This is a genomic window from Thiothrix sp., assembly GCF_028714775.1.
Lineage (GTDB): Bacteria > Pseudomonadota > Gammaproteobacteria > Thiotrichales > Thiotrichaceae > Thiothrix.
Genome location: NZ_JAQTLS010000011.1, coordinates 1 through 57,671, shown reverse-complemented (window position 1 = coordinate 57,671; position 57,671 = coordinate 1). Strand labels below are relative to the sequence as shown.

52 protein-coding genes (1 of these 52 running past the window's edge) are annotated in these 57,671 nt (G+C 52.4%); 21 read left to right on the top strand and 31 right to left on the bottom strand.

The features are described from left to right. A protein-coding gene (rnt, locus tag PHE17_RS11875; protein WP_301016074.1) for a ribonuclease T crosses the window boundary here: on the bottom strand, positions 1-391 show its 5' portion. It extends 251 nt beyond the left edge of the window; the window shows 391 of its 642 coding nt (coding positions 1-391); the start codon lies at positions 389-391; the stop codon falls past the left edge of the window. A 210-nt stretch (positions 392-601) separates the two neighbouring features. On the opposite strand from rnt, the gene aceE reads away from it, so the two are divergent. Genes aceE through lpdA form a run of 3 tightly spaced genes read left to right on the top strand, consistent with a single transcriptional unit; the run spans position 602 to position 6,348 of the window. Beyond that, a complete protein-coding gene (gene aceE, locus PHE17_RS11870; RefSeq protein ID WP_301016073.1) occupies positions 602-3,259 on the top strand; it encodes a pyruvate dehydrogenase (acetyl-transferring), homodimeric type in 2,658 nt (885 codons plus the stop codon). Positions 3,260-3,271: 12 nt separating this feature from the next. After that, on the top strand, positions 3,272-4,594 hold the full coding sequence (gene aceF / locus PHE17_RS11865) for a dihydrolipoyllysine-residue acetyltransferase (protein WP_301016072.1): 1,323 nt from the start codon (positions 3,272-3,274) through the stop codon (positions 4,592-4,594). After that, complete coding sequence (gene lpdA / locus PHE17_RS11860; RefSeq protein ID WP_301016071.1) at positions 4,591-6,348, top strand: dihydrolipoyl dehydrogenase; 1,758 nt, start codon at positions 4,591-4,593, stop codon at positions 6,346-6,348. Before aceF ends, lpdA begins: the two co-directional genes overlap by 4 nt. Positions 6,349-6,423: 75 nt before the next feature. On the opposite strand, the gene PHE17_RS11855 is transcribed toward lpdA, so the two are convergent. From PHE17_RS11855 to PHE17_RS11820, 8 genes are all read right to left on the bottom strand, one after another. Then, positions 6,424-6,852 carry a type II toxin-antitoxin system VapC family toxin gene (locus tag PHE17_RS11855; protein ID WP_301016070.1) on the bottom strand — a complete coding sequence of 143 codons (429 nt, stop codon included), beginning with the start codon at positions 6,850-6,852 and terminating at the stop codon, positions 6,424-6,426. Then, on the bottom strand, positions 6,849-7,103 hold the full coding sequence (locus PHE17_RS11850) for a type II toxin-antitoxin system Phd/YefM family antitoxin (RefSeq protein WP_301016069.1): 255 nt from the start codon (positions 7,101-7,103) through the stop codon (positions 6,849-6,851). The genes PHE17_RS11855 and PHE17_RS11850 overlap by 4 nt, the downstream gene beginning before the upstream one ends. Before the next feature lie 481 nt (positions 7,104-7,584). After that, positions 7,585-8,259 carry a hypothetical protein gene (locus PHE17_RS11845; protein WP_301016068.1) on the bottom strand — a complete coding sequence of 225 codons (675 nt, stop codon included), beginning with the start codon at positions 8,257-8,259 and terminating at the stop codon, positions 7,585-7,587. Beyond that, on the bottom strand, positions 8,246-8,809 hold the full coding sequence (locus PHE17_RS11840) for a toll/interleukin-1 receptor domain-containing protein (protein ID WP_301016067.1): 564 nt from the start codon (positions 8,807-8,809) through the stop codon (positions 8,246-8,248). Before PHE17_RS11840 ends, PHE17_RS11845 begins: the two co-directional genes overlap by 14 nt. 137 nt (positions 8,810-8,946) lie before the next feature. Next, positions 8,947-9,876 carry a hypothetical protein gene (locus PHE17_RS11835; RefSeq protein WP_301016066.1) on the bottom strand — a complete coding sequence of 310 codons (930 nt, stop codon included), beginning with the start codon at positions 9,874-9,876 and terminating at the stop codon, positions 8,947-8,949. A gap of 144 nt (positions 9,877-10,020) precedes the next feature. Beyond that, positions 10,021-11,049, bottom strand: a complete 1,029-nt coding sequence (locus PHE17_RS11830; protein ID WP_301016065.1) for a DUF2806 domain-containing protein — start codon at positions 11,047-11,049, stop codon at positions 10,021-10,023. Positions 11,050-11,361: 312 nt separating this feature from the next. Continuing rightward, positions 11,362-14,886 carry a DNA polymerase III subunit alpha gene (gene dnaE / locus PHE17_RS11825; protein ID WP_301016064.1) on the bottom strand — a complete coding sequence of 1,175 codons (3,525 nt, stop codon included), beginning with the start codon at positions 14,884-14,886 and terminating at the stop codon, positions 11,362-11,364. After that, entirely contained in the window at positions 14,883-15,233 is a 351-nt protein-coding gene (locus PHE17_RS11820) for a nucleotide pyrophosphohydrolase (RefSeq protein ID WP_363320110.1), read from the bottom strand. The genes dnaE and PHE17_RS11820 overlap by 4 nt, the downstream gene beginning before the upstream one ends. 76 nt (positions 15,234-15,309) lie before the next feature. Between PHE17_RS11820 and PHE17_RS11815 the strand changes: the two genes are divergently transcribed. Continuing rightward, the gene (locus PHE17_RS11815) at positions 15,310-15,846 is read left to right on the top strand and encodes a hypothetical protein (RefSeq protein WP_301016062.1); all 537 of its coding nucleotides are present in this window, start codon (positions 15,310-15,312) and stop codon (positions 15,844-15,846) included. On the opposite strand, the gene PHE17_RS11810 is transcribed toward PHE17_RS11815, so the two are convergent. Beyond that, on the bottom strand, positions 15,847-18,201 hold the full coding sequence (locus tag PHE17_RS11810; RefSeq protein WP_301016061.1) for a sugar-binding protein: 2,355 nt from the start codon (positions 18,199-18,201) through the stop codon (positions 15,847-15,849). A 140-nt stretch (positions 18,202-18,341) separates the two neighbouring features. Here PHE17_RS11810 and PHE17_RS11805 point away from each other — a divergent pair, with 140 nt between their 5' ends. From PHE17_RS11805 to corA, 11 genes are all read left to right on the top strand, one after another. Further along, the gene (locus PHE17_RS11805) at positions 18,342-19,652 is read left to right on the top strand and encodes a VWA-like domain-containing protein (protein WP_301016060.1); all 1,311 of its coding nucleotides are present in this window, start codon (positions 18,342-18,344) and stop codon (positions 19,650-19,652) included. Positions 19,653-19,695: 43 nt separating this feature from the next. Then, positions 19,696-20,673, top strand: a complete 978-nt coding sequence (locus PHE17_RS11800; protein ID WP_301016059.1) for a KpsF/GutQ family sugar-phosphate isomerase — start codon at positions 19,696-19,698, stop codon at positions 20,671-20,673. Next, positions 20,673-21,224 (top strand): 3-deoxy-manno-octulosonate-8-phosphatase KdsC, encoded by a 552-nt coding sequence (gene kdsC / locus PHE17_RS11795; RefSeq protein ID WP_301016058.1) that lies wholly within the window; start codon positions 20,673-20,675, stop codon positions 21,222-21,224. The genes PHE17_RS11800 and kdsC overlap by 1 nt, the downstream gene beginning before the upstream one ends. Beyond that, entirely contained in the window at positions 21,221-21,778 is a 558-nt protein-coding gene (lptC, locus tag PHE17_RS11790; protein WP_301016057.1) for an LPS export ABC transporter periplasmic protein LptC, read from the top strand. The genes kdsC and lptC overlap by 4 nt, the downstream gene beginning before the upstream one ends. Beyond that, positions 21,750-22,325 carry a lipopolysaccharide transport periplasmic protein LptA gene (gene lptA, locus PHE17_RS11785; RefSeq protein WP_301016056.1) on the top strand — a complete coding sequence of 192 codons (576 nt, stop codon included), beginning with the start codon at positions 21,750-21,752 and terminating at the stop codon, positions 22,323-22,325. Before lptC ends, lptA begins: the two co-directional genes overlap by 29 nt. Continuing rightward, the gene (gene lptB / locus PHE17_RS11780; RefSeq protein ID WP_301016055.1) at positions 22,322-23,047 is read left to right on the top strand and encodes an LPS export ABC transporter ATP-binding protein; all 726 of its coding nucleotides are present in this window, start codon (positions 22,322-22,324) and stop codon (positions 23,045-23,047) included. The genes lptA and lptB overlap by 4 nt, the downstream gene beginning before the upstream one ends. Before the next feature lie 115 nt (positions 23,048-23,162). Continuing rightward, on the top strand, positions 23,163-24,641 hold the full coding sequence (locus PHE17_RS11775; protein ID WP_301016054.1) for an RNA polymerase factor sigma-54: 1,479 nt from the start codon (positions 23,163-23,165) through the stop codon (positions 24,639-24,641). 94 nt (positions 24,642-24,735) lie between these two features. Beyond that, positions 24,736-25,071, top strand: a complete 336-nt coding sequence (gene raiA, locus PHE17_RS11770; protein ID WP_301016053.1) for a ribosome-associated translation inhibitor RaiA — start codon at positions 24,736-24,738, stop codon at positions 25,069-25,071. A 5-nt stretch (positions 25,072-25,076) separates the two neighbouring features. Next, entirely contained in the window at positions 25,077-25,565 is a 489-nt protein-coding gene (locus PHE17_RS11765) for a PTS sugar transporter subunit IIA (RefSeq protein WP_301016052.1), read from the top strand. Beyond that, a complete protein-coding gene (rapZ, locus tag PHE17_RS11760; RefSeq protein ID WP_301016051.1) occupies positions 25,566-26,435 on the top strand; it encodes an RNase adapter RapZ in 870 nt (289 codons plus the stop codon). A gap of 88 nt (positions 26,436-26,523) precedes the next feature. Then, a complete protein-coding gene (corA, locus tag PHE17_RS11755) occupies positions 26,524-27,477 on the top strand; it encodes a magnesium/cobalt transporter CorA (protein WP_301016050.1) in 954 nt (317 codons plus the stop codon). 25 nt (positions 27,478-27,502) lie between these two features. Here corA and mltB read toward each other — a convergent pair whose 3' ends face one another. From mltB to PHE17_RS11740, 3 genes are all read right to left on the bottom strand, one after another. Further along, positions 27,503-28,645 (bottom strand): lytic murein transglycosylase B, encoded by a 1,143-nt coding sequence (gene mltB, locus PHE17_RS11750; protein ID WP_301016049.1) that lies wholly within the window; start codon positions 28,643-28,645, stop codon positions 27,503-27,505. 86 nt (positions 28,646-28,731) lie between these two features. Continuing rightward, positions 28,732-29,427, bottom strand: a complete 696-nt coding sequence (locus PHE17_RS11745; RefSeq protein WP_301016048.1) for a hypothetical protein — start codon at positions 29,425-29,427, stop codon at positions 28,732-28,734. A 78-nt stretch (positions 29,428-29,505) separates the two neighbouring features. Further along, positions 29,506-30,372: a DUF3025 domain-containing protein gene (locus PHE17_RS11740; RefSeq protein WP_301016047.1), complete on the bottom strand. Its 867-nt coding sequence runs from the start codon at positions 30,370-30,372 to the stop codon at positions 29,506-29,508. A gap of 73 nt (positions 30,373-30,445) precedes the next feature. On the opposite strand from PHE17_RS11740, the gene PHE17_RS11735 reads away from it, so the two are divergent. Next, positions 30,446-30,928 carry a hypothetical protein gene (locus tag PHE17_RS11735; protein ID WP_301016046.1) on the top strand — a complete coding sequence of 161 codons (483 nt, stop codon included), beginning with the start codon at positions 30,446-30,448 and terminating at the stop codon, positions 30,926-30,928. Positions 30,929-31,330: 402 nt separating this feature from the next. On the opposite strand, the gene PHE17_RS11730 is transcribed toward PHE17_RS11735, so the two are convergent. Together PHE17_RS11730 and PHE17_RS11725 are read right to left on the bottom strand one after the other, a co-directional pair. Beyond that, on the bottom strand, positions 31,331-32,392 hold the full coding sequence (locus PHE17_RS11730; RefSeq protein ID WP_301016045.1) for a formylglycine-generating enzyme family protein: 1,062 nt from the start codon (positions 32,390-32,392) through the stop codon (positions 31,331-31,333). After that, positions 32,393-33,853, bottom strand: a complete 1,461-nt coding sequence (locus PHE17_RS11725; protein WP_301016044.1) for an NACHT domain-containing protein — start codon at positions 33,851-33,853, stop codon at positions 32,393-32,395. Positions 33,854-34,022: 169 nt separating this feature from the next. On the opposite strand from PHE17_RS11725, the gene PHE17_RS11720 reads away from it, so the two are divergent. After that, complete coding sequence (locus tag PHE17_RS11720; RefSeq protein ID WP_301016043.1) at positions 34,023-34,616, top strand: DUF2238 domain-containing protein; 594 nt, start codon at positions 34,023-34,025, stop codon at positions 34,614-34,616. A 2-nt stretch (positions 34,617-34,618) separates the two neighbouring features. Here PHE17_RS11720 and PHE17_RS11715 read toward each other — a convergent pair whose 3' ends face one another. Further along, a complete protein-coding gene (locus tag PHE17_RS11715) occupies positions 34,619-35,428 on the bottom strand; it encodes a hypothetical protein (RefSeq protein WP_301016042.1) in 810 nt (269 codons plus the stop codon). Between the two features lie 102 nt (positions 35,429-35,530). On the opposite strand from PHE17_RS11715, the gene PHE17_RS11710 reads away from it, so the two are divergent. Then, on the top strand, positions 35,531-36,841 hold the full coding sequence (locus PHE17_RS11710) for an FAD-binding domain-containing protein (protein WP_301016041.1): 1,311 nt from the start codon (positions 35,531-35,533) through the stop codon (positions 36,839-36,841). A 2-nt stretch (positions 36,842-36,843) separates the two neighbouring features. Here PHE17_RS11710 and PHE17_RS11705 read toward each other — a convergent pair whose 3' ends face one another. From PHE17_RS11705 to nifJ, 3 genes are all read right to left on the bottom strand, one after another. Continuing rightward, the gene (locus PHE17_RS11705; RefSeq protein ID WP_301016040.1) at positions 36,844-37,452 is read right to left on the bottom strand and encodes a methyltransferase domain-containing protein; all 609 of its coding nucleotides are present in this window, start codon (positions 37,450-37,452) and stop codon (positions 36,844-36,846) included. Positions 37,453-37,593: 141 nt separating this feature from the next. After that, the gene (locus PHE17_RS11700; protein ID WP_301016039.1) at positions 37,594-38,607 is read right to left on the bottom strand and encodes a dihydroorotate dehydrogenase-like protein; all 1,014 of its coding nucleotides are present in this window, start codon (positions 38,605-38,607) and stop codon (positions 37,594-37,596) included. An 82-nt stretch (positions 38,608-38,689) separates the two neighbouring features. Then, positions 38,690-42,289, bottom strand: a complete 3,600-nt coding sequence (nifJ, locus tag PHE17_RS11695; RefSeq protein ID WP_301016038.1) for a pyruvate:ferredoxin (flavodoxin) oxidoreductase — start codon at positions 42,287-42,289, stop codon at positions 38,690-38,692. Positions 42,290-42,588: 299 nt separating this feature from the next. Between nifJ and PHE17_RS11690 the strand changes: the two genes are divergently transcribed. Continuing rightward, entirely contained in the window at positions 42,589-43,989 is a 1,401-nt protein-coding gene (locus PHE17_RS11690; RefSeq protein WP_301016037.1) for a di-heme oxidoredictase family protein, read from the top strand. Positions 43,990-43,993: 4 nt separating this feature from the next. On the opposite strand, the gene PHE17_RS11685 is transcribed toward PHE17_RS11690, so the two are convergent. The 3 genes from PHE17_RS11685 to smc all read right to left on the bottom strand — a co-directional run bounded on the left by PHE17_RS11685 (position 43,994) and on the right by smc (position 49,109). Next, positions 43,994-44,665: a TorF family putative porin gene (locus PHE17_RS11685; RefSeq protein ID WP_301016036.1), complete on the bottom strand. Its 672-nt coding sequence runs from the start codon at positions 44,663-44,665 to the stop codon at positions 43,994-43,996. Between the two features lie 181 nt (positions 44,666-44,846). Continuing rightward, the gene (locus PHE17_RS11680) at positions 44,847-45,530 is read right to left on the bottom strand and encodes a cell division protein ZipA C-terminal FtsZ-binding domain-containing protein (RefSeq protein WP_301016035.1); all 684 of its coding nucleotides are present in this window, start codon (positions 45,528-45,530) and stop codon (positions 44,847-44,849) included. A 36-nt stretch (positions 45,531-45,566) separates the two neighbouring features. Further along, positions 45,567-49,109, bottom strand: a complete 3,543-nt coding sequence (gene smc, locus PHE17_RS11675) for a chromosome segregation protein SMC (protein WP_301016034.1) — start codon at positions 49,107-49,109, stop codon at positions 45,567-45,569. Positions 49,110-49,174: 65 nt separating this feature from the next. Between smc and PHE17_RS11670 the strand changes: the two genes are divergently transcribed. Next, the gene (locus tag PHE17_RS11670; RefSeq protein ID WP_301016033.1) at positions 49,175-49,618 is read left to right on the top strand and encodes a hypothetical protein; all 444 of its coding nucleotides are present in this window, start codon (positions 49,175-49,177) and stop codon (positions 49,616-49,618) included. A gap of 76 nt (positions 49,619-49,694) precedes the next feature. Here the strand turns inward: PHE17_RS11670 and PHE17_RS11665 are convergent, their stop codons facing one another. From PHE17_RS11665 to PHE17_RS11655, 3 genes are all read right to left on the bottom strand, one after another. Then, positions 49,695-50,330, bottom strand: coding sequence for a DUF3365 domain-containing protein (locus PHE17_RS11665; protein WP_301016032.1), 636 nt, complete (start codon positions 50,328-50,330; stop codon positions 49,695-49,697). Between the two features lie 89 nt (positions 50,331-50,419). Continuing rightward, positions 50,420-51,118 carry a Crp/Fnr family transcriptional regulator gene (locus PHE17_RS11660; RefSeq protein WP_301016031.1) on the bottom strand — a complete coding sequence of 233 codons (699 nt, stop codon included), beginning with the start codon at positions 51,116-51,118 and terminating at the stop codon, positions 50,420-50,422. A gap of 33 nt (positions 51,119-51,151) precedes the next feature. Next, positions 51,152-52,342, bottom strand: a complete 1,191-nt coding sequence (locus PHE17_RS11655) for an ATP-binding protein (protein WP_301016030.1) — start codon at positions 52,340-52,342, stop codon at positions 51,152-51,154. Between the two features lie 232 nt (positions 52,343-52,574). Between PHE17_RS11655 and PHE17_RS11650 the strand changes: the two genes are divergently transcribed. After that, complete coding sequence (locus PHE17_RS11650) at positions 52,575-53,021, top strand: hypothetical protein (protein ID WP_301016029.1); 447 nt, start codon at positions 52,575-52,577, stop codon at positions 53,019-53,021. Between the two features lie 118 nt (positions 53,022-53,139). On the opposite strand, the gene PHE17_RS11645 is transcribed toward PHE17_RS11650, so the two are convergent. From PHE17_RS11645 to PHE17_RS11620, 6 genes are all read right to left on the bottom strand, one after another. Continuing rightward, positions 53,140-53,538 carry a type II toxin-antitoxin system VapC family toxin gene (locus PHE17_RS11645; RefSeq protein ID WP_301016028.1) on the bottom strand — a complete coding sequence of 133 codons (399 nt, stop codon included), beginning with the start codon at positions 53,536-53,538 and terminating at the stop codon, positions 53,140-53,142. Further along, a complete protein-coding gene (gene vapB, locus PHE17_RS11640) occupies positions 53,538-53,765 on the bottom strand; it encodes a type II toxin-antitoxin system VapB family antitoxin (RefSeq protein ID WP_301016027.1) in 228 nt (75 codons plus the stop codon). Before vapB ends, PHE17_RS11645 begins: the two co-directional genes overlap by 1 nt. Positions 53,766-53,925: 160 nt before the next feature. Then, positions 53,926-55,566 carry a chaperonin GroEL gene (gene groL / locus PHE17_RS11635; protein ID WP_301016026.1) on the bottom strand — a complete coding sequence of 547 codons (1,641 nt, stop codon included), beginning with the start codon at positions 55,564-55,566 and terminating at the stop codon, positions 53,926-53,928. A gap of 17 nt (positions 55,567-55,583) precedes the next feature. Next, a complete protein-coding gene (gene groES / locus PHE17_RS11630; RefSeq protein WP_301016025.1) occupies positions 55,584-55,874 on the bottom strand; it encodes a co-chaperone GroES in 291 nt (96 codons plus the stop codon). A gap of 141 nt (positions 55,875-56,015) precedes the next feature. Beyond that, the gene (locus PHE17_RS11625) at positions 56,016-56,477 is read right to left on the bottom strand and encodes an FxsA family protein (RefSeq protein ID WP_301016024.1); all 462 of its coding nucleotides are present in this window, start codon (positions 56,475-56,477) and stop codon (positions 56,016-56,018) included. A gap of 76 nt (positions 56,478-56,553) precedes the next feature. Continuing rightward, complete coding sequence (locus PHE17_RS11620) at positions 56,554-57,555, bottom strand: bifunctional diguanylate cyclase/phosphodiesterase (protein ID WP_301016023.1); 1,002 nt, start codon at positions 57,553-57,555, stop codon at positions 56,554-56,556. Between the last annotated feature and the right edge of the window lie 116 nt (positions 57,556-57,671).

The window sequence follows — 57,671 nt, the reverse complement described above, 5'->3', positions numbered from 1 at the left end:
CATGGACGAAGTTCAAGTCAAACGGGGCATTGTGCCCGACCAAAATGGCGCGGTTGCAGCGGTTAACTTTCACTTCTTTACGCACAATCTTGAAAAACTCTTCCATCGCCCTGTCTTCCGGCACGGCCATACGCAGCGGGCTGAAAGGCTTGATGCCATTCACTTCCAGCGACTTCGGATCCATGTTGGCGTTGGGGAACGGTTCAATGTGCCAATTAAAGGTTCGGTGGCGCGAAAGCTCACCTTTTTCATCAATGCGCAGGATAACGGCTGCCAGTTCCAGCAACGCATCCTTACGGCAATCAAATCCTCCGGTTTCCACATCTACTACAACAGGCAGGAAGCCACGGAAACGTCCGGCAATCGGGGTTATTTCTATATCATCAGTCATGCGCGAAGCTTAGCGGAACTGAGTAAAAATGGACAGAGAAGATTTCTTAAAAATATTTGATCATTGTAAGCTATTGAAATTTAAATAATTAAATTTTAAGTGTGTTTTTGGCATTGACTCGCTTCGCCCATGTGCTATCTTTAGCGTCCATCTGGTCTGCAACATGCCAATGGCATACCGGGAGTTACGCCGTATGAAAGAGGATGAACAATGAATAAACCATTGCAAGATATTGATTCACAAGAAACTCAAGAATGGATTGAATCACTTGAAGCAGTCTTTGAAGCAGAAGGTGCGGAACGTGCCCACTTCCTGCTTGAAACCCTGATTGATACCGCCCGCCATAATGGCGCGAACCTGCCGTACTCCGCCAACACCGCTTACATCAACACCATTCCGCCGCATTTGGAACAGCACACACCGGGCAACCGCACTGTTGAGTCGCGCCTGCGTTCCTATATCCGCTGGAATGCTGCCGCGATGGTGGTACGCGCCAACCGCAAGAGCATGGAACTCGGCGGACACATTGCCACCTTCGCTTCTGCTGCGACCCTGTATGACATTGGCATGAACCACTTCTGGCACGCGCCTTCCCCGCAACACGGCGGCGACCTGATTTACTACCAAGGCCACGCAGCCCCCGGCATGTATGCACGCTCCTTCGTCGAAGGCCGTCTGGATGAGCCTGACCTCGACAGTTTCCGCCAAGAAGTGGATGGCGGCGGCTTATCGTCTTACCCGCACCCGTGGTTGATGCCGGATTATTGGCAGTTCCCCACCGTTTCAATGGGCTTGGGGCCACTCCAGTCCATCTACCAAGCGCGGTTCATGAAATACCTGCAAGACCGCAAGCTGGCTGAAACCGCCAACCGCAAGGTGTGGGCTTTCGTCGGTGACGGTGAAACCGATGAACCCGAAACCTTAGGCGCAATCTCGCTCGGCGGACGCGAAAAACTCGACAACCTCGTGTGGGTCGTCAACTGCAACCTGCAACGCTTGGATGGCCCAGTACGCGGCAATGGCAAAATCGTGCAGGAACTCGAAGCGGTATTCCGGGGCGCGGGTTGGAACGTCATCAAACTGCTGTGGGGTTCGTATTGGGATCCGCTCTTGTCGATGGATAAAGACGGCATCCTCAAAGCCCGCATGATGGAAGTCGTGGATGGTGAATACCAAAACTACAAAGCCAAAGACGGCAAATACGTGCGCGAAAACTTCTTCGGCAAATACCCCGAACTGAAAGAAATGGTCGCTAAAATGAGCGACGCTGACATCTGGCGCTTGAACCGGGGCGGTCATGACCCGCACAAGGTTTACGCCGCTTACCACACCGCCACTAACCACACTGGGCAACCGACCGTCATTTTGGCGCACACCGTCAAAGGCTACGGTATGGGTTCCGCTGGTGAAGGCCAAAACCGTACCCACTCACAGAAAAAATTGTCTGGCGAGGAAATGATCGCCTACAAAAACCGTTTCAACATCCCGCTGAGCGATGCGGATGCGGCGGAAGCGAAATACTACCGCCCTGCCCCAGACAGCGAAGAAGTCAAATACATGCTGGAGCGGCGCAGGGCACTGGGCGGTTCCCTGCCGCAACGCCAAACCCACGCCACACCACTGAAAGTGCCGGAACTGTCGCTGTTCCAACCGATGCTGGAAAGCACGGGCGAGCGCGAAATGTCCACCACGATGGTATTCGTGCGGATGCTGACCTTATTGGCACGTGACAAAAATATGGGGCGCAATGTCGTGCCAATCGTGCCGGACGAGGCGCGGACTTTCGGCATGGAAGGCATGTTCCGCCAATTGGGGATTTATTCCTCCGTCGGGCAATTGTACGAGCCGCAAGACAAAGATCAGGTCATGTTCTACAAAGAGGACAAGTCCGGGCAGATTTTGGAAGAAGGCATCAACGAGGCGGGCGCGTTTTCCTCATGGATTGCTGCCGCGACGGCGTACAGCACCCACGGCGTGAACATGGTTCCGTTCTACATCTACTACTCCATGTTCGGGTTCCAACGCATTGGTGACTTGGCGTGGGCAGCGGGCGATAGCCGCGCTCGCGGGTTCCTGATCGGTGGCACGGCTGGGCGCACCACGCTGGCGGGCGAAGGCTTGCAGCACCAAGATGGGCATGGACTGATCCAAGCCAGCTTGATTCCCAACTGTGTCTCCTATGACCCGACCTTCTCCTATGAACTGGCAGTAATCGTACAAAACGGCCTGAAACGCATGTATCAGGATCAGGAAGATGTGTATTACTACATCACCGCGATGAACGAAAACTACACCCACCCTGCCATGCCTGCCGGTTCCGAAGACGGCATTGTCAAAGGCATGTACTTGTTCAGCGGGGGCGGCAAGAAGCGCAAGAAAGTACAGCTCATGGGTTCCGGCACGATCCTGCGCGAAGTGATTGCTGCCGCCGAATTGCTCGACAAGGAATGGGGCGTGGATGCCAATGTGTGGAGCGTCACCAGTTTCAACGAATTGGCGCGTGAAGCCCGCGACATCGAACGCTGGAACATGCTGCACCCGCTGGAAGACGCGAAAGTGCCTTACGTGACGCAAACGATGAAAGGCCAGCGTGGGCCTGCGATTGCCGCGACCGACTACATCCGCCAGTACCCCGACCAAATCCGTGCATGGCTGCCGATGCCTTACACCGTGTTGGGGACAGATGGCTTTGGACGCAGCGATACCCGTGCGCAATTACGCAAACATTTCGAGGTTAACCGCTACTACATCGTCATTGCCGCCTTGAAAGCGCTGGTCGATGAAAAATCCTTGCCTGCCGCCGATCTGGTGAAGGCGATGGAAAAGTACGGCATCAACCCCGAAAAATCCAACCCACGTCTGGCATAAGGAGCGCACATCATGGCAATCCAAGAAATTTTCGTGCCAGACATTGGCAGCTTCAAGGACGTGGAAATCACGGAAGTACTGGTCAAGGTTGGCGACACCATCGCGCTGGAAGACGCGCTGATCACGGTCGAATCCGACAAGGCGTCGATGGAAATCCCCTCGTCCGTTTCGGGCGTGGTCAAGGAGCTGAAGGTTAAGGTCGGCGAGCGCATTTCGGCGGGGAGTTTGATGTTGGTGGTGGATGTGGTGGAAAACACCCCTCCCCCCCCTGCCCCCTCTCCCTCAAGGGGCGAGGGGGAGAAAGATGCTGTCACTTCTTCCGTCCAATTCCCCTCTCCCCCTGAGGGAGAGGGGCTAGGGGTGAGGGGTAAGCGTTCCCCTACTGCCGCCGTGCAAGCCGACCTGAAAGACGTGGATTTCAGCAAAGCCTACGCCACCCCGTCGGTGCGCAAGTTTGCCCGCGAACTCGGCGCAGACCTGAACAAAGTCGCAGGCTCAGGGCGCAAAGGGCGCATCACGCAGGAAGACGTAAAAGCCTTCATCAAAGACGTGATGAGCTTTGGCGGAATGCCATCGGCAGCAGCTTCCGGCAATACGCTGGGCGTTGCGCCGATGCCAGACATCGACTTCAGCCAATGGGGTGACATCGAAACGCAGCCGCTGTCACGCATCAACAAGCTCACGGGCGAATTCCTGCACCGCAACTGGGTACACATTCCGCACGTTACCCAATTCGACCAAGCTGACATCACCGATCTGGAAGCCTTCCGCAAGCAGTTGAATGAGGAAAACGCCAAATCCGGCATGAAGATCACCCCGCTGGTGTTCATCATGAAAGCGGTGGTGGCGGGCTTGAAGGCTTACCCGCGTTTCAATTCCTCATTGGATGCGAAAGGTGAAAACCTAATCCTCAAAAACTACTTCCACATCGGCGTGGCAGTGGATACGCCCGATGGTTTGGTCGTTCCCGTGATCCGTGACGTGGACAAAAAATCCATCATGCAATTATCGGAAGAACTCAAAGAAATCTCCGCCAAAGCGCGTGACAAGAAACTCAAACCTGCGGACATGCAAGGCGGTTGCCTCTCGATTTCCAGCCTCGGCGGGATTGGTGGCACGAAATTCACCCCGATTGTGAATGCGCCAGAAGTCGCCATCCTCGGCATTTCCAAAGCTGACATGCAGCCCATTTGGAACGGCAAGGAATTTACCCCGCGCTTGATGTTGCCGCTGTCGCTGTCCTACGACCATCGCGTGATAGACGGGGCGGATGGTGCACGTTTCACCACTTACTTGGCGAAAATGCTGGGTGACATTCGGAGGTTGCTGGTATGAGCAAGATAATCGAAGTCAAAGTCCCCGACATTGGCAGCTTCAAGGATGTGGAAATCATCGAAGTGCTGGTCGATGCAGGCTTTCAGATTGAGGTGGAAGATTCGCTGATTACCATTGAATCCGACAAATCGTCAATGGAAATCCCTAGCCCTGTCGCTGGCACGATTAAGCAGATGCTGGTGAAGGTGGGAGATCGGGTGTCGGAGGGGTCGGCGTTGATGATGTTGGAGATGGCGGAAGAAGCCCTCACCCCAGCCCCTCTCCCCGAGGGAGAGGGGCTAAAGATGGAAGAACCCTCTTTCTCCCCCTCTACCGCTTCTCGGGAGAGGGGGGCGGGGGGTGAGGGTCTTTTTGCCGAACTCGTCGTCCTAGGCTCCGGCCCCGGCGGTTACACCGCTGCGTTCCGCGCTGCCGATCTTGGCAAGAAAGTGGTGCTGATCGAGCGTTATCCCAATATTGGCGGGGTGTGTTTGAACGTCGGTTGCATCCCGTCGAAGGCGTTGTTGCACACGGCGGAAGTGATTACCGAAGCGAAGGAATTCGCCAAGCACGGGGTGAAATTCGGTGAGCCGGAGATTGATATTGATGCGGTACGCGCCCACAAAGCCAGCACTGTCAGCAAATTGACGACTGGCCTCAAGGGGTTGGCGAAGCAGCGTAAAGTGCAGATTGTGCAAGGTTACGGGCGCTTCACTTCCGACCACACGCTTGAGGTGGAAGCCGCTGATGGCAGCAAGCAAACCGTGCGCTTTGAAAACTGCATCATTGCCGCCGGGTCGCGTGTCACCAAGCTGCCCTTCATCCCGTGGGACGACCCGCGCGTGATGGATTCCACCGATGCGCTGGAGTTACCGGAAATCCCCAAACGCATGTTGGTGGTTGGCGGCGGCATCATCGGGCTGGAAATGGCGACGGTTTACCACGCGCTTGGCGCAAGCATCACGGTGGTGGAACTATCGCCGGGGCTGATGCCCGGTGCTGACCGCGACATCGTGAAACCGCTGCATACCCGCATCAAAGGCTTGTACGAAAACATTTACCTCAGCACCAAAGTCACCGCGATTACGCCCACCCCGGAAGGGCTGGCGTGTACGTTTGAAGGCAAAGGCGCACCCGAAAAAGATACGTTCGACCGCGTGCTGGTGGCGATTGGGCGTTCCCCCAACGGTCAACTGATTGATGCGGGCAAGGCGGGGGTATTCGTCGATGCTCGCGGCTTCATCCCGGTTGACAAGCAGATGCGTACCAACGTACCGCACATTTTCGCCATCGGTGACATCGTGGGGCAGCCGATGTTGGCGCACAAAGCCACGCACGAAGGCAAAGTTGCAGCGGAAGTGATTGCGGGGCACAAATCCTATTTCGACGCAAAAACCATCCCATCGGTCGCCTACACCAGCCCGGAAGTGGCGTGGATGGGCAAAACCGAAGAGCAGTGCAAAGACGAAGGCGTGCTTTACGAAAAAGGCGTGTTCCCGTGGGCAGCGAGTGGGCGGGCGTTGTCGATGGATGCCAGCAACGGCGTGACCAAAGTGCTGTTCGACAAGGAAAGCGGGCGCATCATTGGCGCAGGTATCGCGGGTAAAAATGCAGGGGAATTAATCGCCGAAGCAGTGCTGGCGTTGGAAATGGGCGCGGATGCGCACGACATAGGCTTGACCATCCACCCGCACCCGACGTTATCCGAAACGTTGAATTTTGCGGCGGAAGTGGCAGAAGGCACGTGTACTGATATTTACGCGCCGAAGAAATAGTTCTGAGTTTGACTCCTCACGTAAGTGAGAAACCGGTTGGCGGCTTGCCTGAACAACAAGCCGCTTTTTTTCGTATTATTCTTTGTATTCCCAAGGGTTGAATAGCTCTGCTGTACTTTGCTCCATGTCTGAGGTGTTTCTTGTGGCTACTGTACAGTTATAAGTGAGTCCTGATACGGCTATAAGCCCATCTAGAGTTGGCATTGTTCTACCAGCCAGTTCTGCCAAACCTTGAATAGAACCCCAGTTAGAAACAACTTTCAAGTCAATGGGGATAATTCGGTTTTCAAAGCGTTTTTTTAAGTCTTCTTCGACCCATATCTTTAATTTTTTCTTTCTATTTTCATCAGGGTCTTTTTGAATGCCTTTTTGTATTTCACCAAACGTCAGTATGCTTAAAAATAGATTGGCTTCATCTTGAGCCTGCAACCATGAAATGACATTTTTATTGGGTTCTCTCTTTATGACCTCAGAGATAACACAAGTGTCCAGCAAGTATTTCATAACTCAATATTTCTTGGCATATCTTTGTTTCTTGAAAAATCAAGGTCACTTTCTGCCAAAGGCGAGTTTTTGAGGAAAGTTACTAAATCATCCTTTGGTTTAATAAATTTTACATAATCTTCAAATGAAAGAATAACGACAGCATTGTTCCCATGTTTAGTTACAAACTGAGGTCTGTGGTGTATTGCACTATCAACTAATTGGCTAAATTTGCTTTTTGCATCTTGGAGTTGCCATATGTTCTGTTCCATTGTTCCAACCTCAAATCAAACTGGACAGACTAGACAGTATTTTCTTTTCCGAATCTTGTCAAGTGTATGAGGAATCTATGTGCAGATACTGTCGATGTCCATACAACTCATTTGCCACCACATCACGGATCACGGAAGCCAGCCGTACACTCCGCAACTCAATCAGAGGTCAATATCAGTGTCCACTAATGGGCGAGCCGATTGCGCAGGGTTTCCGTATCTGCCACTGAATCGCGAAATCCCAATCGCTGTCCGAGCGATGCTTGCCCGTAGCGCGACTACCGACCAGCGCAGCAAGCTACAGTTCGGGGAAATCCGCGAATAAACGTTGCATCTGGAGAATTTATTGATCAATTATAATAATATTCTGTAAATCTTCGATGTCGTCTTTTCTATCACCAACGTCTAACATGACGGGCGCGGCGGGGAGTAAATTGGGCGAAGTTGCGGGCTGTCACCGCGTCCGTCGTCGAATGATTTGTTAGCTATGTGCCTCTTCTGTTTGTGGTATTAAGCCATGTTCTTGCCCAATTGACATGGCAAGCAGAACAATATTTGACCAAGGCTCATCTCCACCCCAAGCCTCTGATAAGCATTTCTTTCGTTCTATAAATTCTGGCAAAGCTTTAATGACTTCTTTTGGAGTCGAGGTTATTACCGCATCTGGTCTAGTCGCCAACCAAGACATGACTGCTGGAACTGCTGATTCAGGACTAACGTCGTACTGTTTAGGGTCATAACCGGCCATATCAGATACATATCTAACATATTGACTGTCTTTAGGAACAAGCAATAACCAATCATGATCACTACCAGATTCTTGGCCAAATTTTTGAGCCATGCATACGCCAAGTTCTAGTGGCATATTAAAGCGTGCCAAATTTTTATCTCCTTCACCTCTGCATCTGGAAAGATCATGGATTGAATACTTTGAGGCATAAATGGCTTGTGTTATACGATCCATTCTTGGTACAGAGGTTGACCCACTTTCTATTGCACTTCTTGGTAGAAAGCCACAGCATGTAGTAGAAAAAACAATTGCGTCGAATATTGAAGAATAGGCCGAATCAAAAGGGCAGTTAATGAATACGGATGTATTTCGCTCAAAACTTAAACATCCCATTCCAAAATGAATGCGGTGTTCAAGTTTGGTCATCTTTGGACTCCTTTTGATATTCTTTTTTTTCCTTTAATAATTTCTTAATATTGCGTATTCGCTCTTCTAGACGGTCAACCTCTAAATCGAACTCATTATCTATAAGGTCTTTTTTGTTGTAATTGAACCCGGATTTTTTGGTTTTTGTAAGTAGGTCGTTGATTAAGCTGTAATAAGATTCAGAGCCTTTTAAATTATATGATTGATACTGACATAAAAAAGGAGGGGTTTTTGAATCTTCTAGCTTTATAGGAATAATGTTAATATTGGGACGTTTCCATTTTTCTTCACAGAGAGAAGTCCACTCTTTTTTGACCCATTCAGAAGAAAATGCTTTAGAGCTAATTAGAACTAATGCGAAATCACAAGATTCAATAGCATTTTCTATTTCAGAACGCCAATTTTGTCCAGCAGAAATATTCTCTTCATCTAACCATGTTTCAAGATTGTATTTTTTAAGTTCTTTAGCAATATCTTTTGCCCTGCCTGAATCATCGTTAGCATAAGAAATAAATATCTTTGGTTTGTCTTTTCTTGATTCTTTATTCATTGATTTACCATTTGTATAATTTATTTAAGAGTTCTGTATTGTAGAAAGCTAACGTCTGAATTAACGGGCGTGGCGGGGAGTAAGTCGTAAAAATCGAGGGCTCTCACCGCGTCCGTCGTCAAATGATTTGTTAGTGATCACCAGTTAAAACAAGAAGCCTTTTCTAGAGGACTTTTAATCATGTCCATTACTAGCGAATGTAATTTATTTGTTAATTCATTATCTGTTTTATTGAAATCTGAATCAATCTTACTCCAGGCAGAAAAAATCTCTGAATTTATATATGAACTTTTGTATTTATTCCAGTCATCTATGCTATATTCTGCTGGATTAATCAGTGCCGCCTCTGTAAAACATTGTTTAGCTTTGTCAATTTTATTTGATGTTAAATAAAATAGTGTCAAGCTATAGGCAATATCGGCTTTTTGATTTTTTATTTGACTTAAAACATATGCGTTAATTAATCGTTTTTCTATTGATTCTTTTTTATCTTTAAAAGATATTATTTTTGCTTCTATGCTTGCAAAGTGAAATTGCAAGCCCCAGTCTGAATTATTGTCAATTTCTTGAATTATTGCTTTTATATCTTGCTTTTCATTAATAAGCTTCCATAATTCTTGACCAAGCCATTCTCCATTAGGAGTAATGCCAGCTTCACTAATCAGCCATAAAGAGTTTTTTACTACATTTATTTTGAACTCCTTACTAATATATTTTTTATTTTCTTCGTCTGTCATTTTTATAATTAGTTCCGTCATTGTGTTGATTGCACCATTATAATCACCTGTATAACCTAAATTGACGGCGGTTGACAAATCATCAATATTACTAATTTGTTTGGTTGCAATTTTTGTTGCTTTTTCAGTAATGGTTGACTCAATAGCACTATAAGTCCAAACTGATCCGCCAATAAAAACTAACAGGATAGCCCAAGCTGCTGCCAGTGTATATAAAGCAAGATTACTATACAGTTCAAGTTTAAAAATGCTATTTTGTTGGGTTTCATTAATAGATTTAACTTCGTTTAGAATTAAACTCTTAACTTGATCAGTTAACTGGTCAGGCATGAAAATTTCTCTTCTTAATTTATCTTTAAATTTAGAAAGTTATAGATCGGTCTATCTCTCGCTAACGTCAACATGACGGGCGCGGCGGGGAGTAGACTGGACGATAGACGCGGGCTGTCACCGCGTCCGTCGTCGATGTTCTCGTTATGCTCTTAAATTCTCTGTAATATCAGTAAGCTTTAGATCAAGTGTATTAAAATAATCCGATAATGATGATATGTATTGATCATTAATTATAGTATCTACTATTGAATAAAGCTCTTTACCTACTTGACTCAATGCAACACCGGTGATTTTTAGTTCTATTTTTTCTTTTGCTTCAGGTGTTGGAATAAGTGCCCAATATCTTTTAGATATGGAAAATGGCAATATGGGCTGATTGAGCAAAATTGCCATATGATAGTTCATCCATGAATTGTAATCTGGAATTATTAGTCCATATTCATGCAAAAGATTTAAGTTGCTGAAGCTAAAGCCATAAGATTGCAAGTTATTACTACCCGCATTCCCCCCTAAAGAGCAAATGCGGGCATCAATAATATGCGAACTATTGTTAGTTGATGGCACTTGTAGAACCATACAGCATGAACAGAATTTAGCAAATAAGTTGGCTACCTCTGAGTTTAAATCACCAAGAGTTTTTAATGCTTTTATTGAATATGATTCTGGAGATTTTATCTCACCAGCCAAGATTCTAGCAAATAGTGTTTGCATTTCTTCTGTGCTTTTTTGTGATGCTTCTTTTTCAAAAGTATTTAACCAATCGTCACTAATTGTTTTTTCTTCACTTTGAGAAGTAGTATCCTCTTTTTCTTGGAATGATATTTGAATATCTTTGGTGGCTTTTGATGTAATTAAATCAAGATTCACCTGTTCTCGAATGATTTTTTGACCAAATTTTTTAACTGCCAGTTTTGCATATTCTGGATCAAACTCCATTTGAGCTGCAATTTGATTAGCACTTTTTTCAATTAATTTAATTCTAGCGTGTGTTTCAGCACGTCTTTCTGCGGCAATGCCATCAAGATAGGCGGCAGGAACTTCTATTGCCGAAGTGCAAAGTTGCCCCATGGCTTTAAAAAAGTTTTTCTTAATCGGTTCAGGTAATCCAATATCAGTAATGGCATTAGTCATGGCTTCAATGGGGCTTAAATCATTATTTTCAGTATTCAATGGTTATTACCTCTATATTAAGACACTAAATATAAAACGCATTGGCTCGATTCTTGGCATAACAGTTTGTTATACGGCGTTCAGGAATATCAGGCTATACAGCCTCCGATCAATCACTGAACACATGCCGCCTATTCAGTTCGCCCAGCGTTCCGTATAGCTTGGGATTAATCGGCAAGCACGCTACCGCCCTGATCTGCATTGACCCAAGATTAGATGAGCTGTTACAAAATCCCGACAAGCGGTAGAAATTTATGCTTGATTCTAACTTATGGGCAAAATTTATAGAAGCTGAATGGAGATGTTTTTTCATTAAAAAACAAGACTGACGTTTTCTTTTCCCAGCGTAACTCGCAATTCCCGCAAACTGTTATCATCCAGAGCCAGCGCCCATTGCCCGCCCAGCCGCAGTTCTGCTTTGGCTTGCGCATTGCTGTATTCGAGCGTGATGGGGAATTTCACTGCTTCGGTGGGTTTGAGGAATTTGCTTAACTCGCGCCATGCACCCGCTTGCACTTCTGCTGCATCCACGCGCAGTACCAATTTGCGCAGGAAGTTTTCACGCACGGCCTGCATATTGTGGGCTTTTTCAACCCGTAAACGGGTTTTGCCTGTGCGTTGGTCGGTGTCGAGTGTGCCTTCGAGCACAACACAGGCTTCTTTTTCCATCAAATGCCCGTACTGGGTGAAGGTGTCGGTGAAAATCATCACCTCGTAATAGGCGGTATTGTCGTCGAGTTGCACGAAGGCGCGTTTGCCGTTATCGGTGTGTTGGGTGCGCACGCTGCTGACCAACCCGGCGAGCATTACGGGTTCGCGGCGGTATTTGGTGGTGTCGTCTTCGGCGATGTCCGCGAGCTTTTTGCGCTTACTCAGCCCGGCGATTTCTTCCTTGTATTCATCGAGCGGATGCCCGGTGAGATAGAGGCCGAGGGTTTCCTTTTCCAAACGCAGGCGTTCTTTTTCGGCGAATTCTGGGCGCGGCGGCATGGTGGTGTCGGATGCATTTTCCTGTACACCGCTGAATAAACCGCCGAACAGGTCGGATTGCCCCGTGCCTTGGTTGCGGTTGTATTGTTCCGCCATGCGCATGGCTTCGGGGAGGAATTCGAGCATCGCGCGGCGCGTACCGCCCAGCGAGTCAAATGCGCCGGATTTGATCAGGGTTTCCAACACGCGGCGGTTGACCTTTTGCGAGCTGGAACGTTTGCACAGGTCGGCGAGTGACTGGAATGCGCCATCTTTGCGGCGGATTTCGACCAATACGCTCAGTGCCGCTTCCCCCGCCCCTTTGACTGCGCCGAGGCCGTAAATGATGCGGTTTTGCTCATCCACCGTGAACTGGTATTCGGAACGGTTGATGTCCGGCGGCAATACCTGCAAACCGAGTTGGCGGCAATCGTCCAGCAACGTCACCACTTTTTCGGTGTTGTCCATATCCGCTGACATGACCGCTGCCATGAACGCTGCCGGGTGGTGCGCTTTGAGCCATGCGGTTTGGAAGGCGACGAGGGCGTAGGCGGCTGAATGGGATTTGTTGAACCCGTATTCTGCGAATTTCTCCATTAAATCAAAGATATAGCCAGCCTGACTTTCATCAACATTATTATTGCGTGCACCATCCATAAAGATGGAACGCTGTTTCGCCATTTCCTCCGGCTTCTTTTTACCCATTGCGCGGCGCAGCATGTCCGCCCCACCCAACGTGTACTGGGCGAGGACTTGCGCAATCTGCATAACCTGTTCTTGGTAAACGATAACCCCGTAGGTCGGCTTGAGGATTTGCTCCAAACTGGGGTGCGGGTATTCGACCTTGGCGATACCTTTTTTCCGCGCAATAAAGTCGTCCACCATCCCCGACTGCAAAGGGCCGGGGCGGAACAGCGCCACCAATGCCACCACGTCTTCAAACACATCCGGTTGCAAGCGGCGGATCAGGTCTTTCATGCCGCGTGATTCAAGCTGGAATACCGCAGTGGTTTTTTGCGCCTTGAGCAGGTCGAACGAGGCTTTGTCATCTAGCGGGATGCGGTTGATGTCAACGGGTGGCAAACCTTTGGCGGCTTGCTTGCGGTTGATGGTTTGCAGCGCCCAGTCGATGATGGTGAGGTTGCGCAAGCCCAAAAAGTCGAACTTGACCAGCCCGATGTCTTCCACGTCGTTCTTGTCGAACTGCGACACCACGCCTTCGCCGTTTTCTTCGCAGTAGATCGGGGTGAAATCGGTCAAATCGGTCGGCGAAATCAGTACCCCACCCGCGTGTTTGCCGGTGTTGCGCGACAAGCCTTCCAATGAAATCGCCAAATCCAGCAGGGCTTTGACTTCCTCGTCGCGGTTATAGAGTTCGATCAGGTCAGGCGATACTAATTCGGAATCTTTCTCGGCTTTGGCGGTGCGCCCCAGCGCATCTTCCAGCGTAATGCCGATGGTGAACGGGATCAGTTTGGCGATGCGGTCAACGAAACCGTAGGGATGCCCCAGCACCCGCCCGACATCGCGCACTACCGCTTTCGCCGCCATCGAACCGTAGGTAATGATCTGCGAAACCTGATTGCGCCCGTAAGTCCGAGCGACATAATCAATCACCTTGTCGCGGTTATCCATGCAGAAGTCGATGTCGAAGTCGGGCATCGACACCCGTTCCGGGTTGAGGAAACGTTCAAACAGCAGGTCGTAAGCCAACGGGTCAAGGTCGGTAATCTTGAGCGCATACGCGACCAATGACCCCGCACCAGAACCACGCCCTGGCCCTACCGGAATGCCATTATCTTTTGCCCACTGGATGAAGTCGGCAACGATCAGGAAGTAACCGGGGAACCCCATTTTATTGATAACGCCAAGTTCGATTTTCAGGCGCTCATCATAGGGCTTACGCTTTTCGGCGAATCCCGGCGTGCCGCGTGGGAATTGTTCGCCGTAAAGGAAATCGAGGCGTTCTTCTAGCCCTTTTTCGCTAACTTGGCAGAAATAATCCGCTTCGGTCATGCCTTCTGGGATAGGGAATTGCGGCAGGTAGTTTTTGCCCAAGGTCAGCGAAACGTTACAGCGTTTGGCGATTTCGACCGTGTTGCTGATCGCGGAAGGGATGTCGGCGAACAGTTCCGCCATTTCCTCGGCAGTGCGTAGATATTGCTGCGGGCTGTAACGTTGGGGACGTTTGGGGTCAGCCAGCACGTAGCCGTCGCGGATACAGACCCGTGCTTCGTGGGAAGCAAAATCAGACGCGGCGGTGAAACGCACGTCATTGGTGGCGACCACCGGAATGTCGTGGGCAAGTGCGAGTTCGATGGCGGCGTGGATGTAGTCTTCTTCGCCATCGCGCCCGGTGCGTTGCAGCTCCAAATAGTAGCGCTCGGGAAACGCTTCCAACCATTCTTGCAGGCGCTTTTCGGCAAGTTCTTGGTTGCCAGAAAGCAGGGCTTGACCGATGTCACCTTCACGCCCACCGGAGAGCATGATTACACCTTCGCTGAATTCCTTGATCCACTCGCGGGGGACACGCGGGATGCCCAATACTTGCCCTTGCTGGTAGGCACGGGAAATCAGTTTGGTAAGGTTGCGGTAGCCCGTGTTGTTCTGGCACAGCAAGATGATGTGGAACAGCGCGTCGCTGCCCTGCTCGTCCGCCAGCAAAATGTCGATACCGAAAATGGGTTTGATGCCTGCACCCATCGCAGCTTTGTAGAACTTCACCAGCCCGAAGAAATTGTTTTGGTCGGTAATGGCGATGGCAGGCATACCTTTGCTGGCAGCGACTTTCATCAACGGCTTGATGCGGATGGTGCTATCGACCAGCGAGTATTCGGTGTGGAGGCGGAGGTGGACGAATTGGGTCATGCTTCCCCCTGCAACTCAGTGTATTTCTTCGCTGATCCCTTCGACAATTCCACCGGGTATTTCTTGCGGTTCTGCACCATCTTTTCCCGCACGGCTTCATCCAGATCAATGCCAAGATCAGCGCACAAATACGTCAGGTACGTTGCCACATCTGCCACTTCTTCCCGCAAGCGCGGCAGGATTTTTGCCAGCGCATCACCTTGGCGGTCTTCCCACTGGAACAGCTCCAACACTTCGCTGGCTTCCAACGAGAGTGAAATCGCAAGGTTGCGCGGGGTGTGGAACTGCGCCCAATCGCGTTCGGCGCGGAAGTGCATGAGTTCAGCCACAAGGTCTTTTGGCAGCATGATGTTGTCCTGTTGAATCGCAATAAGCATTATAATCCCCGAATGCGAACCTGACAGAATAAAAAGGATTGTCACTGTGCTGAAATTTCTTCCCGGCATCTTGCTGCTGCAAGCCATTACCGTGGCCTTAGTGTTGCTCGCACCTGCGAACTTGGTGGCGTGGGGCTGGCTGCGCTTACTCATTCCCGTGTTGATTGTCGGTTTACTGACCGCCTTTTGGTTTAATGCGAGCGCATCGCGCCACAACAAAGAGGAAATCAGCCGTCTGAAAGAGAGCCACGCGAAAGAGCGCGAAGCCATCCGCATCAATGCCGAACGCGCCAAAACCCGGCTGGTAAAACAAGCACACCAAGAAACCATCCAAGAAGTGCGGCGCTCATCTACCCAAGCCAATATCAAAGTGGGGCTGGCGTTTGCGGGCGCGGCAGGGTTGGGGGGCTTATTGTTACTGACGCAATTTATGACGCTGGGCTTGCTGACCCTAACCACCGCAGGCGGCGCATTAGGCGGTTACGTATTGCGCATCCGCCAAGAACGGGGCAAGTCACTTTTGCCACGCAACGCCCCCGTACAACCGCGCATCATTAACACGGCAGACAAAGCAGCGAAATGATCACCGCCCACTGAACAAAATCACACCCCACTGTTTCGGTTCGTTGGCAGCGTGGTTATCCGTTGCCACCCAACCAATTTTCTTGTCTCGCGACCCGCCATCGTCGTCATCATTAATCTCGACTTCTACCGCCACCCGGTTTTTGACCTGCGGCGCAATGCCGAACACTTTCCACGGAATCCACGCTTCCAGCAGGTAGCCATCCGGCGTTGAACGCATGTCAGTATTGATGCTGGCAAGCTGTTCGTCCGACACGGGCGCAGACCCCGCCCCCAGTACCGGATGTTCGAGGTTGCAGGCAAAGACCAAACGGAAATCATTTTTCCCATCCGGCTGCGCTACCCGACTATTGTCGGCATCAAGGAACAGCTCAATGGAATCGTCATCAGTTGGATCGACGGAATCATGCACAATTTTTTCGTCATAAACCCGCACGGTCAGGTAGAGGTATTCATCGTCCCACTTGCCTTGCCATTTGCCGAATGAATCGTGTTTTGCCCAGTCTTTGGTTTCCAGCAGCACATCCAAAGTACGCGGATTTTCCAGCATAAAGAAACGTTCGGGGTCGGCGGCAGGCCGCCATACAATTACCGGGTCGTCGGGGTTGCGCGGTTTGGTGGGGGGCAAAGGGTTTTCTTGCGGTTTGGCCTGCTGCTGTTCTTGCCACCATTGGGCACGGGCGGCGATGAACGACAATACCGCATCGTATTTATAGGCTTGTTCACGGGGTTGGCGGATATGCTCTTTCAAGCCCCAACAACCGTACCACTGGCAAGTACGTGGGGCAGAAAACAACATCAGCAGCTTGCCGCCGGATTGTTCCCAACCATGCAGGAACTCGCTATAGAGCTTGCCCATGCGTGGGTCACGGTTGGCAGCGAAAAATAGCGGGTTCGGATGCTGGTTGGCATCGCGCGTAACCCAATCCACCAGCCCTTGCCCGCCTTCATAACCGAGCAAGCTCACGCCAAATTGCTGCGCCAATTCCGCCTGTTTCTTCACCATCTTCAGCACTTCTGGCAAAGAACGGTAGGAATCTTCCGCCGTGGTCAGGTTGAAAATATCATCCACGGTACTGGATTCGCGGAAGCCTTTGGTATTGCCACCAAAATACGGCGCAATCGCCACCGCATCAACCTGCTGGTAGGTATTGTCGTAACTGAGTAATTTTTTGCTAATATCTGGGCGTGAATCCCAACTGCCCAGCACCCGCACGAACCGTTCCCGCCCACCGAAAACTTGTTCCCAAACCGCAAACACTTGCCGCGCACGGATGGTGTAATACTGGTAGCCCGCCTCCACCGCATTGATCCCCAGCCCCATTTCGATGCCTTTTTTCTGCACGTATTCGTTGTGGGAAAAGGTCGTGTTCCACGCTTCGTTGGTGTATTCCACGTAAACTTTCAGCTTGGGGTTGAGGTGGTCACGCACGTAGGCGGCAAACTGGCGTACATATTCATCATCTGCGGCGTGCGGCAAATTAAACCACGCATCCTTGTTCAAACGGTTGGCAAGATCGACCATGACTTCAACGGGCACACCCCGTGCCCCATACGTTCCGCCCCAGTTAGCCTCATCTTTACGCGGACGCTCTTGCCAGTGTTCAACCGGGTTGCGCGTGATCCCTGACATCCCCATGAAACGGATGGCTTTGAAATCCTTCATGAAATCTAGATAATCCGGGTTAAACACAATGCTGTCGTAATAGCGGGTAAAGGGCAAATAATCCCCGGCATTCCAACCACACTCACTGGCCTGCATCACCCATTTGAGCGGATTGCGCTGGCAAATCCCCCCCGGCGGCAGAATACGGATATTGCGCAAAGGGTTAGCAGGATCGGTTTGGGTAATCACCACGCTGGCATCCAACTGTGCATCTGCCCCTGCGTCAAAGCGGATCAGTTCGCTCCCCGGCGATTGCGATACCACCTTTACATCATGCCCGTAACGCAGTTTGCCCACCCCATCGTACAGCACCGTGTAATCGCCTTGCGGCAGTATATCGGGTGGCAGTTTACCCAAGAATTTCGTCCCCGCTTCACCGCCGTGCAAATCGGTAGGCCAGCCGTTGGCATCGTAAGTCACGTTTTCCGAATGCAGCCCCAGCACATTCTCCGCAAACGGGCTGGACACACGGAACAGGTCGATAAAGGGGATGCTGGCATCTTCGTAATGGATTTCGTTGGCGTTGATACCAATGGCTGACTGCTGGCTAACAGGCGGCAATGCCACTTGCCCCGGCTCACCCGGCGGTAAGGGCGGCAGGGTGAAATGGCGGTACGCATACAAGCCAAGTTGCGTCAGGAACAGCAACACGGCAAGGGTCAGAATGATAGGGAGAATTTTTCGCAACATTCGCACAGTTTAGGCTAGCCCTTTAGGTTTGCCAGTGTTTTTCCTCCAAACGGAAGGATTCTGCCTCCATTCTGCACCCATTTGCACCGTAGCACCGCAACCCCTACCATTGCCTTTTTCACACCACAGTACTGCACACCATGCCCGACTTTGACTTGCAAGCCATCGAAGACAAACTGACCGCTGCCCGCACCAAGCTGATCCTCGACAAGCCGTTCCTTGGCGCACTGGTGTTGCGCCTGCCCTTGCAAGCAGCAAACCCGGCATGGTGTCCCACCACAGGGACAGATGCCCGCAAGTTTTACTACAACCCCGAATACATACAGGAACTGCGCCCGGATGAAGCGCAATTTGTGCTTGCCCACGAAGCCTTGCACTGCGCCCTATCGCACTTTGCCCGCCGGGTGCATCGGGTCAAACACCGCTGGGATTTGGCTTGCGATTACGCCATCAACCCCATCCTAATCGACGACGGCCTCAAACCGCCGCCGGGCATCCTAAAAATGAAAGAATACGTCGGCATGAGCGCGGAGGAAATTTACCCGCTGATTGACGACAACGATATGTCCGAAACGCTGGATCAGCACTTGTATGACAAGGAGGATAACCCTGCCGAAGGTAGTCGTGATACTAGTGAAAATCCGTTGGATAACCGCGAGAGGCAGGAACAACCACCTCCTCCCAAAGACTCACCAAAAGAAACCCCTCCTAACCTCCCCTTATCAGGGGAGGGACAGGAAGGCACTGCACCTCTTAGCTCCTCCCCTGATAAGGGGAGGCTGGGAGGGGTTTTTCCTCCCCCACCCCTAACCCCACAAGAAGCCGAAGACCTCAGCACCCAATGGCAACAACGCCTTGCCGGAGCTGCCCAACAAGCGCAGCAAGCGGGCAAACTCAGCGGCGTGATGAAACGCTTGGTGGAAGAACTGCTGCAACCGCGCTTGCCGTGGCGCACGTTGCTGGCGCATTACATGACCGCCGTGGCACGCGATGATTACAGCTACACTCGCCCTTCTTCGCGGCGCGGCGACCCTGCGATTTTTCCCAGCCTCAAAAGCCACCAAATTAACGCAGTGGTGGCATTGGATGTGAGCGGTTCCGTCGGCAACAAGGAATTGCAAGATTGCCTGTCTGAAATCAATGCCATCAAGGGGCAAGTCCGCGCCGCTGTCACCATGATGGCCTGCGATTCCACCGTGGTAGAAGGTTTCCCACGCCGCTTCGAGCCGTGGGAAGAAGCCACACTACCCCAACAAATGCCCGGTGGCGGCACGACTGATTTCCGTCCGGTATTCGACTGGATCAGCACGCAAGACCAGCAGCCGGATATTTTGGTGTATTTCACCGATGCGCAAGGCTACTTCCCGCCAACCGCACCGAACTTCCCGGTTATCTGGCTAGTCAAAGGCAAATCACCCGTACCGTGGGGGACGCGGGTACAACTGAATTGATGTACAATCCTGCCCTTCTTTATAAACAACAACACCCAATAACATGGATAAAACACACCGCAAAGACCTGCTGGCACTGGCAAAAGCCGTAATCGACACGGAAATCGCCGCCCTTCAAGCCCTACCCGCACGGCTGGATGAAGGCTTTGCCAATGCCTGCGAAGCCATTTTAGCCTGCAAAGGGCGCGTCATCGTCACCGGCATGGGCAAATCCGGGCATATCGGCAACAAAATCGCCGCGACCCTTGCCAGTACCGGCACTCCGGCGTTTTTCCTGCACCCCGGCGAAGCTAGCCACGGCGACCTTGGCATGATCGTCAATGGCGATGTAATTATTGCCTTATCCAATTCCGGCACGAGTGAAGAAATCCTCGCCATCATGCCCATGATCCGGCGACTGGATGTGCGCGTCATTGCCATGACCGGCAACCCGCAATCGCCGCTGGCAGAAGCCGCCGACTTCCACATCAATACGGGCGTAGACAAGGAAGCCTGCCCTTTAGGGTTAGCACCCACGTCCAGCACCACGGTCACACTGGTGATGGGCGACGCACTGGCAGTAGCCTTGTTGGAGGCACGCGGTTTCACTGCCGATGATTTCGCCCGTTCCCACCCCGGCGGACGTTTGGGCAAACGCCTGTTGGTGCATGTACGCGACATCATGCATACCGGGGAAACCATCCCGCAAGTCAGCCCAGAGGTCAGCCTCCAACAAGCCATTCTGGAAATGACGCGCAAAAAACTGGGCATTACCGCCATTACCGACGCTAACGGGATGCTGCTCGGTATTTTCACCGATGGCGACTTACGGCGCTCGTTTGAAAAAGGCATCAGCCTGTTGGAACAACCGATTTCCGCCTTGATGACCCGACACAGCCGTACTATCGAAGCCAACAGTTTAGCGGTCGAAGCCCTCAATCTGATGCAAGAACACGCCATTACCGTGCTGCCAGTCGTGCAGGAAGGCCAGCTTATCGGTATCATCCACATGCATGACCTTTTACGCGCAGGAATCGCCTGATGTACCACTTCAATAACATCCCGGAAAATGTCCTTGAACGCGCCCGCAACATCCGCCTTACTATCTTCGATATTGATGGTGTGCTGACCGATGGCGGCTTGTTTTTCGACAATCAGGGGCAGGAATACAAAGCCTTCAATTCCAAAGACGGGCACGGTATCCGCATGTTGTTGGAAAGTGGCGTAGAAGTCGCACTGATTACCGGACGCCAATCCGAACTGGTATTGCACCGTGCCGATAACCTGAAAATTCCGCGCGACCGTATCTGGCAAGGCTACCGCGACAAACGCCCCGCCTTCGCCGATTTGCTGGAAAAAACCGGGCTAAACGCGGCAAACATTGCCTATGTCGGGGACGATGTGATTGACCTACCCGTCATGACCCAAGTCGGCCTTGCCGTTGCGGTCAACGATGCGCACAGTTTCGTTAAGCAGCACGCCCATTGGACAACGGAAAACACTGGCGGACGCGGCGCTGCCCGTGAAGTCTGCGAAATGCTGTTGCACGCCCAAGGCACATTGCAAGCCAAACTGGAAAGCTACCTCGTATGAAACGGCTCATCATACTGGTCATTGCCCTACTGAGTATCCTGCTGATCACCCGGATGGAGGATTACCTTGGACAACAGGACATCAGTAAGCTGGCGATGGATAAAGACCGGGTTGACTATTACCTGTCAGGCTTTTCCATCACTGCCATAACCCCCGAAGGGACAGTCAACCACGAACTGACAGGTCATCACTTGTCACATTGGCAGAAAGCAAAGCAAAGCCTGATTATTGCCCCGGTGATTTTTGACGGTATCAACCCGGCAGAACGTACCCAAATCAGCGCTGACGAAGGCCGCGTCAACCAAACCACCCAAGTGGCAGAACTAACAGGCAACGTCCACAGCGAAAAGCCGGGCAAGGATGGACAAAACGGATTCAAGCTGCGCACAGATTACCTGACCTACAATATGACCAACCGGGAAGTTTCGACCAAGGCTGCCGTTTCAATGACGACACCTTCCGGCACAATGCAGTCGACTGGCCTGACGGGAAAACTGGACGAAGATTTACTGAGATTAAATACCCATGTTCATTCAACATACCAAGTTAAATAAGTGGTTACTGGGCTTACTGATCCTCAGTAGTGCCACCACCGCATTCGCCCTCAAATCCGATGTGGAACAGCCCGTCACGATTGAGGCAGACGAGGCCGTCTTCGATAAAAATGCCGGGACAGCCAGTTACGATGGCAACGTCATCATCAAACAGGGCACGTTGGAAATCCTTGCCGCCCACATTGACATCCTCGCGCCTGAAAGCGAAATCCAGACCATCACCGCCACAGGTTCCCCAGTCAGTTTCAAACAACAAATGGATGACAACAAACAGGCTCAGGGCAAAGCCAACGAAATGCAGTACCACGTCAAGGAAAAACGCTTGTTACTCAAAGGCAACGCCGAACTCCAACAAGACCAAGACAAGTTTTCCGGCAACTACATCGAATACCTGCCCAATGACGGGCAACTCAAGGCCAATGGGGAAGGTAGCAAATCAGGCCGCATTTCCGCCACTTTCTACCCGACCAATAAAGCTGATGGTACAACCGCCAAACCAGCCCCAAAACCAACCGACACCAAAACTGACAAGAAAGCCGCTGAATGAATACCCTTGCCGCCCATAACTTGCAAAAGCGTTATAAGCAACGCGAAATCCTTAAAGGTGTCGACCTGCACGTCAACAATGCCGAAGTTGTTGGTTTGCTGGGGCCGAACGGCGCAGGCAAAACCACCTGCTTTTACATGATCGTCGGTCTGGTCGGCCCCGATGAAGGGCAAGTACTGCTCAATGGCAAAGACATTACCGCCGCCCCTATGCACGAACGCGCCCGCGAAGGCATCGGCTATCTGGCGCAAGAGGCCAGCATTTTCCGCAAGCTAACGGTTGCCGAAAACATCATGGCAGTGCTGGAAATGCGCAAAGACCTCACCCGCACCCAGCGCCAAGAGAAAGTGGATAGCCTGCTGGAAGAATTCCAACTTGCCCACCTGCGCGACAACTTAGGGATTAGCCTCTCTGGTGGGGAACGCCGCCGCGCTGAAATCGCCCGTGCACTCGCCACTGAACCCGCCTTTATCCTGCTGGACGAACCCTTTGCCGGGGTTGACCCCATTTCCGTGCTGGAAATCCAAAAAATCATCCGCCATCTGGTATCCCGCAACATCGGCGTACTCATTACCGACCATAACGTGCGCGAAACCCTCGGCATCTGCAACCGTGCCTACATCCTCAGCGAAGGCAAGATTCTGGTGACAGGCACACCCGATGAAATCCTGCGGAATGAGCAAGCCCGGCGCGTCTATCTCGGGGAAAACTTCAAGTTGTAAGTCAGCAGCCATTCACGCTGCATCACGCATCTTTGCACCCCAGAATGATTAGAGTAGTATGAAGGCATGAACATTGAACTCATGCTGGTGTGCAGCAAAAGGAACAACAAGAATAATGCTTAAACAGGGATTTGACCTCCGATTAGGGCAAACGCTTTCGATGACGCCCCAACTGCAACAAGCCATCCGCTTGCTGCAATTGTCGTCGCTTGAGCTGCAAACCGAAATCCAGCAAGCGCTGGAAGAAAACCCCCTGCTCCAACTTGCTGATGACGCAGGCGAAAGTGTGCCTGAGTTAACTGCCGCACCCACCGCCGAAGAACAAGCCGCCGAATCACGCAACGAAGAAACACCCAGCGTTGACGATACCCGTGCTGACCAAACAGACATCCCAGACGAACTGAACATGGATGCAGAGTGGGAAGACATTTACGACACCCGCAGCAGCAACAGCGACAGTGGCGGCGATAACAGCAGCTTCCTCGAAAACCAAGAAAGCGCTGACTCTGGCTTGCAAGAGCATTTGCTGTGGCAAATCCGCATGAGCAACCTCTCCAGCATCGACAAACAGATTGCAGAAACCCTGATCGGCTCGCTGGATGAAGCTGGCTACCTGTGTGATTCACTGGAAGAAATTTTCGCCATCCTCAGCCACGAATTGCCGATTGAACTGGAAGATATTGAAACCGTCCTCAAATACATCCAACGGCTTGATCCCGTCGGGGTAGGTGCACGCGACCTGCGCGAGTGTATGTTGGTGCAACTGTCACAGTTCCCAGAGACACGTTTACTGCTCAAAACCCGCCAGTTGGTAGAAAAAAATCTGGACTTGATGGAGCGGCGCGACTATAAAGAAATACAGAAAAGGCTAAAAATAGATCAGGCGGAACTGGAAGAAATGATCCTGCTGTTGCGTAGCCTGCAACCCAGACCAGGCAGCGCGTATTCCGCATCGTCCCCTGACTATATTGTGCCAGACGTGTTCGTGCGCAAATTCAAAGGACATTGGGTGGTTTCATTAAACGCACAAGTTACGCCAAACCTGCAAATCAACCAGTTTTACGCTGACATGTTGGGGCAGGTCAAAAGTGAAAGCGACACCAGCTACTTCAAAACCAACCTGCAACAAGCCCGCTGGCTGATCCGCAGCGTCGAAAGCCGCAACTCCACCCTGCTGGGTGTGGCAAAAGCAATAGTTGAACGTCAAAGCGCTTTCATGCAATATGGTGAACAGGCGATGAAGCCTTTGGTGCTTAGGGACATAGCAGAAGAGTTAGAAATGCACGAATCCACCATTTCCCGCGTCACAACCAACAAATACATGCACACCCCGCGCGGTGTCTTTGAATTCAAATATTTTTTCTCCAGCCAAGTCGACACCGACACTGGTTCCAGTTGTTCATCAACCGCAATCCGAGCCATGCTCAAAAAGCTGATTGCAGAGGAAAGTCCAGCATCCCCCCTGAGTGATAATCAATTGACTAACCTGCTAAACCAGCAGGGCATCAACGTGGCACGGCGAACCGTAGCCAAATATCGCGAAGCAATGTCCATCCCGCCATCACACGAGCGGAAAGCATTGGTTCCGAGCTGAACCACATCGCCCGTCACTGCGTCCCACTGGCATGGGTCAGCAACGCAGACAACCGATGTGGTTTCTACTATGACCTGAAAAAAGGAGCTTGCAAATGCAATTAGAAATCACTGGTCATCATCTCGAAGTGACAGACTCCATGAGTAATTACGTCCGTGAAAAAGCGGATCGTCTGAAACGTCATTTCGATCAGGTAATGAACATGCATTTCATTTTGGCAGTCGAAAAACAACGCCACAAAGCGGAAGCCAGTATGCACGTCAGTGGCAACCAAATCTTTGCGGATGCCCATGCTGACGATATGTACGCCGCCATTGACGCCTTGGTCGACAAGCTGGATCGCCAGATTGTCAAACACAAGGAAAAGCTGAAAAACCATCATCGTCAGGAAGCTGCGCACATTGTTGAAGCAGCGGCAGAGACGGACTAACACACATGGACATTACGACCCTGCTTTCCCCGGAACGTATCGCTTGCGAACTGGATGTTTCCAGCAAAAAGCGTGCATTTGAAAAACTGGCGAAAATGCTAGCCAGTGCTCAGGATGCGCTGGATATGGAAACGGTTTTCGAAGCATTGATCAACCGGGAAAAGCTGGGAAGTACTGCGCTGGGGAACGGCATTGCCATTCCCCATGCCTGTTTGTCCATCGCCCAGCCGTGCGGGGCTTTGCTGTTACTGGAGGAGGGCGTCAAGATGGATGCACCTGACAAAAAGCCAGTGCAACTGTTCATGGCCATCTTGGTTCCAGCCAGCAAAGTCCCCGATTTCTCCCCACTCATTACCGAACTGACCAGCTTCCTATCGCAGAAATTCCTGCCTGAACACCTCCGGGATATTCACGAACCCAGCGCTATTCTGGATTACCTCAATACGCATTTCCTCCCTGCGGAACAATGTTACCGCACTGCCCTAGCGGCCTAAATGCCCATGCACCTCGTTATCGTCAGTGGAATGTCAGGTGCAGGCAAAAGTTTTGCCTTACACACGCTCGAAGATAACGGCTATTACTGCATCGACAACCTGCCGTCGCAATTGCTGGAGGCTTTGCTCGGCACGGCACAAATTACCCAGCAAACCCATTTGGCGATTGGTATCGACATCCGGGGTGGGCGCGACAGCTTGCAAAGTGTCCCAGCCATCATCAAACGCATCCGCCAGCGCATCCCCAATACGCAACTCATTTACCTGTATGCTGATCAGGAAATCCTGCGGAAACGTTACAATGAAACCCGCCGCCGCCATCCGCTTGCCAGTGAAACCATGGAACTGGACAAGGCGATTGCGCTCGAATCGACCTTGATGGATCCATTAGCTACCGATGCCGACTTGCGGATCGACACTTCCCACACCAGCATCTATGAACTCGGACGCTTGCTAAACGCCCGTATTAGCCAAACGGAACCGTGCAAACTGTCGCTGATGGTGCAGTCGTTTGGTTTTAAGCATGAAGCGCCATCAGATTCCGACTTCCTGTTCGATGTACGCTGCTTGCCCAACCCTTACTGGGTAACAGACCTGCGTAGCCAAACCGGGCGGGATGCAGGCATTATCGAATGGTTGGAAACACATGATTCCGTGCAACAGATGTACGGCGACATCCGAGACTTCCTTGACCGCTGGCTACCTAACGGTGACGGCAATTGCCAACGGGCTTACCTGACCGTATCCATCGGTTGCACGGGTGGACGCCACCGCTCAGTGTACATTACCGAACGCCTTTACCAGCACTTCCGCAAAACGTTGGGGGATAATGTCATCCTGCGTCACCGCGAACTCAATTACGTGCGCTGAACAACTTCGCACGGTACAATAAGCCCGCCTTTCAGGCCGCTAACACTAATTTTCCACCAAGGCTGGCCTCATACAGGGGGGACAAACGATGCTGCGATTTTTCGGTTTCACCGACGGGAAACTGGTTGAGCAACGCTTCAACGAAGCGACACTTGACCATGCTGTACCCAATACCGGCTGGGTGGATGCGCAAGATACCTCCGATGAAGAACGCGACCGTTTGGAAGCCTTACTGCATACCGAACTGCCAGAATCCGACGATGTGGAAGAAATCGAATCCTCCGCACGTTATTTCACCGACGCCAGCGGCATCCATGTCCACTCCCTGTTCCTGACCCAAAGCGAAGGGCGTATGGATACCACTACGGTGGCATTCATCCTGCAACCCGAGCGCCTGATTACCGTGCGTGAATGCGAGCTAGCGGATTTCCGGTTGCTGCGGATGCGGGCGCGACGCGGGCAGGTGGAAGTACGCACACCCCGGCATTTGCTGCTGACCATTTTCGAGCAAAAAGTGGAAAACTTGGCGGACGCCATCGAGGACATTCACCACGAACTGGAAAACGTCAGCCATCGGGTGTTGGAAGAAACAGATACGGATTTGGAAAGTGCTATCGACGATCTGGCTGCGATGGAAGATGGCAACGGGAAAATTCGCCTGTGCTTGATGGATACTCAGCGTTCCATTTCCTTCCTGCAACGCCAATTGCGCGACACGCAAGCGGGTCAGGAAATTATCCCGGATGTCATCCGCGACATTGATACGCTGATGTCGCATACCACCTTCCTGTTCGACAAGATCAACTTCCTGATGGGCACGACCCAAGGCTTCATCAATATCGAACAGAACAAAATCATCAAGATATTTTCGATTGCCTCCGTCGTGTTCTTGCCGCCCACACTGGTTGCCAGCATGTACGGCATGAACTTTGACATCATGCCGGAACTGCGCTGGGAATTCGGTTACCCGCTGGCAATTAGCCTGATGATACTCGCGGGCATTGCGCCCTACTTGTACTTCAAGCGCAAGGGCTGGTTGTAACCCCAGCCCTTACCGCGCTTTCCGCTTACTTACCTACGCGCTGGCGCACGCCTTGTGCCAGCAGGTGGACAGCCATTGCATAGTAGTTGCTATGGTTGTAACGGGTAATGACGTAGAAGTTTTTGTACCCGACCCACGGCTCTTTCGGGCCATCCGGCACGATACTCAGCGCCAACAAATGCACTTGCCCGCCGGAACCATTGCCGTATTTCGGAGCAACGCCCATGCGGTTCAGGTCAGACATTGAATATTTGACCTTGAAACCATCCGGCACATTAGCATAGGTATTGGAGCTGACTTGCGCCGGGACAGCGACTTCACCGCCGCGCTGCCAGCCACTTTGGGCAAAGTAATTGGCGATGCTGCCGATAGCATCCGTCGGGTTCCACAAGTCGCGGATACCATCGCCATTGAAGTCGACTGCGGAACCGTGGAAGCTGCTAGGCATGAACTGACCGTAACCCATTGCCCCAGCGAATGACCCCATCGGCGCGAGCGGATCCATGCGTTCACTGCGGGTCATCAGCATGTAGTTCTTCAGTTCGCTGAAGAAATAATCGCTACGGCGGGCATTGGTCAAGGCGGAAGTGGTCAGCGCATCAATCACGCGGTGCTTACCCAGAATACGCCCCCAACGGGTTTCCACACCCATGATGCCAACGATGTACTCTGCTGGGACACCGTATTGCATCTCTGCACGGCGTAATTCAGCGGAATGTTGCTGCCAGAATTCGGTGCCTTTTTGGATATTCGCAGCCGTCACAAAGCGGTCACGGTAAGCGTACCAACCACGCGGGCTGCCTGCGTCCGGCTTCTGCCATTGTGCTGCCACGTCGTCGCGGTTACGCACGTGGGAAAATACGCCGTACAAATAATTACGGTTGAAACCTTGGGTACTCGCCAGATTTTCGATGAAGCTAATCAAACGCGGATTGCCTGCGAAATCACCACCCAAACCCGATGCGGAATAATTACCAACGCCTTGCCCACCGTAACTGACGGAACCCGGTTGTTGGTCGCCTTTCCCTTTATGCCCATGCTGCATCGACGTGGAAGATGACGCGCTGTCATCAGCGTCCCCTTTTTCCGGCACTTGGCTACAGCCAACCATCCCCACGGTTAAGACTGCCACTGCGGAATACGTACACAAATCCCTGAACAGACGCATCCAGTTCTCCTTAATAAAGCGACAAAAGAAAGCGGAGTACTGCTGGCCTCCGCCGTTTAAAAATAATAGTGGCCCAATGACCTTATTTACTTAGCGAAATTGACGAAATTTCCCGCCTCATCAAACACAGGTGGGAATTGGTTGGTGATCGCATCGCTCACTGTCACCGGATCGGGCGAACTCAGTGAAGGGAAACGCCAACCGCCCGGCATATAACCCATGTCATACGGGGTATTCATCATTTTGTCCCAGACATCGCCCGTAAAATCGGTGTAAAAATCAGGCCAGATATAGCGCGTATCCCCCCACGGTTTTACTTCTTTCTTTTTCGGCTGCTGAGGGATCGGCGGGCGCATCCCGCCATACGGCATCTGGCGCTGCTGCATCATATAAGGATTATACCCCTGTGCTGCATAAGGGTATGCAGGATAAGCGCCAGACGGATAGGCGTAATTGCCATAAGGCCGGTAAGCGTTGGCATACGGCTGCTGCATGTAGGCTTGGTTAGGGAATTGCGCCGCTGTTTGCCCTACCCCCGGATACTGCAACTGGTTCGCTGGCGTAACGTTTTGCGGGGGAAATGCCCCGTTCTGTGCCGCTTGAGCCTGCCCTTGTTGGGCTGCGGTAATAGGCGCGGGCGGTGCAATTTCTGCCCGCGTTTTTACGCCCGGCATCAAACCTAAACCCTCAGCCGCTGCGGGCGGTTGGTTTGGTTCTTCTGCATACGCCGCCTGTGCGCCCAACAGTACGGCTAGCGTCAAAGCGCCTTGTAATAGTTTCATGGAATCCGCTACCCAATCGTGGTGAATGTCTGATTAGAATATCAGAAAAGCAACGGATGCAGTAAGACACTTACAACGCTAAAGCGAGCGGATGATGCGGGTTTTACGCTCCCGCGTTTTCGCCCGGAAATAAGTGTCCTGTTGGTAGAATGCCGCATCCGCATTTTGCCACCAGCCGGGAATGCCCAACACCGGCAGCGGGTTCAAATGCAGCGGCGACTCCAAGCAGCCATCGCGTACAGCGCTTGCCATTACCTGATCCAACTGCGCTTGTTGTTGCGCCAACGTCAGGCCAAAAAAACCGTCTGCCACTTCCACCAGCAAGGCGTGTGCGGTTACACCCACGTAAGGGGTCAGCATTTTATCCAGCAAGGCGTGCCCAAAGATGAAACAACCAACCTCCTTGCCCCATGCGGCGCGTTCCTGCCAAAACAGCCGTTGCCAGTCAAAGTCCAGTGCGTACTGCAACAATTCATGACGGGTCGCGGCGATAATCACACCGTTTTCATCGAACAGGGTCAGCGCATCGCGTTGCGGGGTACGGGGTTTGCCGTGCTGTTGCAAGTCAGCGGCGTGCAAGGTGCTGATCACAGCTTTGGTTTGCGGAAACAACACCCAAATCAGCGCATTGAGGAAGTCGTGCCAGTTGGCGTCACGGGTAGAAACGATGCCGTGTTGGTAAATCCGCTCTTCATAATACAGTTCTGGGTGGGGGATGTGTTCGTCTTGCGGCAGGAAACGTACCGGGATTCCAGCTTGCATACACACACCTTGCGGCAGCAGGCGGTTCAAATGTCCGCAATCAGGCCAGCTTGCCTGTGCTTGCCAACCATCGGGGTCGGGTAATTGCCGAAAACAGGAGTGCAAGGTGGCGAAAGCGGGGTTCCAAATATCGGGCATAGTGATGGCGGTCGCGGCAAAGACAGGTATTCTATACCCGCACATACATCAAGTACCACGGTCGAATTTCGTCTTATACTGTAGCCATCTTTTTTAGCTTATAGCGGGGACATCCCAAATGCGGCTTATCCATTTTGTATGCTTATTGGCACTTTCAACACCTATTTTTGCGGCGGATTTAATCGGCTCCGAAATACCACCCTACCCTGACGGGCTTAAGGAGGCGGAAGGCGCGTGCGTCGCTGACTCCTTGGGCGCTGAAAATATCTGCAATTACGCCATCGGGGTGCTGGCAAACGCCAACGACGAACCGACCCACATCTACGCGGGCAAGTTCCTGCGTTACGACAAGGAAAACGCCCCCTATTGGCTGGTCACGGATGCCATCCCCTACCCCAAGTTGCCCGACGATTACTTCGTTGCCTTCGCCACTTGCCGCGAAAATGGCAAGGACGACTCGACAATTTTTGCAGCAGTCAAAGGCGAAGATACGGAAATCTACAAGAACATTTTGTGGGCGTACCGGCTGGATTTGACCCAGCAGAAATTTATCACGCTGGATACCAAGGGGATTGAGTGCCGGAGTGAGGGAGAGGATTGAAGGAAATTCGTCGCCAAACCATCCATAACCCCCGGCAACTTCGTTGAAGAAAACCCATCCCCCGCCCTTCCCTTATCAGGGAAGGGCGCAGGAGGCGGTTTCGATATAGGCCAATAAGTGTTGGCGGACTGCGGCGGTCAGCCGTCCACATCACACGTTCTGCGGCAGTTGGGTTTTGCGGTTGAGCTGTGCCAATTCGACCAAGTTTTTGTTGTAGGGCAGAAATACATACTCTTTCATTTCTGCCATGCTGCCAAACCCTCATTCACTGGGCAAACCCGGCAGACGAAGTGACGCTCTGCTCCCTTCCCTGATAAGGGAAGGGCTGGGGATGGGTTTTCTTCGCCGCCGCTTCGCGGCGGATCAGTGGTACAGTGCCCAGTAGATCAGTGATCAGTAAAATCAATGGGGGGAACAACACAACAACCGAAAACCCCGATAGTAGTCACGATAGCGCGGATGACTGAGGTCGCGAAAAGAGGCGCGGCAATCCTCTGCATGGTTGTACCACGCGCCGCCCCGAACCACACGAACACCGCCGGAAACATCAGCCGTAGTTATCTGGGGTTCCTCATACTTATTGAGACACCATTCCCAGACGTTACCGGACATATCCATCAGACCGTAAGGTGACTGGCCTTGGGGGTAAATGCCAACAGCAGAGGTTTCCCCCAAATTGTATGACCCTGCATCACCATAGGTTTCGTTAATATTTGCATCGCCTGTTTTGTAACCTCCTTCCCACGGATATTCCCGACCATCCGAACCCCGCGCTGCTTTTTCCCATTGCTGTTCTGTTGGCAAACGGATTTCTTGACCTGTTTTGGCTGATAGCCAACGGCAGAAGGCGATGGATTCATACCAGTCAACACTTTCCACTGGGCGGTTGCCTTCTTTCCGCCAGTGTTCCGGTTTTGACTCAGGCTTTTGCAGCCCTTCCCACCATTTATCCGTTTCATAGCCACCATCTGCTACGAATGCCTGAAATTGGGCGTTAGTGACGGGATAACGACTCATTTTGTAGGTTGGCAGGGACAAGCGTTCACCATCCTGATAGGTAAATTCGCCAGCAGGGATTTCTACCCAGTCGATGTCATCAATGCCAAGACCGGGGCGATTATCCCAATTCAGCCATGCCAATACTGTGCTGATCGCATGACGTTCATGTGGGTTGGGATAGTTCGCAATATCGGTGATGGCGTTTTGCCATTGAATACGGAGTTCGGCAAACAAAACGTCATCCAGCAACCCTTGTTCACGGGCAATTTCCGCCGCCAGCTTGGGATTGCCCACCGCCAGCCATTGCAAAAAAGGTTTGGGATCGACTTCGTACTCGGCGGCAAGTTTCGCTGCTTCTTCCCAGCCGTTTGCAGCCCACCATTGCTCAGGCCAGAGGGTTTGAGCTTGTAAGCCATTTGCCCTTCGTTCTTCAAAACTTTGTGCGGTAAAGAATTCCTGTAGCAACTAGTGAGAAAAACGCACGCTATCGCGGGTCAACTCCAACAGGCTAGCGGCAGCAGCAAACTCCAACCGGGGCAATGGCATGGTGGCAACTGCCTCAGAACGGGATAATACAGTGCGCACTTCCTGAGCGGACTTGGTACGGCTTTGCAGTTGCCATGCCAGTTGTTTGAGTTCCGCTTTGAGCTGTTCCTCATGCGCTTTGGGGTAATGGTTTTCCGGTTTGGCTTGTTTTTCCCGGTAAATCAGGTCTTCGACGAACTCGGAAAACAGGGCAATGCGGCTCTCCGGCAATTGTTGCTGTTCGCTGTAAATCATCACCATCTGGGTCAGCAAGTAAGGGTTGGCTGCCAGTTTCATCAGGCTACGCGGGTCATCGAGATATTTTTGTCTGTTGTCATCCCACCAATATTCGTTCTCACCTGTTTTCCACTCTTGTGGCATTTCTGCCAGTGTCCAAAATTCTTCCCAGTGGCTTTCATGACCACGTTCTTTCCAGTCTTCCCACGCTGAACGCATTTCCTCCCCGCCTGCCAGTTGCCAGAACAAGCTTTCCGCCATCCCGTGCGCGGCTTCATCTTCGGCAAAATAGTTGTGCAGGAAGTCATGGATACGTGGCGGGTCAAGTGGTTCAATCGTTAGCCGATCTAAGTCCTGTTCCAACGGCCCGCGATAATCCCGCAGACGGCAGGTCAACAGCACGGAATCGGTCGGGTAACGCTCCAGCCATGCACGGACTTGCGGCAGTTTTTCCTCACGCTGGTCGAAGGGGATTTCGTTCAGGGCATCGAAAAGCGGCAGCAGGCGTTTGCTTTGGTACAACTCGGCAAAGTAGCTTGCCAAATCACCCAACTGTTCCAGCACGAAGTCATGCAGCGTGAGGTTTGGACTATCCCAACGGTTGAGCGGGATCACCACGGGCAAGATTTGCCCCGGCTGTTCCAGTGCTTTTTGGGCATAATCGGCAGCGATGCGCCACAGGGAAAAGGTTTTGCCAGCGCCCGGTTCACCCAAAATCACCAACTGTTTGTGTTCGTTGAAAGCAGCGATAACATCATCGTGTTCAACACATTCACCCACCGCTTCCATCGGTTCGTCATATTCGGTGCGCTTGCGGTGGCGCAGGCGTGGCGACATACACGCAGCCGCGATACGCTTGCGTTCCTTGCGGAATTGTCCTGCCAACGGGGCGTAGACTTTGCCCGCAAAACGCAGGGCGCGTTCTTCGTTGTCGCGTAGCAAACTTTCCAGATAAGCCTTTTCAGCAACTTCTGAGACAATGGCTTTCGCATAAACAACGCCATACAACTCATCCAGTGTTTGCTGAGTTTCTGCTATCAACCGTTCAAGACGCATTTTCTCTTCAACACGGGTTTCAAGGTCATTCGCCATTTGCAAACGCGATAGCTTTTCCTCAAGCAACTGCCTGCGTTGGGCATCAAAATCGGGAAAGCTAGTCGACATAAGGCGCAACAATTCCTATTCAAAATTCCTGATGAATTAATAGCAGATTTTACCCAAAGGCGAAACATTACAGCAAAAAGTAATCACACAGTTCACAGGCAACTCCTGAACAGGCATCATGGATTCATAAAAATACCGTCAAGTTACGCCGTTGGAGGAAGCGCACACGATGAAAACCCTATGGCTCGCCATTTTTACCGCCGTCCTGATCTGGTCAGGCATCCACCCGAAAGACTATTTCACGTGGTTTCTGGAAGTCGTGCCTGCGCTGATTGGCATTGTGGTGCTGGCGCTGACCTACCGCACGTTTCCGCTCACGCCGTTGGTGTACACGCTGATCCTGTTCCACTGCCTCATCCTGATGGTCGGCGGGCATTACACTTACGCGGAAGTGCCGCTGTTTGATTATTTCAAGGACTGGTTCGGTTTCGAGCGCAATAATTACGATAAGGTGGGGCATTTTGTGCAAGGTTTTGTGCCTGCGATGATTGCCCGCGAATTGCTGATCCGCAAAGCCATTATCAACGGGCGAAGCTGGATGAATTTCTTCATCGTGTGTTTCTGTCTGGCGTTCAGTGCACTGTACGAACTGATTGAATGGGCAGTGGCGGAATTTTCCGGCACATCGGCCGAAGCGTTTTTAGGTACGCAAGGTTACATCTGGGACACGCAATCGGACATGGCGCTGGCCTTGCTGGGCGCAATCGTGGCCTTGCTGCTGTTGCCGAAGCTGCATGACCGACAATTGCAAACCTTGCGATAAACTTACCCGATGGCGCGAAGGCGTTCCTGCACCAGCGCCATATTCGCCAATGCTTGCTGTGGCTTAACCTCAAATACCTTGCGGCTGAGCGGAAAGCGATCCCGCAATTGCGCCAGCACTGCAAAATAATCCCATTCCGGGGTGTAAGCATCTGCCGCGTCCAAACCCTGCGCAAGCACTTCGGTAAATGCCAAGTGCTGATCCCACAAGCCGTTATTGGCGTGCAGGTGGAAATGCAGCTTGAAGCCCTTTTCCGTCAACGCTTCTAACCACTGTAACCATTCCGGCAGGGATTCTTCCGACCACAGTTTAGCGTGACCTAAATCAAAGCAGTGGTGGACGTAGCGCAATTCCAAGCGTTCCACCAAATCAAAAAACCAACGGTATACCTCAAGCCCGTGGAAAGTGTTTTCGACATAGAGTGGGTGGTCTAATTCGCTGCAAACGCGCTCCAACACTTGTAATTGCTGGGTCAGGTAAGCCGCCAGACTGTCGCGGAAAACCGCACGGCGCGGCACGGGCATTTTGTGCAAGTGCGTAATGGAATAGCTGGAACCGATGCTTTGTGCCTGCGCGATTTGCTGGCGCAGTTCCGTTTCGCGTTCACTCAGGCTGAACACACCGACGCGGTTATGGTTGATGTGCGTATTGATGGGAATGCCCGCCCCCGGCAAACGGCTATGGAGCAATTCCCACGCTTGCGGGTCGTTGAAATACAGCCCAACTTCCAATGGGCGTTGTTCGGTAATGGCGGCATTCACCACCGACTCAATCGTGTCGCGGCTTTTTTCCACGATTTTGTAGCCAAACATCTTCATGACACACCTAGATTTTTGTCGCTGACCAAGCCACGTATTCTACCTGCATTGCACGTATCTTGCGCCCATCGCCCGCTTCGTGGATCATCTACCCACATGAAAGAACGCATCCACATCGTCTGGTTCAAACGCGACTTGCGCATCCACGACCATGCCCCGCTGCATCAAGCGGCGAGCCATGGCAAGGTGTTGCCGTTGTACGTGGTCGAGCCGGATTACTGGCAACTGCCCTGTGTGTCCGCCCGCCATTGGCGCTTCATCCGCCAATCCCTGCACGAATTGAACACCACCCTCTCGCGCCTCGGTCAGCCACTGGTGAAAATGCAGGGCGAGATACTGAGCGTGCTCGACACTTTACAAGCGCGTTTCGAGATCGCCGCCCTGTATGCACATGAGGAAAACGGCAACCCGTGGACGAACACCCGCAACCAACACGTCCAGCAGTGGTGCACCCAACACGGCATCGCATGGCAGGCGTTTTCACCCTGCGAGCTAGCGGCGGAACGCGCCCCCGCCCCTGCCCGCCTTGCCGCACTGCAAACCCGCATCCCGCAACAAGGCTTGCCCGATACATTTGGCACGGTGTTAGAAAACGACGAAGCGCGGCATTGCCAAGCGGGTGGACGCAACGAAGCGCTGAAACTGCTCGGCAGCTTTTTCCGCGAGCGCGGGCAACATTACCAACGGGACAGTACGTTAGCGCTGGCAGCCAACAGCAGTTGTTCGCGCCTCAGCCCGCACCTCAGCTACGGCACACTTTCCCTGCGCGAAGTCAGCCACAAATTGCAAAGCACGTTGGAAAACCCCGAACTGGATGAAACCTGGCAACAATCCCTGCAAGCATTCGCCACCAACCTGCAAGCACGCTGCCAATGCCTGCAAACGCCAATAGCCGCACCAACGGACGCAACCGATTTCAACCAAGGGTATTTTGCAGCCTGGCAAACGGGCATGACAGGTTATCCGTTGTTGGATGCAGGAATGCGGGCGTTACGCAGCAGCGGCTGGGTAAACTTCCCAATGCGGGCATTACTGGTAACGTTTGCCAGCAAACAACTGGGGCTACACGGGGGAAAACTGGCGCAGCATCTGGCACAATGTTTCACCGATTACGAACCGGCTATCCACTATCAGCAACTGCAAATACTTGCCGGAAACGGTGACGTAAAAACCCAGCGCCTTTCCACCTACCTTAAACACGCAGCGGCACTCGACCCGCAAGGGGATTTCATCCGCCGCTGGCTACCGGAATTGGCAAACGTGCCGGAAGCCTACCTCCACCAACCGTGGGCAATGCCGTGGTCGGTGCAACAGCAGAGCGCTTGCATTATCGGGCGTGATTACCCCGAACCCATTGTTGACCTGCGCCGTGCTGCGCATAACTCACAGATGAAATTGTTCGATTGAGCTTACTCGCCCAACGCCCGTACCCGCGCCAAATGTCGGGTTAGCGGAAAGCCCAACGCGCTCGACAGGTGGAAAGCTTCCTCTTTCAAGGCGCTGGTGGTATGCCAATCCTGCGCCTTGCCCGCCAAAATCACCCAATTGCGGCTGCTGGTCAGCACCGTGCGGATGTCCACAAAATGCTGGCGTAACGCTTCGCGCAACACAGCATCTTCGCGGTGTTCGTTCCAGCAATTCAACACCAACCAACCATCGGCTTTGAGGGTTTCAGCGCAACGGGCAATGAAATCAGCGCGTAATTGCACCTCATCCACCCCGGTCGCGTGATACAAGTCAGCAAACAGCACATCTACTTTGCGGGTTTCGCCGCTGAGCAAAAAGCTGTCGGCATCCTGTTGGATCACTTGCAAACGTTTGGCGCGTGGCATTTGGAAATAGCGGTACGCCACCTCAATCACGCTGGCACGCAATTCCACCGCCGTGATATGGATGCCGGGAATAATGCGGTGCAATGCCGTCACCAAGCTGCCTCCGCCCAAGCCCAACACCAATACCCGGCGCGGCTGGCAAAACAGCAGCACCAATAACATGGCTTGGGTGTATTCGTATTGCAAGACGTAGGGTGCGGCCTTCAGGCAACGGCTTTGCTCATCGTGGGGGGCAAACGATAAAACCCGGCATTCCCCATCATCCGTAACGGTGATGGGGCCGAATTCATCTTCGCTGGCGAATAAGGTCTGAATGACGGACGACGCTTACTGCCAAGCTTTAGTGACAGGGGTATAACTATCCAGCACGCGGATGTAGCTTTCCCGCGCAAACGCTACTGGGTCAGACGAGTGTTGCTGGCTCAAGCTGCCTTTGAGTTGCGCGACGGATTCATACTCGCGGCGTTCCATCCACGCGCTGACGCCATCCAGCAATTGCCCAATCAGTTCTGGGCCTTGCAGCAACAGGCCGCTGCACAAATGTGTCACGTCTGCGCCTGCCAACAGCAGTTTCAATACGTCATCGCGGGTATGCACACCGCCCGTGGCAGCCAATGACAGTTTCACCTTGCCGAACAGCACGGCAATCCAGCGCATCCGTATCAACAATTCTTTGGAACTGGTGACACCGATTTTGTCGGTCAGACCCAAGGTTTCCAGATCAATGTCCGGCTGGTAGAAACGGTTGAATACCGACACACCATCCGCACCCGCTGCTTCCAATTGCTTCACAAAATGCGGCAGTGAGGTGAATTGTGAGGAAAGCTTCATCGTTACCGGAATGCTGACGTGCTGTTTCAAGCTCTTCAGCAGGTTAACGTAACGCGCTTCGACATCCGCCGCCGATTGGTTGAAATCAGCCGCGACGTAATAAACGTTCAGCTCCAGCGCGTCAGCACCGGCAGCTTGCAATTCTTTGCCATGTGCAACCCACCCCGAGGCAGTCACACCGTTGAGGCTGGCAATCACAGGAATGGAAAGGCTGGCCTTGATCTTGGAAAGTTGCTCCAGATAAGCATCCAAGCCGGATTTGTAGTTAGGGTGTGGGGTAAAAAAGCTATCCGCTTCACCGTGACCCAGAGATGGGTTGGTAATGAAACGGTCGAGCATCCGTTCTTCCTTGAGCAGCTCTTCTTCAAACAGTGAATACATAACCACAGCGGAAGCACCGGCATCTTCAAGCCGTTTAACACTGTCGAGGGAGCGGGTAAGGGGGCCAGCGGAAGGTACTAGCGGATTTTTCAGCGTTAAGCCGAGGTAAGACGTAGAAAGGTCAATCATGTTAATGGTTCCTAGCGTGTTATGGGAACCCTGTTCCCCAGCCTCCCGCCCCAAAGGGACGGAAGGAGGGAGAGTTCTCAGGTTATGATTCCGGCGTATCTGCGCTTATTGGTGCAGACCCTGGTAAATCAGCCAGTTCTTTGTAATGACGGAAACGTTCACGCGCATTATACCCGGCTTCTTGCAGGAAGCGCTTGGCATCTTCTGGGTGCGAACGGAACAGCATGGAGAAACGGGCTTCCGTAGAGTAGAACTCCTGCATCGGCATCGACGGCGCAGAATAATCCAGTTTCAGCGGATTTTCACCTTTTTCAGTCTTACGCGGGTCAAAGCGCAGCAGCGGCCAGTGACCCGTTTTGACTGCCATTTCCTGTTGACGCAGGTTGTATGCCAGATCGACACCGTGCGCAATACATGGGCTGTAAGCAATGATCAGGGATGGGCCGTCATAGCTTTCCGCTTCCATGAAGGTACGCAGGGTTTGTACGTCTTTCGCACCGTAAGCGACTTGCGCCACGTATACGTGACCGTAGTCCATCGCCAGTTTCGCCAAATCCTTTTTATGGGTTGGTTTACCGGCTGCGGCAAACTTAGCAATCGCCCCGACTGGGGTAGATTTGGAGTTTTGACCACCTGTGTTGGAATACACTTCGGTATCCAGTACCAGAATGTTGACGTTGCGGGTTTGCGCCAGTACGTGGTCAAGACCGCCGTAACCGATGTCATACGCCCAACCGTCACCACCGATGATCCACACACTGCGCTTGACGAGGTATTCAGCCATGTCTGTCATCGCACGGGCTTCGCTGCTGTCGATGCCTTTCAGGGCTTCGTGCAGGGCAGCAACACGTTCACGCTGTTCGTAGATACCGGCTTCGTTGTCCTGTACGGCTGTCAGCAAGCCAGTCGCAAGGTCGTCACCGATCTGGCTTGCCAGACGCTTGACCAAACTCTTGGCGTAGCTTTCCAGTGAGTCGCAAGCAACCCGCATCCCCAAACCGAATTCGGCATTGTCTTCAAACAGTGAGTTGTTCCACGCTGGGCCGCGACCGTTTTGGTCTTTGGAGTAAGGCGTAACAGGCAAGTTACCACCGTAGATGGAAGAACAGCCGGTTGCGTTCGCCACCAACATGCGGTCGCCGAACAACTGGGTTGCCAGACGGATGTAAGGGGTTTCGCCACAGCCTACGCACGCACTTGGGAACTCGAAGGTCGGTTGCATCAACATCGCAGACGGGATCGCGGCTGGGTTCAGCTTGGTGCGGTCGTAGTCTTTGATCTTGGTGAAGAATTCCCAGTTTTCGCCTTCCGGTGTACGCAACGGTGGCTGCGGAGCCATGTTGATCGCTTTGTGGCTGGTGTTGGACTTGTCACGGATTGGGCAAGCCTCTACGCACAGCGTACAGCCAGTGCAGTCTTCCGGTGCAACTTGGTAGCTGATTTGCAAGCCAGACTCGTAGCCTTTGCTACGCAGCGGAACGTACTTGAAGGTTTCTGGTGCGCCATTGGCAGCATCTGCGCTGAAGATTTTGGCGCGGATTGCACTGTGTGGGCAAACGAATACGCACTTGCCGCACTGGGTGCAGAGCTTCTCGTCCCAGACTGGGATTTCCAGTGCAAGGTTACGTTTTTCCCACTGCGCAGTGCCCGTTGGGTAAGTGCCGTCGGCTGGCAGCAAGCTGACAGGGACGCGCTCGCCACGGTCTTCCATCATGATTGCAGTCAGGTTGCGCACGAATTCTGGCGCATGGGCTGGTACGGTAGCCGGACGTTCCAACGTACTGGTCACGAGTGCCGGTACTGCAACTTGGTGCAGGTTAGCAATGGTCATGTCGATAGCGGTGAAGTTCATTTCCACCAGCTTGCGGCCTTTGCGCCCGTAGGTTTTTTCTACCGCATACTTGATCTTCTCAATCGCTTGTTCACGCGGCAGGATGCCGGAAATGGCGAAGAAGCAGGTCTGCATGATGGTGTTGATACGGTTGCCCATACCTGCTTCGCGTGCCACTTTATAAGCGTCAACGACGTAGAAGGAGAGGTTTTTCTCCAGAATCTGCACCTGCATACGGCGTGGCAGGGTATCCCAAATCTGGTCAGCAGACAGTGCGGTATTCAGCAGGAAGACGCCGCCTTGTTTCGCCATGTCTAGCATGTCGTAACGTTCGAGGAAGATCGGCTGGTGGCAACCCACGAACTGCGCATCGTTTTCGCCCACGAGGTAAGGCGAGCGGATCGGCTTTTCGGAGAAGCGCAGGTGTGAAGTGGTAATCGCACCGGCTTTCTTGGAGTCATACACGAAGTAGCCTTGCGCGTACAAGTCGGTTTCTTCGCCGATAATCTTGATGGAGTTCTTGTTGGCAGAAACTGTACCGTCAGAACCCAGGCCGTAGAATACCGCTTTCATGGTGGCGGCTTCTTCGTCAGTACGGAAAGTCGCGTCCCAATCCAAGCTCAGGTGGGTAAGGTCATCTTTGATACCGATGGTGAACTGGCGTTTCGGGTTGGCTTTGCTGAGTTCGTCGAATACGCCTTTGACCATACCCGGTGTAAATTCTTTGGAAGCCAAACCGTAACGACCGCCGATAACCAGTGGCAGTTGTGCGTAGCGGCCTTGACCTGACATGAAATCTTGGGTCAGAGCAGTAATGATGTCTTTGTACATCGGTTCGCCGTCGGAACCCGGTTCCTTGGTACGGTCGAGTACGGCGATTTTCTTCACGCTAGTAGGCAGTGCAGCCAAGCAATCTGCCGCAGAGAATGGACGGTACAGGCGGACTTTCAACAAGCCAACTTTTTCGCCGTGAGCCAGCATGTGGTCAACGGTTTCGTGGGCCGTATCGCAACCAGAACCCATCAGCACGATTACGCGCTCAGCATCTGGCGCACCGACGTATTGGAACAGTTTGTACTGACGGCCTGTCAGTTTGGCAAACTTGTCCATTTGCTCTTGCACGATGCCCGGCATCGCGTCGAAGTACGGGTTAGAACGTTCCTTGGATTGGAAGTAAACGTCCGGGTTCTGGGAAGTGCCGCGCAATACAGGGCGGTCAGGGGACATGGCACGCAGGCGGTGTTTGGCAATCGCCGCTTCTGGCATCATCGCTTGCACGATGCTGTTGTCGAGCTTTTCGATTTTAGAAACTTCGTGTGAAGTACGGAAACCGTCGAAGAAGTGCAGCATTGGCACTTGGCCTTCCAAGGTTGCCGCTTGGGAAATCAGCGCCATGTCCATAACTTCCTGCACGGAGCAAGAAGACAGCATGGAAAAGCCAGTCGCGCGGGTAGACATTACGTCTTGGTGGTCGCCGAAGATAGAGAGTGCATGGGAAGCCAGCGCACGTGCAGCAATGTGGAACACGGTCGGGGTCAATTCACCCGCGATCTTGTACATGTTCGGGATCATCAACAACAAGCCTTGGGAAGCGGTAAACGTTGTCGACAATGCCCCGCTTTGCAGTGCACCATGAACAGCACCCACAGCGCCGCCCTCGCTCTGCATTTCCACTACTTCTGGCACGGTTCCCCAGAGGTTCAGTTTACCATTAGCAGCCCATTCGTCGGAATGCTCACCCATGTTGGAGGATGGCGTAATTGGGTAAATCGCAATCACCTCATTGGTGAGATAAGCGATGGAAGCGGCGGCTTCGTTGCCATCCATTGTAACCATTTGGCCTGTCGTCATCGTGGGAACCCCGTAACTCAGCTATTCATCGGATTGTTGACCCTAAGGCATACCCCCCATTGGAGATACAAGGATAACCTTAAGAATCAAGCGTCAACTTGATTTGCTGAACTTACCGCATTGCCGTTTTTGCTGCAACTGCACAAAAGTGATATGCCTTTTCAATTGTCGACAAATATCAAGAGTTCATGAGTAAGGTAGAAAAAAACTGTTTTTTGCCACGTCTACAAGATTTCCTGCGCAAGGCCAACGATAACGTTTATGATTCGGCGGAACCTTGAGAAGAGACTGGACGGGTCATGAAACCGACTTTAGCCCTTAGCCTACTGGCACTGGCGGGGATCGCTAACAGCAATGCAACACCCGCCACCCCCGACCCACGACAGTCGGGCGGGGCAACGACCGTATTTGATGCCAGCATGAGCGCCTTCTCCCACCCCGCCGCCAACATCAGCCCCTCACGGCAAAATGATTTTTTTATCGGCAATGCCTTTTTCAAACAGCCGTGGGTAGTTGCGCCCTCCCCCACGCCTGCGCGTGACGGGCTGGGGCCATTGTTTAACATCAATAGCTGCCAAAACTGCCATGTCCAAGCGGGCAAAGGCCACCCGCCACTGAGCAAGGATGATGCATTCCTATCAACGCTGGTGCGTTTGAGCATTCCACCCAAAACCGCTGCGCAACGGGCAATGCAGCGGACTATCGGCGTCGTCCCCGAACCCACTTACGGCGACCAGTTACAAATTCACGGCATTGACGGGGTAAAAGGCGAAGGCACGCCGCGTTTTGAATACACCGAAATCAAAGGCACGTTCAAGGACGGTGAAACCTACACCCTCCTGCAACCCAAGCTGCTAATCGAAGCGCTGAATTACGGCAAGTTACCTGAAAACATACAAACATCCGCCCGCGTTGCCCCCGCCTTGATTGGGCTGGGTTTGCTGGAAGCGATTGAAGAAACCGACATCCTTGCCCAAGCTGACCCCGACGATAAAAACGGCGATGGCATTTCAGGCCACCCGAACTACGCCTGGGATGCAGCGCAGCAAAAAACTGTACTGGGGCGTTTCGGCTGGAAAGCTAACCAACCGAGCGTGGCGCAGCAAACCACGACGGCATTCAATAACGACATTGGTATTACCTCCACCTTTCGCCCCGAACCTTCCTGCACCACCAAACAGCAGGAATGCCGCCAGCAACCCGATGGTGGCAAACCGGAAGCCCAGCAAACCACCGTGGATGCCGTAACGTTTTTCGCCAGTTTGTTGGCTGTCCCTGCCCGCCGTGACGTGGAGGACACCAGCGTCTTGCAAGGGCAAAAGCTGTTCCAACAGGCCGGATGCGCGGCTTGCCACACACCCGCCATCACCACTGGCAGCAAAGCCGGTTTCCCGGAATTGGAACATCAGCCGATCCAGCCATTTACCGACCTGCTGTTGCACGACATGGGGGAGGGATTGGCGGATAAGCGCCCAGACTTTGAAGCCAGTGGCAATGAATGGCGCACCGCACCGCTATGGGGAATTGGTTTGGTCGAAACGGTTAACGGGCATACCCGCTTCCTGCATGATGGACGCGCCTGCAACCTACTGGAAGCGATTTTGTGGCACGGCGGCGAAGCCGAAAAAGCCCGCCAAGCCGTGCTCACCATGAGCAAGGAAGAACGTAACGCGCTGTTACGCTTCCTGAATTCACTTTAGTGGCTTAAAAATTTTTCGTCCACGTCAGGCTGGCGCGGTTCTCTTTCGTGCCGTTGGGAGCCGTACCTATCCCGGTGTCGGCATGATCCACTACCAATGCCAAGTCGCCCATCTTATCCAGCGATTTGGTCAAGGACACTTGCGCGTGATCATAATCTGCATCGGCGGCTTTGAAATTATCATGCCCGACCTGCACACCGTAACCCCAATTGTTCGGGAGTTCGCCGTTGTAACCTAAGGCGTAATACACATCCCCTTTCTGGACGGCATTGGTCGCGTCTTTGCTGTCAACGGTGTAGTAAGCTTCCGCGCCCCAGCCTTTGTAAGAAAGTTTACCGTAGGCTTCTGAATAATCTGGGGAACTGTGCTCTGGATAAACATACTTGACGACACCGACATCGTAACCCAAGCCATTTTCCAAGTCTTTTTTGTAGCCCGCAGACAGATCAATTTCAGTGTCGCGGATACCATTGAATTTAACGTTGGAACCGAACACTTCCCCATACAGGCCACTTTGGGTGGTGTAATTGAATGTGCCTTGCAACGCCGCCTCGTCATCCTGCGTTTGGGTCAAACCGCGTGCCACGTAGTTGCTGGTGACAGCAACACTGCCACTTGCGCCCGCCAACACTTGCGTATTGGCAGATAACGTACCCAACACGGCTGCTGCCAACAAAATACTTTTTTCATTATCACTCTACTCCCGATTAAAAATAATACGACCACACCCTGCTGCAATAATGCAAAGTGATACCGACAGATTATAGTATGCAGCAGATGATAATCATTATCATTTAATCAATCAAGCCCTATCACGGCATATCCGCCCGCGCTTTTCCGACAAACGGCATAGGTTTTTAGCCTGCCAACGCCAGCAAATCAGCCCGGTATTCCGCCGTAATCGCTTGTTGTTCCTGATTTTTTAGCACACCGCCCAAATCAGCGACCAAGCGCTCAGCAGTACGCATGAAGTCGTGGATAGCTTCATTGTTATTGATCGGGCTAGGCAGGTTCAAAATCATGGAAAGCCCCGGCGTGGCCTGTTCCACCAACTCTTCGGGAACCAGCGTCCACGGTTTCACGCCATTGGCAACGCTGAACAAGCTGGCTTCGCCTTCGCCGGTCAAGACCATGCGGTGGAAAATGCCCATATCGCCGAAACTCAGCCCCGCGTTATCCAGCGCTTTGAGGACTTCTTCGCCCGCAAAACCGGCATCAATATCGGCAGCAATGAACAATACCAATTGCGGCGGCAGCACCACGTTTTTGGCAACTTCTGCTTCGGGAGTTGTAGATTTGCCTGCCACGCCGGACATCATCACATCCGACAAATTGCGGGCATTAGCGGATGGGCGCTTGCCATCCCGTGCGGGTACATCGTCCAACACGCTGGAAATTTCATTACCGTCCGCATCGCGTAATACCGGGACATTTGCGTCCCGCTTTTGCGGCAAATCACGACGGGAAATTCGGCTGATGACGTAAATGGCTACCAACGCAACCAACCCCAGCACCATGATAATCAGGCTTACCAACTCCATTGCAAAATCCTTGTCTATTCCTTGTGTGTTTATCTATCAGCCGTTCGCCAGTTTTACAGCTTCAGCCACATCGACCGCCACTAACCGCGAGACACCCGGTTCCCGCATGGTAACACCGATAAGGTTTTCGGCAAGTTCCATGGTGGTTTTATTGTGCGTAATGAAGATGAATTGTACCTGTTCTGCCATATGCCGCACCAGTTCGCAGAAGCGTCCCACGTTGGCTTCATCCAGTGGCGCGTCGACCTCATCCAGCATACAAAACGGCGCGGGGTTCAACTCGAAAATGGCAAACACCAGCGCCACCGCCGTCAATGCCTTTTCCCCGCCCGACATCAGGTAGATGCTGGAAAGCCGTTTACCGGGCGGACGCGCCATGATCGACACCCCAGTGGTCAGCAAGTCATCACCTGTCATTTCCAGGTAACATTCGCCGCCACCAAACAAACGTGGGAACATTTCACGCAGCCGCACATTCACCCGATCAAACGTGTCTTTAAAACGGGCGCGGGTTTCGCGGTCAATTTTGCGGATGGCGGTTTCCAGTGTTTCCAGCGCCGCCACCAGATCATCGTTTTGCTGGTCGAGGTATTGCTTGCGCTCGTTTTGCTCACGGAACTCGTCAATTGCGGCAAGGTTGATCGCCCCGAGGCGCTGGATGCTGCGCTGGGTGGCTTCCAATTGCTGTTGGAACACACTGATTTCGGCATCGTCGGGCAGTTCAGCGTGCAAAATCGCGGGGACAAATTCGGTTTTGACAAACTGTTCGGCAACCGTTTGTTCACGCACTTGCACGGTTTGCCATTCAAGCTTGCGGCTTTCCTGCTCATTGCGCATCTGTTCGGCAAGGCGTTCGGCTTGGATGCGCTCTTGGTCGTGCTTGCGGATGTCAGCTTCCTGCACTTGCACGGCTTGGCGGGCTTGGCTTAGGCGTAATTCAACGTCAGCGCGGGTCGTGATCGCGTCTTCGAGATCAGTTTGCAGATCGGCGGCGGGGTCTTCCTGCATGTGGAGCTGTTCCAACAGCACATCACGTTGCTGTTCGAGCAATTCGAGGCGGCTGGTAATGCGTTCGAGTTGGCGTTGGCTGTTGTCGCGCTGGTTGCGGTTGGTTTCAATGCTGAGGCGGATGTCTTGCACTTCGTCCTGAAGTTCACGCTGGCTACGGCGGGCTTCACTGACGGCGTGCTGCAAGTCTTCGCGCTGGTCGGCGAGTTGTTCGCGTTCCTCTTGCACAGTTTCGAGCGCTTCTAGAGCAATAGCGCGGCGTTCACTGGCAAGCAGGTGGTCTTCTTCCTGTTGCATCCGCTGGCTTTCAAGCTCCTCGCACTCGGCTTCCACTTGCTGGCTGCGGCTGTGAAGCTGGTCAAGACGTTGTTGCAGTGCGTGTAAACGGCTGCGGTGTTCGGAGACAGCGCGGTGACACTGGTTGGTTTCGGCCTGTGCTTGCTGGCGTTGCTGCTCGTGCTCGCGGATAGTATTGCGCAAGCTTTCCGTGCGTTCCTGCAAAGCGGCAAGGCTAGTTTCGAGTGCTTCCAATTGCCCGCGCAAGCTTTCGATTTCCTGCTGGCGTTGCAGGATACCGCTGTGGGCATCGTTGTTTCGGCGGCTGCGCAACCAGTTGGAACCGAGCCACAGGCCATCGCGGGTGATGATGGATTCACCGGGAGCAAGCGTGTGGCGCAGGGCAAGGGCTTCCGACAGGGTTTCGGCGCAGCGGATGGTGGCGAATAGGTTACGGGCTGCGGGGGGGTGATTAATTTTATGGTGAAGATACCCCTCACCCCAACCCTCTCCCTCAAGGGGAGAGGGAGAAAGAGTGTCCAACTCCGTTTCCAGCAACGTAACTCCAGCTTTAGGATAACCCTCTTTTCCCCTCTCCCCTTGAGGGAGAGGGGTTAGGGGTGAGGGGTTCTTCAAGCAGACTGCATCCAAATCCTCTCCCAGCACCGTTTCCACTGCCAATTCCCAACCATTTTCCACCTGCAACTGTTCGGCAAGGCGCGGATTTTTGTCCAGACCGTGTGCTTGCAGCCACTGTTGGCGGGCTTTATTAGCTTTGTCCAGCCCGGCCTGTTGCAGGGTTTCCAGCGATGCCAAACGGCCTTGCAGGGCTTGGCGTTGGGAACGCTGGGTATCAAGTTGGGATTGGAGTTCGCGCTGTTGCTGCTGGTATTGGTGCAGGCTGGTGGTCACACTTTCAAGCTGAAACTCGGCGCTGGCATGTGCTTCGCTGGCTTCGTCTAACTGGGCTTCCAGCAGTTGCAAATCTTCGGCGAAGTGGTTGGTGGCGAGGCTAGTAGCTTCTTGTTGGAGGCGCTCAAAGCGTTGCAGGGTTTGTTGGAGCTGGCGGTCGAGTTGCTCCATGCGGGCTTTTTCCACCTGCGCTTGGCGGGTAGGTTCAGCAATACGCTGCTGGATGGTGTGCCATTGTTCTTGCCAGTCGTTGAGGCGCTCTTCGGCGTCAAACAAGCGCTCTTCCGCCATGCTGACTTGCTCGTTGAGTTCGTCTTCGTGGGGTTCGAGGTCAGCAAGGGCTTGGGTGCTGGCGAGCAGTTTTTCGCGGTCTTCGGCGGCGTGGCGCAGGGTCTCTTCGATGCTGCTTTCGGCATTGCGCAAGGCTTCTTGCTGGCGGCGTTGGATGTCGCGTTGGTGCTGGAGGCTTTGTTCAAGGCGGGCAATTTCAGCACCCGCTTGGTAGTACTCGCCCTGCACTTCATTGAGCGCGTCATTGGCGGCAATGTATTGCTGGCGCAGGTCTTCGACAATGGCTTCGAGATGGCGGACTTGGACAATTTGCGCCTGATAGCTGGTGGAACGCACACTCAAGTCACGCAAACGGGCTTCGCTGTCGGCTTTGAGTTCATCCCATTGCAACAGTAATACCGAGGCTTCGAGCTTGCGCTCTTCATCGCGTAACTCGCGGAAACGTTGCGCAGCTTTGGCTTGTTTGTCGAGGCGTTCGAGTTGTTTTTCGACCTCTTCGCGCAGGTCGGTCAGGCGTTCGAGGTTTTCGCGGGTGTGCGCCATGCGCGTTTCGGTTTCACGGCGGCGCTCTTTGTAACGGGAAATACCCGCAGCTTCTTCGAGGGTATTACGCAGTTCTTCCGGCTTGGCCTCGATCAGGCGCGAGATCATGCCCTGCTCGATAATGGCGTAGCTGCGCGGCCCCAAGCCTGTTCCCAGAAAGATGTCGGTGATGTCACGGCGGCGGCATTTCGAGCCGTTGAGGAAATATTTTGAGTCGCCATCACGACTCACCTGCCGCTTAATGGAAATTTCGGCGTATTTGGCGTATTCTCCTCCCAGAGTTCCATCAGTATTGTCGAATACCAATTCGACAGAGGCCAAGCCAACAGGTTTGCGCGAAGAAGAGCCGTTGAAAATCACATCTTCCATCGAAGCGCCACGCAGGTGTTTAGCGGAAGATTCGCCCATCACCCAACGTACTGCGTCAATGGTGTTAGATTTGCCGCAACCGTTGGGGCCGAGAATGCCGGTAAGGTTGCTGCGTAAATCCAGCGTGACGGGATCAACAAAACTTTTGAATCCGGCAATGCGGATTTTGCTCAGGCGCACTTAGCTCTCTTCTTTATTTCTGAATTTGGAACAAACAATTTTACTGGAGGGTACAGGGAAAAGGAATGACTACGAAAAACGCTGCGGGAAGTTTCGATATTATTTTAGGAATGGAAGACATTGGTGGGCGGAGCAACATTTGCCTTACTTTCGGCGCTGGGCTATTCAGGAAGCTAGGCTGGTCTTCCGGTGACTGGCTACAATTTGATGTCAGCCGGGAAGGTTTCATTGCCTTCAGCAAGATTCCAGAACCGAGTGAAACCTCATTTTATGCCAAGAAAATCAAGCTAGTATCAGGTTTCTACAAAATATGCTTTTATTCTAAGCTATATACCTTCCCAAAAAATGCCCACTTCGCCAAAGACAAAGCCACCTTTAATTTGGAAACCCGCACCTTAACCCTCGAAATACCCAACGAATATTGCCAGCAACCCGAAGAAGCGCCACAACTAAAACCCATCCAAGAGCTGAACGTTGAGGACATCGCTGCTGCCTTCAGGAAACTCTAAACCATCCGCATAAGCTGTTAAATAAATACCCACCATTTAACAGCACTACCGGGAATGCCCGGCAGTGCCGCTTGCATCAAAAGTGCTTCACCGCCACGAATGCACCGCGTAAATCGCCTTCCTTGTAACCTGTCGCTTTGTCTTGTGGATACAGTTCGGTCAACTTAGCAGTGACTGCCGGGCTGATGTCAGTGCCGTGGCATTTGAGGCACACCGCCCCCGTGGGGATGGCTTTCATGAAACGGAATTCATTGCCCACCACTTCGCTATACACCAGCGTCGCGGGGTCTTCGCCTGCGGTCTTGCGGGTCTCAAAATCATTGAGTACCTTGGTTTGCCAGTCGTTGGCAACACCTGTTTTGGCGTTGCGGCTCTTTAGGCTAACGCGGCTGACTTCCATGCCTTTTTCAGCAGATACGGCTTTGGCAATTTCAGGGGCTTTGGTATTGCAAATGCCCATTGCTTCCACTGGCCCACCCGCTGTCATCGCAGCTTCGAGTTCACCTTTCAGGGTGCTGCCCAAAGCTTGTACCGCCGCTTTGGCTTGTTCCGTCAATGCCGCTTTATCAGGGGCTGGGGCTGGTGGTGTGGCAGGTGTTTGCGCCTGTTCCGCCGCTTTGGGGGCTTCAGACGCCGGTGCTGCTTGTTCGGCTTTTTCGCCGCAAGCACCCATCAATACAGCTAGACTGGCAATCAATACATATTTTTTCATTCTGGTTCCTCAATGCCCTACAAGAAGATGATTTCTTGCGCATTGTAAGCCAGCCAAGCTGAACAGAAGCATTACCCCGTTGTGGAAAATCAGTTGCTTAACGAACGCAGTTTCAATTGGGTTGCATCGTTGATTTGGATGGACTGATGCAGCTCGCGGATCACGCCTTCGCGTTTCCACAGGGCAAACAGGCGGCTAACCGTTTCGATGGTAAGCCCTAAAAGCTGGGCGATTTCCAGCCGCGACAGCACCAGCGGTGTCCATTTGTCGGGCGCTACCCCCTCGCACCATTCCAGCAGGAAAGAAGCCAAACGCTCGGCTGAACGTTTTGCCCCCAACTCCAGCAAGCGCTCGTCGGCGTGCTGCAATTCTTTGATGCAACGCACCATGATCAGGCGCTCTACCTCGGCCTTATGCGCCCCCAGTGATTGCAAGCTGGCAACGGGGATGCAGCACACCTCCGCTTGCCTCAAAGGTACGGCACTGTGGTTGTAAAGCTCGGATACCAGCCCGTCAAAGCCGAAAATTTCGCCTGGCTTGACTACCCGGATGATCTGATCCTTGCCCGCAGAGGTGGTTTTGAACAATTTCACATGACCACTACGCAAGATATAAACACCCGTTGCGGGTTCACCGGCATAGTAAATGGCTTCAGGGGCGGCGTAGTTCAGGCTGTTACTTTCGAGATTTTTCAGGATGCCGAGAAAATCATTCCCCAATTCAGCAAAAATGCCCAAATTATGCGGGGAGCAGCGATTCTCACCACGCCCAGTTTCCTTGTAATCCATTGCAACATCCTCGTGCGGTATTACAACGGACTATCAGGGATTGCTGCCCGTGATGCATTGCGTTTTCGCAAGCAAGCCCGCCAGATTCCGCCACGGCACAACTTCCGCCACTGTGCGCTGTTGTGCCTGCTCCCCGCCGTAAACCAACAGGGCTTTGCCTGCATTGCCGGTCAACTCCTGCCAGAACTGCAAGCCTTTGAACTGATCTTGGCTCAGGGTTTGACCGGATTTGACTTCGACAGCGCGGAACTGCCCGCCACGTTCCAGCACCATATCGACTTCATGCCCGCTACGGTCGCGCCAGAACCAGATTTCGGGGTGTTCGCCCTGATTAAACAGGTATTTATGGCATTCGCTGATCACCAGATTTTCAAACAACGCACCGCGCATGGCATGAAACTTAACCTGTTCGACCTCACGGATGCCCAGTAACCAACACACCAAGCCCGTGTCATAAAAATACAGTTTCGGCGTTTTCACCAAACGCTTATTGAAATTGCGATACCACGGCTGCAAACGCACCACCAGATAACTGGCTTCCAGCACAGACAGCCACGCCTCCACCGTTTTCTGGGAAATGCCGCAATCATTCGCAATCTGCGTCATGTTGACCAATTGCCCAACATGATGGGCGCATACCCGCAAAAAACGCTGGAACAAGGCCAAATCCTGCACATTGATCAACTGCCGCACATCCCGTTCCAGATAAGTGCTGACATAGTTGGCATACCATTGGAACGCATCCACGGGGCGGGTATAGATCGGCGGGTATGAGCCTTTGTAGAGAAATTCATCCAACGTCGTCGGTAAATCCCCGGCTGCCAGCAATTCATCCTGAGCCAAGGGCAACAAATGCACCATGCCCACCCGCCCCGCTAATGACTGGCTGATACCCTCTTTCAAACTGAACTGTTGTGAACCTGTCAGGATAAACAAGCCCATACGTCCATCACGGTCAACGATACCTTGCAGGTAGGAAAACAAATCGGGGCAACGTTGCACTTCATCCAAAACCGCACCATCAGGAAATTGCGCGAGGAAGCTACGCGGATCATGCAAGGCATAGTCGCGGGTATCGGGGTCTTCCAGCGTGACGTAAGGTTTTTCCGCAAAACAATGTTGCGCCAAGGTGGTTTTACCGCTCTGACGTGGCCCAGTAATCGACACCACAGGGAAACCCACAGCCAATTTCTTCAACAAATCCGCAGCGTTACGCTTAATCATGGCTAATCACTACCTCAATTCCTGATTAGCCAAGTATGCAGTTTCAACAGGCAAAAGAAAACCCCGATTCAAGGGTTAAACATGCCCACTCCCACTTTATGCTTAGGTCGTATTACACGGAAGGGTACGCTACAATTCCCTGAAATCGTTGGCATCCAGTCGGGTATATGCGACAGGATGTCGTTTTGAACGGCGACATTAGGTCGCCTAATAGTAGTTAGCAGGAAAGACTATGACCATCGACATAGGTTTGCCAGAAGTCAGCTTGGGAGTCCTTCTATTCGCAGCGCTCCAATATCTAGCATCGCTCTGGATTAGTGAAAGATTGAAAACGTCTCTTCAAAAAGAACATTCACAATTCCTCGAAGACCTAAAGTGGGAACTCAAGGTGCGTGAACAAGCAGTGCGTGTTGCTGAATACTTATCTCTTGCCACAACTCTAAAAGAGGATTCGCCAGACTCAGATTATCGGAAGGCTAATCAACTAAATTGGGAGTTGGCTATGTGGCTACCGGAAGAGATATATAAGAAATTGGCTTGCGCAACCACCAGTTCTACCATTGAGAATTCGGTAGCAACTGTTCTGTCCGTCAGAGATGCACTGCTTAAGGAAAAAGCAGGCACTTTAACTAAGCAAGACATTACGTACCATGCGCCGGGCATTGGAAAAAACTGCTAACCCGGCAGTCAACTCGGACGCTGCGCGATAAAGCCGCGCAGTGCCGGTTAGCTCTACGTTAAAAAACAACTGCAATTTTGCCAGTGTGAAGTCAAACCAAAAGTTTAGGGTTTATCCACTAAACCCAATTCTCCAGCCTCAAACCGACAACCCGCTGAAACTCATCGGTGTTATTAGTCACTACCGTCAAGTCATTGGCTAACGCTGTCGCGGCAATTTGCAGATCATAAGCTCCAATGGGTGTACCTTTGCGCTTGAGGTCAGCACGAATCCGTGCAGCTTGTTTGGCATCTTCATGGGTAAAGTCGAGGATAGTCATCGGACGCAGGAATTTTTCCAACGCCTCCAAGTTGCGTTTGTGAGCCTGACTATTTTCAACGCCATAATACAATTCAAACACCGTAACGGCTGAAATGAACACTTGCGCCGGTTTCAATGCAGTAAAACGCACCAACACTTCTGGCGGTTTTTCCTTGATGAGGTAAATACAGATGTTGGTATCCAGCAGGTACTTCATCACCACTCCCGCTCTTGCACGGCAGGCTGTTCGCGTCCTTGCGCCATGAAATCGTCTGAAAACTGTTCGATGGCGAGCAACCAATCTCCCCAAGACTGCTCTAGCGGTTCAAGAATAATGCGATTGCCATCGCGGGAAATTCTGACTTCAGTACCCGACAACCGAAAAGCTTTGGGTAAACGAATGGCTTGCGAACGCCCATTCTGAAAGATTTTTGCTGTTTGCATCACGCGCCCCCTCACCAAAAAGTATATACCAAAAATATAGACCTTTTGCCGCATGAACTCAAGCCTTACCCACAAAAGAAAACCCCGACAAGCGGGGCTTCTTTCTCAAAGCCCCTCGCCCGCTTCGCGGGAGAGGGGTTTGGGGTGAGGGCTGATGCAATTACATCATGCCGCCCATACCACCCATGCCGCCCATATCAGGCATTGGAGCGCCGCCATCTTTCTTCGGCAGTTCAGCTACCATTGCTTCGGTAGTGATGATCAGGCCAGAAACAGACGCTGCGTTTTGCAGTGCAGTACGGGTAACTTTAGTTGGGTCAAGGATGCCCATCGCGATCATATCGCCGTACTCGGAAGTACGTGCGTTGTAACCGTAGTTACCTTCGCCCGCTTTAACCGCGTTCAGGATAACAGATGGCTCATCACCCGCGTTCGCACAGATTTGACGCAGTGGCTCTTCCATCGCACGCATGGCGATTTGGATACCAACGTCTTGCTCGTGGTTGTCGCCTTTCAGGTTGGCAATCGCTTGCAGCGCACGTACCAGAGCAACACCACCGCCAGGAACAACGCCTTCTTCAACCGCCGCACGGGTAGCGTGCAGGGCATCTTCAACGCGGGCTTTCTTCTCTTTCATCTCGATTTCGGTAGCAGCACCAACTTTGATGACCGCAACGCCGCCTGCCAGTTTGGCAACGCGCTCTTGCAGTTTTTCACGGTCGTAATCAGATGAAGTGGTTTCGATTTGCGCACGTACTTGGTCAACACGCGCTTTGATGTCATCAGCAGCGCCAGCGCCATCAATGATCGTGGTGTTGTCTTTGGTAACGTTGATGCGTTTGGCTTGACCCAAATCGTCCAATGTTACTTTGTCCAAAGTCAGGCCAACTTCTTCAGAGATAACCGTACCGCCAGTCAGGATAGCGATGTCTTGCAGCATGGCTTTACGGCGGTCGCCGAAGCCCGGTGCTTTAACCGCAGCAACTTTAACGATACCACGGATGTTGTTCACAACCAGTGTCGCCAGTGCTTCGCCTTCGATGTCTTCCGCAACGATCATCAGTGGTTTGCCTGCTTTAGCAGCGCCTTCGAGGGCTGGCAGCAATTCACGGATGTTGGAAATTTTCTTGTCGTACAACAAGACATAAGGGCTTTCTAGTTCAGCCGACATGCTTTGTTGGTTGTTGACGAAGTAAGGGGACAGGTAGCCACGGTCGAACTGCATACCTTCAACTACGTCGAGTTCGTTGTCGAGGCCGGAACCTTCTTCAACAGTGATGACGCCTTCTTTGCCTACTTTGTCCATTGCGGTGGCAATGATGTTGCCGATAGCGTCGTCAGAGTTAGCAGAAATGCTACCGACTTGGGCAATGGCATTGGTGTCAGCGCAAGGCTTGGACATATTGTGCAGTTCAGCAACCGCAGCGATTACTGCTTTGTCGATACCGCGTTTCAGATCCATTGGGTTCATGCCTGCAGTAACAGACTTCATGCCTTCACGCACGATGGCTTGTGCCAGAACGGTTGCAGTCGTAGTACCGTCACCCGCCGCATCAGAAGTCTTGGAAGAAACTTCTTTAACCAACTGTGCGCCCATGTTCTCGAACTTGTCTTCCAGTTCGATTTCTTTGGCAACGGAAACGCCGTCTTTAGTCACAGTTGGTGCGCCGAAAGATTTTTCCAGCACAACGTTACGGCCTTTAGGACCCAGAGTAACTTTTACAGCATTTGCCAGAACATTGATGCCGCGAACCATGCGAACGCGAGCGTCATCACCAAAACGTACTTCTTTAGCACTCATCTTATAATCCTCTTAAATTAGCCTTCGATAATCGCCAGCAGGTCTTCTTCGCGCATGATCAGCACTTCCTGACCATCCAACTTGACTGCTGTACCGGCGTATTTACCGAACAAAACTTTGTCACCGACTTTCACTTGCAGTGCAACACGCTCGTTGTCATCGCCAACTTTGCCTGGGCCTACCGCCAGCACTTCGCCGCGATCAGGTTTTTCAGTAGCATTGTCAGGGATGATGATACCGCTGGCAGTTTTACGTTCTTCTTCCATACGGCGTACTACCACGCGGTCATGCAATGGACGGATATTCATAGTAAGTCTTCTCCTCAAACCAAATAAGATTAGGGCATTAGGGTTGTTGTTAGCACTCTAGGCTAGTGAGTGCTAATAATAGGGATGGGTTAGGCAAAGTCAAGGGCAGCCCCCTGAAATTTTTACGTGGAAATGCGCGGATCAGCGCGGAAGTTGGTCGTTGTCCTTGCGGCTAACCACTTCACCTTCGATGTCATTGCTACCCTGCCGGGTGGATTGCGTGTATTGGAAACCTTGCACCGACACCGTACCGCGTTTGAGCAATACCTTAAGCAGCAGGTAGCGGGTAGGCGGGAACAGGCACAGCAGCCCCAGTATATCGCTGAAAAAACCGGGGATCATGAACAGCACTCCCGCGACCAACAGCACCACGCCATCAAGCATCGCCTGTGCAGGCACTTGCCCCTCATTCATGCTGCGTTGGAAACGCGCCAAGGTCGCAAACCCCTGATGGCGCAACAATGCCATACCCAACATCCCTGCCAAGATCAGCAACAAAATGGTGGGCAACACCCCAAGTGCACCGCCGACTTTAATCAGCAGCCAGATTTCAATGACAGGGATGAGTAAAAACAGCACAGCGAAAATAGGCAAAGGGCGCAAAATAATGTACCGAAGTTAGACTGATAACACCCTGTATATCAGTCTATTGACACGCTTTTCAAGTCCAGCGGTGAAATTAAGCCGCCGCCACATCTGTACTTTCCTGCGTGTATTGGCGCAACTGTGCCAGCGGAACCGGACGACCGCAGTAATAGCCTTGCGCAAAGTCCACACCGATCTGGCGCAGCCCTTGTAGGGTTTCAGCATCTTCCACCAATTCCGCAATCGTCAGCAGGTTCATGACCCGCCCTACTTCATGCACAGCTTTCACCATCGCTGCATCAACCGGGTTGGATACCAGATTGTGGACGAAATTACCGTCAATTTTCAGGTAACTCAGCGGTAATTCGCGCAAGTAGTTGAGGGAAGAAAAACCGCTGCCAAAGTCATCCAGCACCAGATGGCAACCCAAACCGTGCAAGGCATTCATCACCCGCTTGGCATGGACAAAATTACTGATCGCCACCGACTCTGAAATTTCAAAGCAAATCATACCGGGGTCAACATCAACCCGCTTGATCTGCTGTTCCACGTACTCGAAGAATCCCGCATCCTGCACTGATTGAGCAGACAGGTTGATCATCAAACGGGTCTTCACGCGGCCTTGCCCCGACCTCCCGCCGCAACATTCCACCAAGGCATCCAGCGCCTTACGGATGATCCAACGGTCGATCCCCGTCATCAAATCCAGCCGGTCAGCCATCGGCAAAAAACTGCCCGGATTCAACAATGCCTGCCGGAAAGGCAAGCGCAACAACACTTCATACTGCCTGAAACGTTCAAGATGCCCCGAATGCAGCGGCACGATGGGCTGGATAAATAGGATAAAGCGGTCTTCACGGATCGCATCTTTCAGCAACTTACCCCAGTCATGCACCCGCTGGCTGGAAATTGCCGTCGGCTCCTCATGCCCCACATGGACAAACACCTGATTCCGGCCTAATGCTTTCGCCGTGTAGCAAGCCCTATCGGCATCAGCAAAAAGCTGTTTGATTTGTACATGGGAGGAAGGCATGAATTCCAGCAAACCAACACTAGCGCCAATGGAAAAAATCTTACCTTCCCAACCTCTGTACACGACAATTTTCCTAATCAGCGGTTTTCAGCAGCAAGGTGACATTGCCATTTGCCTTAGCGATTAAGTTTGGAGGCCATAAAAACAGCATCCACAAGCGGAGGTTTTCTGCCACTGCA

Bases quoted from the DNA above. Each gene is read 5' to 3' on its own strand.
- mltB (WP_301016049.1), bottom strand. From the start codon at position 28,645: ATGCGTCTGTTCAGGGATTTGTGTACGTATTCCGCAGTGGCAGTCTTA.
- lptA (WP_301016056.1), top strand. From the start codon at position 21,750: ATGTTCATTCAACATACCAAGTTAAATAAGTGGTTACTGGGCTTACTG.
- dnaE (WP_301016064.1), bottom strand. From the start codon at position 14,886: ATGACCCAATTCGTCCACCTCCGCCTCCACACCGAATACTCGCTGGTC.
- PHE17_RS11840 (WP_301016067.1), bottom strand. From the start codon at position 8,809: ATGAATAAAGAATCAAGAAAAGACAAACCAAAGATATTTATTTCTTAT.
- PHE17_RS11745 (WP_301016048.1), bottom strand. From the start codon at position 29,427: ATGAAACTATTACAAGGCGCTTTGACGCTAGCCGTACTGTTGGGCGCA.
- PHE17_RS11670 (WP_301016033.1), top strand. From the start codon at position 49,175: ATGACTACGAAAAACGCTGCGGGAAGTTTCGATATTATTTTAGGAATG.
- PHE17_RS11740 (WP_301016047.1), bottom strand. From the start codon at position 30,372: ATGTGCGGGTATAGAATACCTGTCTTTGCCGCGACCGCCATCACTATG.
- lptB (WP_301016055.1), top strand. From the start codon at position 22,322: ATGAATACCCTTGCCGCCCATAACTTGCAAAAGCGTTATAAGCAACGC.
- aceE (WP_301016073.1), top strand. From the start codon at position 602: ATGAATAAACCATTGCAAGATATTGATTCACAAGAAACTCAAGAATGG.
- PHE17_RS11845 (WP_301016068.1), bottom strand. From the start codon at position 8,259: ATGACCAAACTTGAACACCGCATTCATTTTGGAATGGGATGTTTAAGT.
- PHE17_RS11665 (WP_301016032.1), bottom strand. From the start codon at position 50,330: ATGAAAAAATATGTATTGATTGCCAGTCTAGCTGTATTGATGGGTGCT.
- PHE17_RS11850 (WP_301016069.1), bottom strand. From the start codon at position 7,103: ATGGAACAGAACATATGGCAACTCCAAGATGCAAAAAGCAAATTTAGC.
- PHE17_RS11645 (WP_301016028.1), bottom strand. From the start codon at position 53,538: ATGAAGTACCTGCTGGATACCAACATCTGTATTTACCTCATCAAGGAA.
- PHE17_RS11805 (WP_301016060.1), top strand. From the start codon at position 18,342: ATGCCCGACTTTGACTTGCAAGCCATCGAAGACAAACTGACCGCTGCC.
- PHE17_RS11715 (WP_301016042.1), bottom strand. From the start codon at position 35,428: ATGTTTGGCTACAAAATCGTGGAAAAAAGCCGCGACACGATTGAGTCG.
- raiA (WP_301016053.1), top strand. From the start codon at position 24,736: ATGCAATTAGAAATCACTGGTCATCATCTCGAAGTGACAGACTCCATG.
- PHE17_RS11775 (WP_301016054.1), top strand. From the start codon at position 23,163: ATGCTTAAACAGGGATTTGACCTCCGATTAGGGCAAACGCTTTCGATG.
- rapZ (WP_301016051.1), top strand. From the start codon at position 25,566: ATGCCCATGCACCTCGTTATCGTCAGTGGAATGTCAGGTGCAGGCAAA.
- PHE17_RS11660 (WP_301016031.1), bottom strand. From the start codon at position 51,118: ATGGATTACAAGGAAACTGGGCGTGGTGAGAATCGCTGCTCCCCGCAT.
- PHE17_RS11700 (WP_301016039.1), bottom strand. From the start codon at position 38,607: ATGATTGACCTTTCTACGTCTTACCTCGGCTTAACGCTGAAAAATCCG.
- lpdA (WP_301016071.1), top strand. From the start codon at position 4,591: ATGAGCAAGATAATCGAAGTCAAAGTCCCCGACATTGGCAGCTTCAAG.
- PHE17_RS11650 (WP_301016029.1), top strand. From the start codon at position 52,575: ATGACCATCGACATAGGTTTGCCAGAAGTCAGCTTGGGAGTCCTTCTA.
- groES (WP_301016025.1), bottom strand. From the start codon at position 55,874: ATGAATATCCGTCCATTGCATGACCGCGTGGTAGTACGCCGTATGGAA.
- vapB (WP_301016027.1), bottom strand. From the start codon at position 53,765: ATGCAAACAGCAAAAATCTTTCAGAATGGGCGTTCGCAAGCCATTCGT.
- PHE17_RS11690 (WP_301016037.1), top strand. From the start codon at position 42,589: ATGAAACCGACTTTAGCCCTTAGCCTACTGGCACTGGCGGGGATCGCT.
- lptC (WP_301016057.1), top strand. From the start codon at position 21,221: ATGAAACGGCTCATCATACTGGTCATTGCCCTACTGAGTATCCTGCTG.
- PHE17_RS11735 (WP_301016046.1), top strand. From the start codon at position 30,446: ATGCGGCTTATCCATTTTGTATGCTTATTGGCACTTTCAACACCTATT.
- PHE17_RS11810 (WP_301016061.1), bottom strand. From the start codon at position 18,201: ATGTTGCGAAAAATTCTCCCTATCATTCTGACCCTTGCCGTGTTGCTG.
- kdsC (WP_301016058.1), top strand. From the start codon at position 20,673: ATGTACCACTTCAATAACATCCCGGAAAATGTCCTTGAACGCGCCCGC.
- corA (WP_301016050.1), top strand. From the start codon at position 26,524: ATGCTGCGATTTTTCGGTTTCACCGACGGGAAACTGGTTGAGCAACGC.
- PHE17_RS11655 (WP_301016030.1), bottom strand. From the start codon at position 52,342: ATGATTAAGCGTAACGCTGCGGATTTGTTGAAGAAATTGGCTGTGGGT.
- PHE17_RS11765 (WP_301016052.1), top strand. From the start codon at position 25,077: ATGGACATTACGACCCTGCTTTCCCCGGAACGTATCGCTTGCGAACTG.
- PHE17_RS11680 (WP_301016035.1), bottom strand. From the start codon at position 45,530: ATGGAGTTGGTAAGCCTGATTATCATGGTGCTGGGGTTGGTTGCGTTG.
- PHE17_RS11835 (WP_301016066.1), bottom strand. From the start codon at position 9,876: ATGCCTGACCAGTTAACTGATCAAGTTAAGAGTTTAATTCTAAACGAA.
- PHE17_RS11720 (WP_301016043.1), top strand. From the start codon at position 34,023: ATGAAAACCCTATGGCTCGCCATTTTTACCGCCGTCCTGATCTGGTCA.
- groL (WP_301016026.1), bottom strand. From the start codon at position 55,566: ATGAGTGCTAAAGAAGTACGTTTTGGTGATGACGCTCGCGTTCGCATG.
- aceF (WP_301016072.1), top strand. From the start codon at position 3,272: ATGGCAATCCAAGAAATTTTCGTGCCAGACATTGGCAGCTTCAAGGAC.
- PHE17_RS11800 (WP_301016059.1), top strand. From the start codon at position 19,696: ATGGATAAAACACACCGCAAAGACCTGCTGGCACTGGCAAAAGCCGTA.
- PHE17_RS11855 (WP_301016070.1), bottom strand. From the start codon at position 6,852: ATGAAATACTTGCTGGACACTTGTGTTATCTCTGAGGTCATAAAGAGA.
- PHE17_RS11710 (WP_301016041.1), top strand. From the start codon at position 35,531: ATGAAAGAACGCATCCACATCGTCTGGTTCAAACGCGACTTGCGCATC.
- nifJ (WP_301016038.1), bottom strand. From the start codon at position 42,289: ATGACGACAGGCCAAATGGTTACAATGGATGGCAACGAAGCCGCCGCT.
- PHE17_RS11725 (WP_301016044.1), bottom strand. From the start codon at position 33,853: ATGTCGACTAGCTTTCCCGATTTTGATGCCCAACGCAGGCAGTTGCTT.
- PHE17_RS11820 (WP_363320110.1), bottom strand. From the start codon at position 15,233: ATGCTGCCAAAAGACCTTGTGGCTGAACTCATGCACTTCCGCGCCGAA.